Annotated in this window: 51 protein-coding genes and 3 tRNA genes (2 of these 54 only partly in view); 14 read left to right on the top strand and 40 right to left on the bottom strand. The window is 70.8% G+C overall.

Going from position 1 to position 57084, the window contains the following annotated elements; translation table 11 throughout:
• The 14 genes from N542_RS23765 to N542_RS0107060 all read right to left on the bottom strand — a co-directional run.
• Window positions 1-182: the beginning of a hypothetical protein gene (locus N542_RS23765; protein ID WP_197025885.1), read on the bottom strand. The gene continues 847 nt to the left of window position 1, outside the view; the window shows 182 of its 1029 coding nt (coding positions 1-182); the start codon lies at window positions 180-182; its stop codon lies beyond the left edge, outside the window.
• A gap of 69 nt (window positions 183-251) precedes the next feature.
• Complete coding sequence (locus N542_RS0107000) at window positions 252-4139, bottom strand: DNA-directed RNA polymerase subunit beta' (protein ID WP_028643318.1); 3888 nt, start codon at window positions 4137-4139, stop codon at window positions 252-254.
• 89 nt (window positions 4140-4228) lie between these two features.
• Entirely contained in the window at window positions 4229-7717 is a 3489-nt protein-coding gene (gene rpoB, locus N542_RS0107005; protein WP_028643319.1) for a DNA-directed RNA polymerase subunit beta, read from the bottom strand.
• 210 nt (window positions 7718-7927) lie between these two features.
• The gene (locus tag N542_RS27075; protein WP_028643320.1) at window positions 7928-8725 is read right to left on the bottom strand and encodes a J domain-containing protein; all 798 of its coding nucleotides are present in this window, start codon (window positions 8723-8725) and stop codon (window positions 7928-7930) included.
• Window positions 8722-9318: a hypothetical protein gene (locus N542_RS27435; RefSeq protein WP_028643321.1), complete on the bottom strand. Its 597-nt coding sequence runs from the start codon at window positions 9316-9318 to the stop codon at window positions 8722-8724. The genes N542_RS27075 and N542_RS27435 overlap by 4 nt, the downstream gene beginning before the upstream one ends.
• Entirely contained in the window at window positions 9315-10601 is a 1287-nt protein-coding gene (locus tag N542_RS0107020) for an MCE family protein (RefSeq protein ID WP_028643322.1), read from the bottom strand. The genes N542_RS27435 and N542_RS0107020 overlap by 4 nt, the downstream gene beginning before the upstream one ends.
• Window positions 10598-12052, bottom strand: a complete 1455-nt coding sequence (locus N542_RS23770; protein WP_051551466.1) for an MCE family protein — start codon at window positions 12050-12052, stop codon at window positions 10598-10600. The genes N542_RS0107020 and N542_RS23770 overlap by 4 nt, the downstream gene beginning before the upstream one ends.
• The gene (locus N542_RS0107030; protein WP_028643323.1) at window positions 12049-13173 is read right to left on the bottom strand and encodes an MCE family protein; all 1125 of its coding nucleotides are present in this window, start codon (window positions 13171-13173) and stop codon (window positions 12049-12051) included. The genes N542_RS23770 and N542_RS0107030 overlap by 4 nt, the downstream gene beginning before the upstream one ends.
• 1 nt (window position 13174) lies before the next feature.
• Window positions 13175-14140 carry an MCE family protein gene (locus tag N542_RS0107035; protein ID WP_028643324.1) on the bottom strand — a complete coding sequence of 322 codons (966 nt, stop codon included), beginning with the start codon at window positions 14138-14140 and terminating at the stop codon, window positions 13175-13177.
• The gene (locus N542_RS0107040) at window positions 14137-15183 is read right to left on the bottom strand and encodes an MCE family protein (protein ID WP_028643325.1); all 1047 of its coding nucleotides are present in this window, start codon (window positions 15181-15183) and stop codon (window positions 14137-14139) included. Before N542_RS0107040 ends, N542_RS0107035 begins: the two co-directional genes overlap by 4 nt.
• On the bottom strand, window positions 15180-16463 hold the full coding sequence (locus tag N542_RS0107045; protein WP_036506978.1) for an MCE family protein: 1284 nt from the start codon (window positions 16461-16463) through the stop codon (window positions 15180-15182). The genes N542_RS0107040 and N542_RS0107045 overlap by 4 nt, the downstream gene beginning before the upstream one ends.
• A 4-nt stretch (window positions 16464-16467) precedes the next feature.
• Window positions 16468-17295, bottom strand: a complete 828-nt coding sequence (locus N542_RS0107050) for an MlaE family ABC transporter permease (RefSeq protein WP_028643327.1) — start codon at window positions 17293-17295, stop codon at window positions 16468-16470.
• A 5-nt stretch (window positions 17296-17300) separates the two neighbouring features.
• Window positions 17301-18086 carry an MlaE family ABC transporter permease gene (locus tag N542_RS0107055; RefSeq protein WP_028643328.1) on the bottom strand — a complete coding sequence of 262 codons (786 nt, stop codon included), beginning with the start codon at window positions 18084-18086 and terminating at the stop codon, window positions 17301-17303.
• A gap of 13 nt (window positions 18087-18099) precedes the next feature.
• Window positions 18100-19053 (bottom strand): ABC transporter ATP-binding protein, encoded by a 954-nt coding sequence (locus N542_RS0107060; protein ID WP_028643329.1) that lies wholly within the window; start codon window positions 19051-19053, stop codon window positions 18100-18102.
• Window positions 19054-19315: 262 nt separating this feature from the next.
• On the opposite strand from N542_RS0107060, the gene N542_RS27800 reads away from it, so the two are divergent.
• Entirely contained in the window at window positions 19316-19804 is a 489-nt protein-coding gene (locus tag N542_RS27800; RefSeq protein ID WP_028643330.1) for an SRPBCC family protein, read from the top strand.
• A 90-nt stretch (window positions 19805-19894) separates the two neighbouring features.
• Here the strand turns inward: N542_RS27800 and N542_RS0107075 are convergent, their stop codons facing one another.
• The 9 genes from N542_RS0107075 to N542_RS0107115 all read right to left on the bottom strand — a co-directional run bounded on the left by N542_RS0107075 (window position 19895) and on the right by N542_RS0107115 (window position 28510).
• A complete protein-coding gene (locus N542_RS0107075; RefSeq protein WP_028643331.1) occupies window positions 19895-23248 on the bottom strand; it encodes a BTAD domain-containing putative transcriptional regulator in 3354 nt (1117 codons plus the stop codon).
• Between the two features lie 81 nt (window positions 23249-23329).
• Window positions 23330-23719: a 50S ribosomal protein L7/L12 gene (rplL, locus tag N542_RS0107080; RefSeq protein ID WP_028643332.1), complete on the bottom strand. Its 390-nt coding sequence runs from the start codon at window positions 23717-23719 to the stop codon at window positions 23330-23332.
• A gap of 89 nt (window positions 23720-23808) precedes the next feature.
• Window positions 23809-24501 (bottom strand): 50S ribosomal protein L10, encoded by a 693-nt coding sequence (gene rplJ, locus N542_RS0107085; RefSeq protein ID WP_028643333.1) that lies wholly within the window; start codon window positions 24499-24501, stop codon window positions 23809-23811.
• Between the two features lie 339 nt (window positions 24502-24840).
• Window positions 24841-25791 carry a D-2-hydroxyacid dehydrogenase family protein gene (locus N542_RS0107090; RefSeq protein ID WP_197025886.1) on the bottom strand — a complete coding sequence of 317 codons (951 nt, stop codon included), beginning with the start codon at window positions 25789-25791 and terminating at the stop codon, window positions 24841-24843.
• Between the two features lie 70 nt (window positions 25792-25861).
• Entirely contained in the window at window positions 25862-26581 is a 720-nt protein-coding gene (gene rplA, locus N542_RS0107095) for a 50S ribosomal protein L1 (protein WP_028643335.1), read from the bottom strand.
• A gap of 61 nt (window positions 26582-26642) precedes the next feature.
• Window positions 26643-27071, bottom strand: coding sequence for a 50S ribosomal protein L11 (gene rplK / locus N542_RS0107100; protein ID WP_028643336.1), 429 nt, complete (start codon window positions 27069-27071; stop codon window positions 26643-26645).
• Window positions 27072-27202: 131 nt separating this feature from the next.
• Window positions 27203-28096, bottom strand: a complete 894-nt coding sequence (gene nusG, locus N542_RS0107105) for a transcription termination/antitermination protein NusG (protein ID WP_081795052.1) — start codon at window positions 28094-28096, stop codon at window positions 27203-27205.
• Between the two features lie 42 nt (window positions 28097-28138).
• The gene (secE, locus tag N542_RS0107110; protein WP_028643338.1) at window positions 28139-28381 is read right to left on the bottom strand and encodes a preprotein translocase subunit SecE; all 243 of its coding nucleotides are present in this window, start codon (window positions 28379-28381) and stop codon (window positions 28139-28141) included.
• A gap of 56 nt (window positions 28382-28437) precedes the next feature.
• A tRNA-Trp gene (locus N542_RS0107115) sits at window positions 28438-28510 on the bottom strand.
• Between the two features lie 157 nt (window positions 28511-28667).
• Here N542_RS0107115 and N542_RS0107120 point away from each other — a divergent pair.
• Genes N542_RS0107120 through N542_RS28050 form a run of 4 tightly spaced genes read left to right on the top strand, consistent with a single transcriptional unit; the run spans window position 28668 to window position 31916 of the window.
• Window positions 28668-29873 (top strand): pyridoxal phosphate-dependent aminotransferase, encoded by a 1206-nt coding sequence (locus tag N542_RS0107120; protein WP_231482502.1) that lies wholly within the window; start codon window positions 28668-28670, stop codon window positions 29871-29873.
• Window position 29874: 1 nt separating this feature from the next.
• Complete coding sequence (locus N542_RS0107125) at window positions 29875-30888, top strand: adenosine deaminase (RefSeq protein WP_028643340.1); 1014 nt, start codon at window positions 29875-29877, stop codon at window positions 30886-30888.
• A gap of 13 nt (window positions 30889-30901) precedes the next feature.
• Entirely contained in the window at window positions 30902-31462 is a 561-nt protein-coding gene (locus N542_RS23775) for a DUF4190 domain-containing protein (protein WP_051551467.1), read from the top strand.
• A 4-nt stretch (window positions 31463-31466) separates the two neighbouring features.
• On the top strand, window positions 31467-31916 hold the full coding sequence (locus tag N542_RS28050) for a hypothetical protein (protein ID WP_051551468.1): 450 nt from the start codon (window positions 31467-31469) through the stop codon (window positions 31914-31916).
• Here N542_RS28050 and N542_RS0107140 read toward each other — a convergent pair.
• The 9 genes from N542_RS0107140 to N542_RS0107180 form a co-directional block, all read right to left on the bottom strand.
• Window positions 31913-32938: a UDP-N-acetylmuramate dehydrogenase gene (locus tag N542_RS0107140; RefSeq protein ID WP_028643341.1), complete on the bottom strand. Its 1026-nt coding sequence runs from the start codon at window positions 32936-32938 to the stop codon at window positions 31913-31915. The genes N542_RS28050 and N542_RS0107140 overlap by 4 nt on opposite strands.
• Window positions 32931-33320 (bottom strand): MaoC/PaaZ C-terminal domain-containing protein, encoded by a 390-nt coding sequence (locus N542_RS0107145; RefSeq protein ID WP_028643342.1) that lies wholly within the window; start codon window positions 33318-33320, stop codon window positions 32931-32933. The genes N542_RS0107140 and N542_RS0107145 overlap by 8 nt, the downstream gene beginning before the upstream one ends.
• Window positions 33317-33718, bottom strand: coding sequence for an FAS1-like dehydratase domain-containing protein (locus tag N542_RS0107150; protein ID WP_028643343.1), 402 nt, complete (start codon window positions 33716-33718; stop codon window positions 33317-33319). The genes N542_RS0107145 and N542_RS0107150 overlap by 4 nt, the downstream gene beginning before the upstream one ends.
• A gap of 75 nt (window positions 33719-33793) precedes the next feature.
• On the bottom strand, window positions 33794-33964 hold the full coding sequence (rpmG, locus tag N542_RS0107155) for a 50S ribosomal protein L33 (protein ID WP_028643344.1): 171 nt from the start codon (window positions 33962-33964) through the stop codon (window positions 33794-33796).
• A 45-nt stretch (window positions 33965-34009) separates the two neighbouring features.
• Window positions 34010-34083 (bottom strand) — tRNA-Met (locus tag N542_RS0107160).
• A gap of 55 nt (window positions 34084-34138) precedes the next feature.
• Window positions 34139-34211, bottom strand: a tRNA-Thr gene (locus N542_RS0107165).
• A 74-nt stretch (window positions 34212-34285) separates the two neighbouring features.
• Window positions 34286-35686 carry an amidase gene (locus tag N542_RS0107170; protein ID WP_028643345.1) on the bottom strand — a complete coding sequence of 467 codons (1401 nt, stop codon included), beginning with the start codon at window positions 35684-35686 and terminating at the stop codon, window positions 34286-34288.
• A 35-nt stretch (window positions 35687-35721) separates the two neighbouring features.
• Entirely contained in the window at window positions 35722-36102 is a 381-nt protein-coding gene (locus N542_RS0107175; RefSeq protein ID WP_028643346.1) for a DoxX family protein, read from the bottom strand.
• 22 nt (window positions 36103-36124) lie between these two features.
• Entirely contained in the window at window positions 36125-37339 is a 1215-nt protein-coding gene (locus N542_RS0107180; protein WP_231482528.1) for an ROK family protein, read from the bottom strand.
• 87 nt (window positions 37340-37426) lie between these two features.
• On the opposite strand from N542_RS0107180, the gene zwf reads away from it, so the two are divergent.
• The 4 genes from zwf to N542_RS0107200 are packed head-to-tail and all read left to right on the top strand — an operon-like array spanning window position 37427 to window position 42317.
• Window positions 37427-38923: a glucose-6-phosphate dehydrogenase gene (zwf, locus tag N542_RS0107185; protein WP_051551469.1), complete on the top strand. Its 1497-nt coding sequence runs from the start codon at window positions 37427-37429 to the stop codon at window positions 38921-38923.
• Window positions 38920-40803 carry a phosphogluconate dehydratase gene (edd, locus tag N542_RS0107190; protein WP_036506631.1) on the top strand — a complete coding sequence of 628 codons (1884 nt, stop codon included), beginning with the start codon at window positions 38920-38922 and terminating at the stop codon, window positions 40801-40803. Before zwf ends, edd begins: the two co-directional genes overlap by 4 nt.
• Window positions 40787-41425, top strand: a complete 639-nt coding sequence (gene eda / locus N542_RS0107195) for a bifunctional 4-hydroxy-2-oxoglutarate aldolase/2-dehydro-3-deoxy-phosphogluconate aldolase (protein ID WP_028643350.1) — start codon at window positions 40787-40789, stop codon at window positions 41423-41425. The genes edd and eda overlap by 17 nt, the downstream gene beginning before the upstream one ends.
• 19 nt (window positions 41426-41444) lie before the next feature.
• Complete coding sequence (locus tag N542_RS0107200) at window positions 41445-42317, top strand: alpha/beta fold hydrolase (protein WP_036506634.1); 873 nt, start codon at window positions 41445-41447, stop codon at window positions 42315-42317.
• On the opposite strand, the gene N542_RS0107205 is transcribed toward N542_RS0107200, so the two are convergent.
• The 7 genes from N542_RS0107205 to N542_RS0107240 all read right to left on the bottom strand — a co-directional run bounded on the left by N542_RS0107205 (window position 42310) and on the right by N542_RS0107240 (window position 51510).
• Window positions 42310-42885, bottom strand: a complete 576-nt coding sequence (locus N542_RS0107205) for a DNA-3-methyladenine glycosylase I (protein WP_028643352.1) — start codon at window positions 42883-42885, stop codon at window positions 42310-42312. The genes N542_RS0107200 and N542_RS0107205 overlap by 8 nt on opposite strands.
• 51 nt (window positions 42886-42936) lie before the next feature.
• Window positions 42937-43413 (bottom strand): hypothetical protein, encoded by a 477-nt coding sequence (locus tag N542_RS0107210; protein WP_051551470.1) that lies wholly within the window; start codon window positions 43411-43413, stop codon window positions 42937-42939.
• Window positions 43414-43606: 193 nt separating this feature from the next.
• A complete protein-coding gene (locus N542_RS23785; protein ID WP_051551471.1) occupies window positions 43607-45190 on the bottom strand; it encodes a methyl-accepting chemotaxis protein in 1584 nt (527 codons plus the stop codon).
• Between the two features lie 196 nt (window positions 45191-45386).
• Window positions 45387-45884, bottom strand: coding sequence for a hypothetical protein (locus tag N542_RS0107220; protein ID WP_155992883.1), 498 nt, complete (start codon window positions 45882-45884; stop codon window positions 45387-45389).
• Between the two features lie 233 nt (window positions 45885-46117).
• Window positions 46118-47356, bottom strand: coding sequence for an HNH endonuclease signature motif containing protein (locus N542_RS26490; RefSeq protein ID WP_231482530.1), 1239 nt, complete (start codon window positions 47354-47356; stop codon window positions 46118-46120).
• A 778-nt stretch (window positions 47357-48134) separates the two neighbouring features.
• Window positions 48135-49106: a pirin family protein gene (locus tag N542_RS0107235; protein ID WP_028643355.1), complete on the bottom strand. Its 972-nt coding sequence runs from the start codon at window positions 49104-49106 to the stop codon at window positions 48135-48137.
• Window positions 49107-49125: 19 nt separating this feature from the next.
• Entirely contained in the window at window positions 49126-51510 is a 2385-nt protein-coding gene (locus tag N542_RS0107240; protein ID WP_028643356.1) for an FdhF/YdeP family oxidoreductase, read from the bottom strand.
• A 159-nt stretch (window positions 51511-51669) separates the two neighbouring features.
• Between N542_RS0107240 and N542_RS0107245 the strand changes: the two genes are divergently transcribed.
• Window positions 51670-52539, top strand: a complete 870-nt coding sequence (locus N542_RS0107245) for a hypothetical protein (protein ID WP_028643357.1) — start codon at window positions 51670-51672, stop codon at window positions 52537-52539.
• Between the two features lie 74 nt (window positions 52540-52613).
• Here the strand turns inward: N542_RS0107245 and N542_RS0107250 are convergent, their stop codons facing one another.
• Window positions 52614-53786, bottom strand: coding sequence for a homogentisate 1,2-dioxygenase (locus N542_RS0107250; RefSeq protein ID WP_028643358.1), 1173 nt, complete (start codon window positions 53784-53786; stop codon window positions 52614-52616).
• Between the two features lie 22 nt (window positions 53787-53808).
• Here N542_RS0107250 and N542_RS27085 point away from each other — a divergent pair, with 22 nt between their 5' ends.
• The 4 genes in view from N542_RS27085 to N542_RS23795 are tightly spaced (at most 40 nt apart) and all read left to right on the top strand, a layout consistent with a single transcriptional unit that may run on beyond the window.
• Window positions 53809-54660 (top strand): hypothetical protein, encoded by an 852-nt coding sequence (locus N542_RS27085; protein ID WP_231482531.1) that lies wholly within the window; start codon window positions 53809-53811, stop codon window positions 54658-54660.
• Complete coding sequence (fahA, locus tag N542_RS0107260) at window positions 54653-55765, top strand: fumarylacetoacetase (protein ID WP_231482532.1); 1113 nt, start codon at window positions 54653-54655, stop codon at window positions 55763-55765. The genes N542_RS27085 and fahA overlap by 8 nt, the downstream gene beginning before the upstream one ends.
• Window positions 55766-55784: 19 nt before the next feature.
• The gene (locus tag N542_RS0107265) at window positions 55785-56096 is read left to right on the top strand and encodes a hypothetical protein (protein WP_028643360.1); all 312 of its coding nucleotides are present in this window, start codon (window positions 55785-55787) and stop codon (window positions 56094-56096) included.
• Window positions 56097-56136: 40 nt separating this feature from the next.
• Window positions 56137-57084, top strand: the 5' portion of a protein-coding gene (locus tag N542_RS23795; RefSeq protein WP_051551475.1) for a GNAT family N-acetyltransferase. 318 nt of this gene lie beyond the right edge of the window; 948 of the gene's 1266 nt are visible here — the first part of the coding sequence; it begins with the start codon at window positions 56137-56139; its stop codon lies beyond the right edge, outside the window.

Consider the following 57084-nt stretch of genomic DNA (forward strand, 5'->3'; position numbering starts at 1 on the left):
GCGGCCGACGTGCAGCTCGCCCGCGTCCCGTGCCCGACCACCCGGTCCGGGTGCGCCGTGCTGACCGCTCGCGCCTCCCGCGGGACGGGCACCGGTCGCACGCCACGCTCGCCGGCGTAGGACGGCGGCGCGGTCGCGAGGGTGGTGAGCACGAGCGCGAGGACGAGGAGGAGCCGGGTCACCGCTCGACCGTAACCCGAAATGCGAGAGGCCCCACCACCCGGAGGTGATGGGGCCTCTCGACGACCGGATCAGTTCTGGTAGGAACCGAAGTCGAAGTCGTCCAGGGCGACGGCCTGGCCGCCACTGCCGAACTCGTAGTCGTAGGAGTCGTAGCCGGTGACGGAGTACGCCGCGGCGCGGGCCTCCTCGGTGGGCTCCACCCGGATGTTGCGGTACCGCTCGAGGCCGGTGCCCGCCGGGATCAGCTTGCCGATGATCACGTTCTCCTTCAGACCGCGCAGCGAGTCCGAGCGGCCGTGGATCGCTGCGTCGGTGAGGACGCGGGTGGTCTCCTGGAAGGAGGCCGCCGAGAGCCACGACTCGGTCGCCAGCGAGGCCTTGGTGATGCCCATGAGCACCGGGCGACCCGAGGCCGGCTTGCCGCCCTCGGAGACGACCCGACGGTTCTCCTCCTCGAACCGACCCCGGTCGACGAGGTCGGACGGGAGCAGCACGGTCTCGCCCGACTCGATCACCGTGACCCGGCGCAGCATCTGCCGGACGATGATCTCGATGTGCTTGTCGTGGATCGCCACGCCCTGGCTGCGGTAGACAGCCTGGACCTCGTCCACCAGGTGCTCCTGCGCCCGACGCACACCCAGGATCCGCAGGACGTCCTGCGGGTCCGGCGTACCGACGGTGAGCATCTGGCCGACCTCGACGTGGTCACCGTCGGCGACGAGCAGACGCGACCGCTTCGAGACGGGGTACTCCTGGACCTCGGAGCCGTCGTCCGGGGTGATCAGGATCTTGCGGGTCTTGTCGGTCTCGTCGATCTCGACGCGGCCGGCGGCCTCGCCGATCGGCGAACGACCCTTGGGCGAACGCGCCTCGAAGAGCTCGACCACGCGGGGCAGACCCTGCGTGATGTCGTCCGCCGAGGCCACACCACCGGTGTGGAACGTACGCATGGTCAGCTGCGTGCCGGGCTCACCGATCGACTGGGCCGCGATGATGCCGACGGCCTCGCCGATGTCGACGAGCTTGCCGGTGGCCAGCGAGCGGCCGTAGCACTTCGCGCAGGTGCCGGTCTTGGCGTCACAGGTCAGCACGGAGCGGACCTTGACCTCCTCGATGCCGGCCGCGACCAGCTCACCGATCTTGACGTCGCCGAGGTCCTCACCGGCACCGGCGAGGACCTCGCCGGTGGTCGGGTGGGTGACCTCGGTGGCCGCCGAGCGGGCGTACGCCGCGGTCTCGGCGTTCTCCGCCTTGACCACGGTGCCGTCCTCGAGCCGCTCACCGATCCGCTTGGGCAGACCGCGCTCGGTGCCGCAGTCGTCCTCGCGGATGATGACGTCCTGCGAGACGTCCACCAGACGACGGGTCAGGTAGCCCGAGTCGGCGGTCCGCAGTGCGGTGTCCGCCAGACCCTTGCGGGCACCGTGCGTCGCGATGAAGTACTCGAGGACGGTCAGGCCCTCCCGGAAGTTGGACTTGATCGGGCGCGGGATGATCTCGCCCTTCGGGTTGGCCACGAGACCACGCATGGCCGCGACCTGCCGGATCTGGTTCATGTTTCCGGAGGCACCGGACTCGACCATCATGTAGATCGGGTTGGCCCGGTCGAAGGTCAGCTCCATCGCCTTGCCGACGTCGGCAGCTGCCTGGGTCCAGATCTCGATGAGCTCCTGACGGCGCTCCTCGTCGGTGACCAGGCCGCGCTCGAACTGCGTCTGGACCTTCGCTGCCTGAGCCTCGAAGGCCGACAGGATCTGGATCTTGTCCGGCGGCGTCGTGACGTCGTCGATCGAGACCGTGACACCCGAGAAGGTGGCCCAGCGGAAGCCGGTGTCCTTCAGGGCGTCGAGCGAGGCGGCGACCTCGACCTTGGTGTAGCGCTCGGCCAGGTCGTTGACGATCGCGCCGAGGGCCTTCTTGCCGACCTCGTAGTTCACGTACGGGTAGTTGGCCGGCAGCGCCTCGTTGAAGATCGCCCGTCCCAGGGTGGTCTCCAGCGTGATCTGCTGGCCGAGGGCACCCTCGTCGCCGCCCAGCTCGAGCGGCGGGACGATGTCGTCGAAGCGGATCTTGACGTTGCTCTGCAGCGCGATCTCGCCACGGTCGAAGGCCATGATGGCCTCGGCCTGGGACGAGAACGCACGACCGTCGCCCGGGGTGTTGTCCCGGTCCGTGGTGAGGAAGAACAGGCCGATGATCATGTCCTGGGTAGGCATGGTCACCGGTCGGCCGTCCGACGGCTTCAGGATGTTGTTGGTCGAGAGCATCAGGATCCGCGCCTCGGCCTGGGCCTCGGCCGACAGCGGCAGGTGCACCGCCATCTGGTCGCCGTCGAAGTCGGCGTTGAACGCCGAGCAGACGAGCGGGTGGATCTGGATGGCCTTGCCCTCGATCAGCTGGGGCTCGAAGGCCTGGATGCCGAGGCGGTGCAGGGTGGGTGCGCGGTTGAGCAGCACCGGGTGCTCGGTGATGACCTCTTCGAGGACGTCCCACACCACGGCGTACCGAGCACCGGACGTCGCCCGCTCGACCATCCGCTTGGCGGACTTGATGTTCTGCGCGTGCGACAGGTCGACGAGGCGCTTCATCACGAACGGCTTGAAGAGCTCGAGCGCCATCTGCTTGGGCAGACCGCACTGGTGCAGCTTCAGCTGCGGGCCCGACACGATCACCGAACGGCCCGAGTAGTCCACGCGCTTGCCGAGCAGGTTCTGCCGGAAGCGACCCTGCTTGCCCTTGAGCATGTCGGAGAGCGACTTCAGCGGGCGGTTGCCCGGCCCGGTGACCGGGCGGCCACGACGGCCGTTGTCGAACAGCGAGTCGACGGCCTCCTGCAGCATCCGCTTCTCGTTGTTGACGATGATCTCGGGCGCGCCGAGGTCGAGCAGACGCTTGAGCCGGTTGTTGCGGTTGATCACGCGGCGGTACAGGTCGTTGAGGTCGGAGGTCGCGAAGCGGCCACCGTCCAGCTGCACCATCGGACGCAGGTCCGGCGGGATGACCGGCACGGCGTCGAGGACCATGCCCTGGGGCTTGTTGCCGGTCTTGCGGAAGGCGTCGACGACCTTGAGGCGCTTGAGGGCGCGGACCTTGCGCTGGCCCTTGCCGGTGGCGATGGTCTCGCGCAGCGACTCGACCTCGGCCTCGGTGTCGAAGTCCTGGAGGCGCTTCTGGATCGCCGCGGCGCCCATGTAGCCCTCGAAGTACTTGCCGAACCAGTTCTTCATCTCGCGGTAGAGCATCTCGTCGCCCATGAGGTCCTGGACCTTGAGCGCCTTGAAGGTGTTCCACACCTCGTCGAGGCGGTCGATCTCGCGCTGGGCGCGGTCACGGAGCTGCTTCATCTCGCGCTCGGCGCCGTCCTTGACCTTGCGGCGCTGGTCGGCCTTGGCACCCTCCGCCTCCAGGGCGGCCAGGTCCTCCTCGAGCTTCTTCGCCCGGTCCTCGACGGCCGAGTCGCGGCGCTTCTCGAGGCGCTCGCGCTCGAGACCGACCTTGCCCTCGAGCGAGGACAGGTCCCGGTGACGGGCGTCCTCGTCGACGGAGGTGATCATGTAGGCGGCGAAGTAGATGACCTTCTCGAGGTCCTTCGGCGCCAGGTCGAGCAGGTAGCCCAGACGGCTCGGGACACCCTTGAAGTACCAGATGTGGGTGACCGGGGCGGCGAGCTCGATGTGGCCCATCCGCTCACGGCGCACCTTGGAGCGCGTGACCTCGACGCCACACCGCTCGCAGATGATGCCCTTGAAGCGCACCCGCTTGTACTTGCCGCAGTAGCACTCCCAGTCCCGGGTGGGACCGAAGATCTTCTCGCAGAAGAGGCCGTCACGCTCAGGCTTGAGCGTGCGGTAGTTGATCGTCTCCGGCTTCTTGACCTCGCCGTGGCTCCACGTGCGGATGTCATCCGCGGTGGCCAGGCCGATCCGAAGCTGGTCGAAGAAGTTCACATCAAGCACGATGGCTGTTGTCCTTCGTTAGTACTGGTGGATCAAGCTGTGGACTGAGGTGGGGCGGCCCGCCGTCGCCGGCGGGCCGCCGTCACTGCTCAGACTTCTTCGACGGAGCTGGGCTCGCGGCGGGAGAGGTCGATGCCGAGCTCCTCGGCGGCGCGGAAGACGTCCTCCTCCGCGTCGCGCATCTCGATGGCCGTGCCGTCCTGCGACAGCACCTCCACGTTGAGGCAGAGCGACTGCATCTCCTTCACGAGAACCTTGAACGACTCGGGGATGCCGGAGTCGGGGATGTTCTCGCCCTTCACGATCGCCTCGTAGACCTTGACGCGACCGGGCACGTCGTCGGACTTGATCGTCAGCAGCTCCTGCAGGGCGTAGGCGGCGCCGTACGCCTCCATCGCCCAGACCTCCATCTCGCCGAACCGCTGGCCGCCGAACTGGGCCTTACCGCCCAGGGGCTGCTGCGTGATCATCGAGTAGGGGCCGGTGCTGCGCGCGTGGATCTTGTCGTCCACGAGGTGGTGGAGCTTGAGGATGTACATGTAACCGACGGAGACCGGCTCGGGGAACGGCTCGCCGGAGCGACCGTCGAAGAGGCTGGCCTTGCCGGTCGCGTTGATCATCCGCACGCCGTCCCGGTTGGGGTTCGTGGCGTCGAGCAGACCGGTGATCTCGTCCTCGCGGGCACCGTCGAACACCGGCGTCGCGAGCCGGGAGTTCGGCTCGGCCTTGTCCGCGTGGATCTTGATCAGGCGCTTCTTCCAGTCCTCGTCCTTCGGACCGTCGTGCAGGTCGAGGTCCCATCCCTGCTTCGCCAGCCAGCCGAGGTGGAGCTCGAGGATCTGACCGATGTTCATCCGTCGCGGGACGCCCAGCGGGTTGAGGACCACGTCGACCGGGGTGCCGTCCTCCATGAACGGCATGTCCTCGATCGGCAGGATCTTCGCGATGACGCCCTTGTTGCCGTGACGGCCTGCGAGCTTGTCACCCACGGAGATCTTGCGCTTCTGCGCGACGTACACGCGCACCAGCTGGTTGACGCCCGGGGGCAGCTCGTCGCCCTCCTCGCGGTCGAAGACGCGGACGCCGATGACCGTGCCGGACTCACCGTGCGGGACCTTCATCGAGGTGTCGCGGACCTCGCGCGCCTTCTCACCGAAGATCGCGCGGAGCAGCCGCTCCTCCGGGGTCAGCTCGGTCTCGCCCTTGGGCGTGACCTTGCCGACCAGGACGTCACCGGTCGTGACCTCGGCGCCGATGCGGATGATGCCGCGCTCGTCGAGGTCGGCCAGCATCTCCTCGGAGACGTTCGGGATGTCCCGGGTGATCTCCTCCGGCCCGAGCTTGGTGTCGCGGGCGTCGACCTCGTGCTCCTCGATGTGGATCGAGGTGAGGACGTCCTCCTGCACCAGGCGCTGGCTGAGGATGATCGCGTCCTCGTAGTTGTGACCCTGCCAGGGCATGAAGGCGACGAGCAGGTTGGTGCCCAGCGCCATCTCCGCCTGGTCGGTGCACGGACCGTCGGCGATCGGCGTACCGACCTCGAGCCGGTCGCCCTCGGAGACGAGCGGGCGCTGGTTGATGCAGGTGCCCTGGTTGGAGCGCTTGAACTTGGCCAGCTTGTACGTCGTGTAGGTGCCGTCGTCGTTCATCGTCTCGACGAGCTCCGCGGACACCTCCTTGACGACACCGGCGTCCGTCGCCACGACCACGTCGCCGGCGTCGACCGCGGCGCGGTACTCGATGCCGGTGCCGACCAGGGGCGAGTCGCTCGTGATGAGCGGCACGGCCTGGCGCTGCATGTTGGCACCCATGAGCGCGCGGTTGGCGTCGTCGTGCTCGAGGAACGGGATCAGCGCGGTCGCGACCGACACCATCTGGCGCGGCGAGACGTCCATGTAGTCGACCTCGGCCGCGAGGACCTCGGAGACCTCACCGTCGCGCTGGCGGACCAGCACCCGCTCCTCGGTGAAGCGACCCTTGTCGTCGATGACGGCGTTGGCCTGGGCGATGACGAAGCGGTCCTCGTCGTCGGCGGTCAGGTAGTCGATCTTGTCGCTGACGCGACCCTTCTCGACCTTGCGGTACGGCGTCTCGACGAAGCCGAACGGGTTGATCCGTCCGTACGACGCGAGCGAGCCGATCAGACCGATGTTCGGGCCTTCCGGCGTCTCGATCGGGCACATGCGGCCGTAGTGCGACGGGTGGACGTCGCGGACCTCCATGCCGGCGCGGTCGCGGGACAGACCACCGGGCCCGAGGGCCGACAGGCGACGCTTGTGCGTCAGGCCGGCGATCGGGTTGGTCTGGTCCATGAACTGCGAGAGCTGCGAGGTGCCGAAGAACTCCTTCAGCGCCGCCACGACGGGACGGATGTTGATCAGGGACTGGGGCGTGATGGCCTCGACGTCCTGGGTCGTCATCCGCTCGCGGACCACGCGCTCCATGCGGGCCAGGCCCGTGCGGAGCTGGTTCTGGATCAGCTCGCCGACCGTGCGCATGCGCCGGTTGCCGAAGTGGTCGATGTCGTCCGCGGCAATCTCGAGCGCGCCCTGGGGCGACTCGACCTCGGTCTGGCCGTCGTGGAGCGCGACGATGTAGCGGATGGCCGCCACGATGTCGCTGACGGTCAGCGTCTGCTGGTCGAACGCCTCGACGAGGCCCAGCTTCTTGTTGACCTTGTAGCGGCCGACCTTCGCGAGGTCGTAGCGCTTCGGGTTGAAGTAGTAGTTGTTCAGCAGCGTCTGCGCAGCCTCACGCGTCGGCGGCTCGCCGGGACGCAGCTTGCGGTAGATGTCGAGCAGCGCGTCGTCCTCGCCCTGGGTGTTGTCCTTCTCCAGGGTCAGCTCGATCGACTCGTACGCACGGCCGTCGGTGCTGTTGGGGTCCGCGAACTCACGACGGATGTCCTCGATGGTCAGGCCGAGGGCCTTGAGGAGCACCGTGACGTTCTGCTTGCGCTTGCGGTCGAGACGGACGCCGACCAGGTCGCGCTTGTCGATCTCGAACTCGAGCCAGGCGCCCCGGGACGGGATCAGCTTGGCGGTGTAGATGTCCTTGTCGGACGTCTTGTCGGCGGTGCGCTCGAAGTACACGCCCGGGGACCGGACGAGCTGCGAGACGACGACCCGCTCGGTGCCGTTGATGACGAAGGTGCCCTTGGGCGTCATGAGCGGGAAGTCGCCCATGAAGACCGTCTGGCCCTTGATCTCACCGGTGTCGTTGTTGGTGAACTCCGCAGACACGTAGAGCGGTGCGGAGTAGGTGAAGTCCTTCTCCTTGCACTCGTCGACCGTGTACTTCGGGTCGTAGAAGACCGGGTTCTCGAACGAGAGCGACATCGTCTCGGAGAAGTCCTCGATCGGAGAGATCTCCTCGAAGATCTCAGTCAGCCCAGACTTCCGCGACACGTCCTCGCCAGCCTCGAGACGACGCTCCACGACAGCCTGCCAGGCGTCGTTCCCGACCAGCCAGTCGAAACTGTCGGTCTGGAGAGAGAGAAGCTGAGGGACTTCGAGTGGTTCGGAGATCTTTGCGAAAGAGATGCGGCGGGAGTTACCAGAGGTAGTACGCGCGGCCAAGAGGTGTCCTTCGACGGAAACGCTATGAGATCAGCGTCGACCCACCACAAAACCAGCCACCGGGCAGGCTGGAGAGCATTTGAGAGCGGACGCAAAGGAACAGACTAGCGCACGCAGGCAGCCGCCACAAACCCCGGTTTCAGATCACCGTGCGGCGTTGGCGTCGATCATGAACGCCCGAGGCGGTCAGGTCAAGCGCATCCGGCCGGGTCACGTGTCGAGCTTGGCGACGAGCCAGTCGCCGTCCACCTTCTCCATCGTCACCGTCACCCAGTTCTGGTAGACCACCGGCTGCTTCTCGGCCTTGTTGGTGCGCGTCATGTCGATCAGCAGGAAGACCTGGACGCGCTCGTCGTCGGCACGCACCAGGCCGGAGTCCACCAGCTTGGTCGCCACGACGGTGCCGGTCGACGGGGCGTTCTCCTTGATCACCCCGTCGAAGAGCTCGTCGTAGTCCTTGCGGTAGTCACTGGTGAGGTAGGGCAGGGCGGCCGCCCGCGACTTGTCCAGCGACGTGGCGTCGTACGACAGGATCGGCACGATCGCCCGCTCCGCCGCCGCCCGGGCCGCCCCGGAGGCGTCCTCGACCGAGCGGTCGGAGGGCACGGTCGCGGCGACGACCGCGGCCGCTCCCGCGACCAGCAGGGTCACCACGGCGACGCCCACGAGCAGCCACCCGGGCACGACCCGGCGCTCGCGGGCGGGCGCTGCGGCCGGCTCGGCGGCCTCGGATGACTCAGGTGACCCGGCGGACGCGGTGGTCGGCTCCGGCTCCGGCTCCGGCTCGGGCTCGGGCGGCGGGGCCAGCTCGGCGTCGTACGCCGCGCGGCGGTCCGGGTCGAGCAGCACCTCGGCGGCCCGGTTGAGCGAGGCGAAGCGTCGGTCGGTCGGGTCGAGGTCGGCGATGGCGGCGCGCCACGCGGCGCGCACGTCGTCGGCGGAGGCGTCGGGGGCGACCCCGAGGAGGTCGTACCAGCTCGGGCTCGGCGTGCTCGCGCTCGTGGTCACCGGCCCGCCTCCGTCGTCACCGCGGCGTAGTCGTCGACCAGCCACTTCCCGTCCGAGAGGACCAGGTCGACCTTCCACCGGAGCACGTCCGGGTCGGACTCGATCCGCTTCGCGGCGTCCTGGGGGTGCTTCGGGTCGGGGTAGCTGCCGGTGAAGCCGGCGGCGACCAGGACGGTCGCGGAGTCCGAGTCGATCGACTGGACCCCGGAGCCGAAGATCTTCGCGGTGCGGGCGTAGCCGGCCTGGGCGACGGTCTGCTCCGCGATCGGCAGACCGGTCTTCTCGAAGTCCGTGTCGAACTTCGGGGTGATCACCGCGGCCACCTGCTTCTGGTACGTCGCCAGGTGGCCCTTGCTGTCGAGCTGGTCGGGGCCGTAGGTGTTGAGGCGCAGCACGAACTGCTCGGTCTGCCGCAGCGCCGCGTCCCGGTCGGACTGGACGTCGTCGGCCGCGCCGCGTCGCTCGGCGAGCAGCCATACCAGGCAGCCGGCCGCGGCGAGCAGGGCGATCACCAGGACGCCGAGCAGCGCCAGCCGGAAGCGGCCGTTCTGCGGGGCGGCGAGCTCCTCGGGGGTCGGGCTCGGTCCGGTCACGGCCGGCTCTCGGTCAAGGGCTGGAGATACAGCCATTTCCACGTGTCCTCTCCAAAGCTCGCCGGCGCGGGGGTGCCGGGCCGGGCGCTGTCGCGGGGGACGTCGCCGCCCCAGCGGAGCCTGCCCGTGTCGGGGTCGTACGACGCCACCACCGGCGCACGGTAGTCGGCCGGGGCGCGCTTGAGGTTCTGCGGGCCGCGGGGGTTGCTCTTCGAGGGCGGCTCGGTGCAGCCCGCCTTGGTGTTCAGCGGTCGGTTGCTGCCGTCCTGCGGAGGACGGGTGTCGGTGCTCTCGTAGCCCTGGTGGCAGACCGGGTTGGTCGTCAGGATCAGGCCGAAGTGCGCGTCGTAACGCTGGGTGTCGGGAGACTTGGACACGACGCTGAAGCCGCCCTCGACGACGTACGGGTAGATCACCAGGATCTGCTCGATGCCCGGGAGGTGCTTCACGACGACCTCGCCGGTCGTGACGAGGTTGTTGATCAGCTCGGCGAGGTCGACCCGGTTCTGCTCCAGGAAGGTCCGCAGCTGGGTGGCGGTCGCCGAGCCCTCGTCGATGACCTGCCGCAGCGCCCTGTCGGAGCCGGCGAGGGAGTCGGTGAAGAGGCTGAGCTGCTGGGCGAAGGTGCGCACGGCGCTCGCCTTGTCGGCCTGGGTCCGCAGGACCGTGTTGCTGTCGCGGATCAGCGCGGTGGTGACGTCGAAGTTGGCGTCCGCCTCGTTGATGAACGAGTTGCCCGTGTCGATGATCCGCTGGAGGTCCTGGCCGGTGCCGGCGAAGGCCTGGCCGAGCTCGTCGATCGTCGTGGCCAGCGCCTGCTTGTTGACGGACTCCACGGTGGTCGAGATGTCGGCCAGGAACTTCTCGGTGGGGATCGGCGTCCGGGTGTCGGCCATCGCGATCTCCGAGTCGTTCGAGAGGTACGGCGCGTCGTCGCTGCGTGGCTGGAGCTCGACGTACTGCTCCCCCACCGCCGAGCGGTTGCCGACGACGGCGAGCGTGTCGGCCGGGATGTCGTCGTACGCGTTGTCGACGTCGAGGTAGGCGTCCACGCCGTCGTCGGTGAGCACGAGCTTCGCGACCCGGCCGACCTGGACGCCGCGGTAGGACACCTCGCCGCCCTCGTAGATGCCGCCGGAGCGCTCGAGGTGGGCGACGACGGTGTAGCTGTCGTCGACGAAGACCCGGTCGAGACGGGCGTAGCGGGCCCCGACATAGCTCACCCCGACGAGGGTGATCACCACGAAGACGAGCAGCTGGAGCCGGGTGCGTCGGGTGATCATCGGGTGCTCACCATCGTCGGGACGAGCAGCTGCACCAGCGCCGGGTCGAAGACCGCGCTCAGCTCGCCCATCGTCGGTCCCCGGGAGGAGCCCCCTGGGTCACTGGTCGTGCTGCCGGCCGGGTGGCTGGTCGGCCCCGCGGGCGCCCGGCCGAGCCCGAGCAGGTCGCCGAGCACCGGCACCGAGGGCAGGTCCGACGCCCCCGGCAGCTGCGGGAGCCCGGGCAGCTGCGCCAGCGCCCGGCAGACGACGCTGTCGCGGTTGGCCGGCTTGAGGCAGGCCTGGCGGAGCTTCGTCAGGCCCTCGAGCGTGCTCGTCAGCTTGCGGCACGGGGCGCTCGTGAGGCTCCCGCTGGCCAGGCAGCGGGTCAGCAGGTCGAGCACCACGGTCGGGTCGAGCTCGGTGGGCAGCAGCGTCGGCAGCTTGGTCGGGAGGCCGCTGATGCCGCCGGACAGGTCGAGGTCGAGCTCGATCGACAGGTTCGTGTAGTCGCCCATGTGGAGGTTGCGTGCGACCTGCGGGTCGCGCCCGACGACCTCGTCGACGAAGGGGTAGGTCAGGAAGACGTTGAACGACTTCACCAGGGCGTCGCCGGAGTCGGCGAGCTCGGTGAGCACCGGGTCGAGCTGCTGGAGCGTCTCGACCGTGCCCGCCTTGGACGCGTCGATCACCCGCACCCCGACCGCGCTGAGGTGGTCCAGGGAGCGCAGCATCTTGATCAGGTCCCCGCGCTGCTGGTCCAGCGACGTGAGCGCGCTGGGCAGCTCCTCGAGGGCGGCGTCGATCGAGCCCTGCTGCTTGCGCACCGACTTCGCGAGCCGGTTGACCGACTCGATCGCGTCGACGATGTCGGCCTTGTTGGCGTCGAGCTGGGTCATGAACTGGCGGATCTGGTCGAGCACCGACCGGGTCGCGCCCTCGCGACCGTCGAGGGCCTTGTTGACCTCGGTGGCGATGGTCTTGAGCTGCGCGACGCCGCCGCCGTTGAGGATCAGGCTGAGCGCGCCGAGCACCTCCTCGACCTCCGGGTTGCGGCCGGTCTGCTCGAGCGTGAGCTCGGCACCGTCGGCGAGCCTCCCGGTGGGCGACTCGGTGGTGGGCGGTCCGAGCGAGACGAACTTCTCGCCGAGCAGGCTGGTCTGGCGGATCGAGGCGAAGGCGTTGGCCGGCAGGTCGACGTCCTTGCGCAGCTCCATGCTGACCACGGCGTGACCGTCGACCAGGTCGATGTCGGTGACCTGCCCGACGCTGACGTCGTTGACCTTCACGGTCGACTTGGGGACCAGGTCGAGCACGTCGCGGAAGTCGGCCTTCACCGAGATCGCGCCGTCGCCGACGTCCGTGCCGCCCGGAAGCGGCAGCTTGTAGACGTCGAAGTCGCACCCGGTCAGCAGCAGTACGCCGACCAGCCCGGCGACCAGCGCCCGCAGGGCCGCGCCCGGCCGGCTCATCGCTCCGCCTTGACGAGTCCGCCGAGGGTCGGGTCGAAGTGGTCGGCGGAGGTCTTCCCGTTGGGGGCCGAGCGGCCGAGACCCTGCTTGACCAGGTTGCACAGGGCACCCGAGCTGTCGGCCTGGCCGACGATGCCGCACAGCAGCGTCGACGGGTCGCCCGTGACCTGGTTGACGAGCTCGCCCAGGTTGGCGTTGGTGTCGAGCGTCCCGGCCTCGGGGTTGTAGGTCAGCGCCAGGTTGTTGAGCGCGAGCGGTGCCGAGTCGAGGATCTGGTTGAGCTCGGAGCGGCGCTTGACCAGGACCTTCGAGACCCGGTTGAGGCCCTTGATGTTGCGGCCGAGCACGTCGCGGTTGTCCTTGACGAACGTGGAGACCTGGCCGAGCGCCGTCGCGAGGTTCCTCAGCGCGGCCGACAGCTCCTCGCGCTCCCCGGAGAGCATCGTCGACACGTCGGCGAGCGAGTCGTTGAAGCGGCGTACCGTCGTGTCGTTCGTCGCCAGGGTGTTGATGAACCCCTCGAGCTTGCGGGCGGAGCCGAAGAGCTCGTCCTTGTTGTTGTCGAGCGTGGCGCTGAGCCTGCTGAAGTTCTTGATGGTCTGGTTGAGCTTCGCGCCCTGCCCGCCGAAGTTGGCTGCGGTCGTCTCGAGCAGGTCGGTCAGGGCGCCCTCCTTGTTGGCGCCCGTCGGCCCCAGGGCCACCGTGAGGTCGTCGATGCTGCTGTAGATCTGGTCGAGCTCGAGCGGGACGGCGGTGCGGTCGGTCTGGAGGGTGGCACCGTCGGCGAGCACCGCGCCGCCCGTGAAGACCGGGGTGAGCTGGACGAACCGGTCGCCGACCACCGACGGCGCGACGATCACGGCCTTCACGTCGTCGGGCACCCGGACGTCCGCGTCGTAGTGCATCGTGACGACGACGTCGGTGCCCGAGGGCGTGACCTTGTCGACGGTCCCCACCGGCACGCCCAGGACGCGCACGTCGCTGCCCTCGTAGATCGAGATCGTGCGGGGGAAGTGGGCCGTCAGCGTCTTGGTGTCGTCGCTGCGGAACATCGTGAGGGCGGCCGCGACCAGCAGCAGCACCAGCACCGCCGGCACGGCGACCCGCTTGAGCGTCGGCATGTCAGCCACCCACCTTCGGGACCGGAGGGAGGTTCTGGATGTAGGTGTCGAACCACGGGCCGTTGCCCAGCGTGCTGGCGAACACCCGGTAGAAGGGGGCCATCAGGCGCAGGCTGTTGTCGAGGTTGTCCTCGTTCTTGTTCAGCACCGCCACGACGTTCTCGAGGTGGTTGAGCGCCGGCTTGAGGTCCTGGCGGCTCTGCCGGATCAGCGTCGTCAGCTCCTTCGAGAGCCCGCTCGTCGACACCAGCAGGTTGTGGACCGCCTCCCGCCGGGCGACCAGGGCCCGGAAGAGCACGTCGGAGTCCTTCATCAGCCCGACGATGTCCTCGTCGCGGTCGTCGAGGACGGTCGAGACCCGGTTGAGGTTCTTGAGCAGCGTGTTGATCTGACCGTCGCGGGCCGCGATGTTGGCCGACAGCTGGGAGACGCCGTCGAGAGCGTTGCGGAACTCCTCGGGCGTGTTGCGGGTCAGGTCGGCGAGCGTGCCGAGGGACGTGGCCAGCTGGTCGGTGTCGATCTTGTCCGACGTCTCCGCCAGGCCGGAGAACGCGTCGATGACGTCGTACGGCGAGCTCGTCCGCTCGACCGGGATCTCCGCACCCTCCGCGAGCTGGCCGGAGCCGGCCGGGTCGAGCGACAGGTACATCGCGCCCAGCAGGGTCTTCACCTTGATGGCGGCACTGGTCTTCTTGCCGAAGCCCGTGTCGTCGTTGATCCGGAACGCCACCTTCACGTGGTCGCCGTCGAGCTCGACCGCGTCGACCTTGCCGACCCGGACGCCGGCGATGCGGACCTCGTCGTCGGCCTTGAGACCGCCCGACTCGGCGAAGGCGGCGTAGTAGGTGTCACCGCCGCCGATGACCGGCAGGTCCTGGGCACGGAAGGCGGCCAGCATCAGCAGGCCGACGGCGGCCAGGCTCACCGCCCCGACGATCACGGGGTTGCGCTCACGAAAGGGAATCATCCGAGGTCACACCTGTCGGCCAGCTTGACGCCCTTCGGCGGGTAGTCCACGGGCACCGACGTGCCGCCCGGCAGCCGCACCCGGCCCTGGAAGTGGCAGAGGTAGAAGTTGAACCAGGAGCCGTACGTCGCCGTCCGGCCGACCTTGTTGAGCTTGATCGGGAGCACCTGGAGCGAGCGGTCGATCTCGCCCTTGCCCCGGTCGAGGTTGCCGGCCAGCCGGCGCAGCTGCTTGACGTCGCCGACGAACGGCTCGCGGATCCCCGAGACCAGGTCGGCGGTCTGCACGGACAGCGCGGAGATGTCGTCGAGCGAGCCGAGGATCGCCTTCCGGTCGTCCTTGAGCCCGCCGACGAAGGTGCGGAACGTGGTGATCAGCCGGCTCAGCTGGTCGTCCCGGTCCCCGAGGTGGTCGAGCACCTCGTTGAGGTTGTCGATCAGCTCGCCGATCACCTGGTCGCGAGCGGCCAGCGTGGAGGTGACGGAGGCCGTGTGGGACAGCAGCCCCTCGAGCGTGCCGCCCTCGCCCTGGAAGACCTGGATGATCTCGTACGACAGCTGGTTGATGTCGGTCGGCGAGAGCGCCTGGAAGAGCGGCTTGAAGCCGTTGAAGAGCACGGTCAGGTCGAGTGCCGGCGTCGTCTGGCTGACCGGGATCGTGCCGCCCGGCTCGAGCTCGCCGGTGTCCCCGATCTCGTCGGACAGCGAGAGGTAGCGCTGGCCGACGAGGTTGCGGTAGCGGATGGTGGCGTGGGTCGCCCTGCTGAGCGTCTCGGACTCCTCCACGCTGAAGGTGACCCGGGCGCGGGTGCGGTCGACGACCTCGATCTTCTTCACCGTGCCGACCTTCACGCCGGCGATGCGGACGTCGTCGCCCTTGACCACCCCGGTGGCGTCGACGAAGACCGCCCGGTAGTCGTGCTTGGGCGCGAACGAGATGTTGCCGATCAGCACGACGAGGACCGACGTGGCCATCGTCGTGACGACGATGAACACGACCAGCTTGACCAGGTCGGACGTCGTACGGCGGTCGAGGAGCTTCATCGCAGCGACACCTCCGCTCCCCGGGCCATCGGGCCGACCAGCAGCACGCCGAGATCGGGGACGTCGGCCGCACTGACCCCCAGCGCGGGCCCGAGCAGCGAGCGCAGCAGAGCGGTCTCCTGGGTGCTCCCCGGAGCGCTGGTGCGGAAGCTGGCGTTGGGCGCCACCCGCTTGGTGCCCTTGCCGGTCGGCTCGTCGACGCCGTCGTCGAAGTTCGGCTGGTGCCGCAGCGGGTTGCTGGCGTTCCACGGCGGGTTCGGCAGGTGCAGGCAGCTCGGTCCGCGGGTCTCGCCGAAGCGCGGGGTGTCGCCGGCGTCGTACGCACGGGGCTGGTGGGGCAGCGTCTCCAGCACGATGTGGAGGGTGAAGTTGCGGAACGCCTCGGCCTGGAGCTTGCCGGCGTTGACGATGCCGCGGGTCAGGCAGGAGTACTCCGGGGCGTACTTCGCGAAGACGCGCAGCTGCTCGGGGCCCACCTCGCTGAGCCGGATCAGGTTGTCGCCGTTCTCGTCGAGGAAGTCGGTGGCGGTGTCGGAGAGCGCCGACACGTCGCCGAAGAGGGCGTGCAGCTTGGCCTCGCGACCCTCGAGGGTGCCCGTCGTCAGGACGGTGTCGTCGAGGATCTGGGCGATCTGCGGCAGCACCTCGGCGTAGTTGTCGGAGACCTTCGCTGTCAGCCGGAGGTCGTCGACGAGCTGGGGGATCTGCGGGTTGATGCGCTTGAGGTAGCTGTCGAGCGTCTCGATGTTGTCGCCGAGCTGGTCACCACGCCCGTCGAGCGCGGTCGACAGCGCGTTGAGGGTCTGGTTGAGCTCCGCCGGCTGGACGGTCCGCAGCAGCGGGTAGAGGTCCGACAGCACCTGCTCGACCTCGGTGGCGACGACCGTGCGCCCGATCGTCGCGCCCGCGTCGATGTGGTCGCTGGCGGGCTTGTCGGGGATCACCAGCGAGACGTACTTCTCGCCGAAGAGCGTCTTGGGCACGATCGAGCCGGTGACGTTGGCCGGGATCGAGTCGATCTCGCTGGGGTAGATCCCGAGGGTCACCTCGGCGCCGTCACCCTGCGAGCTGAAGTCGAGCACCTCGCCCACGATGACGCCGCGGATCTTCACGTCGGCGCGCTCGGGCAGCTGCAGGCCGATGGTCGAGGTCTGCAGCGTGACCTCGTCGTACGCCGTGAACTTCTTGGAGAAGATCGCGTAGGTCAGGTAGACCCCGGCCAGGAGCAGGCACAGGAAGACCACGCCGGCGACCTTGGGGAGTGCAGCGGTGCGCAGCATCGGCTCACCCACCGATCCGCACGGTCGTGGACGCGCCCCAGATCGCCATCGAGAGGAAGAGGTCGATGACGTTGATCGCGACGATGCTGGTGCGCACGGCCCGGCCGACGGCGACCCCGACCCCGGCGGGCCCGCCCTTGGCGTTGTAGCCGTGGTAGCAGTGGATCAGGATCACGGTGACGGCGAAGACGAGCACCTTGCCGAACGACCACAGCACGTCGCCGGGCGGCAGGAACTGGTTGAAGTAGTGGTCGTACGTGCCGGTGCTCTGGCCGAAGAACTGGGTCACGGTCAGCCGGGTCGCGAAGTACGACGACAGCAGCCCCACCACGTAGAGCGGGACGATCGCGATCAGGCCACCGATGATGCGGGTGGTCACCAGGAACGGCAGCGACGGGATCGCCATCACCTCGAGGGCGTCGATCTCCTCCGAGATCCGCATCGCCCCGAGCTGCGCGGTGAACCCGCAGCCGACCGTGGCGGCCAGGGCGATGCCGGCCACCAGCGGGGCGATCTCGCGGGTGTTGAAGTACGCCGACACGAAGCCGGAGAAGGCCGAGGTGCCGAGCTGGTTGAGCGCGGCGTACCCCTGCAGCCCGACCTCGGTGCCGGTGAAGAAGCACATCGCCGTGATGACGCCGACGGTGCCACCGATGACGGCCAGCGCCCCCGACCCGAGGGTGACCTCGGCGAGGATCCGCAGGATCTCCTTCTTGTACCGGCGGATCGTGCGCGGCGTCCACGCGAGGGCGCGCAGGAAGAAGAGCAGCTCGGCGCCGAGGTCGTCGAGGGCCCGGGCCGGTCGCTCGTAGACCGCCTTGATGCTCGCCACCGCCGTCACCCGGTCTTCGGTGGGACGAGCTGGATGTAGATCGCGCTCATCACGAAGTTGACGATGAAGAGCAGCATGAAGGTGACCACGACCGACTCGTTGACGGCGTCGCCGACGCCCTTCGGGCCGCCGGCGGCGTTCATGCCCTTGTAGCAGGCGACGACCGCGGCGATCAGGCCGAACACGAGGGCCTTGGCCATGCCCTGCCAGAGGTCCGGCAGCTGCGCGAGCGCGGTGAAGCTGGCGATGTAGGAGCCGGGCGTGCCGTCCTGCAGCACGACGTTGAAGACGTAGCCGCCCGCCACGCCGACGACGCTGACCAGGCCGTTGAGGAAGACCGCGACGAGCATGCAGGCCAGCACGCGGGGCACGACCAGGCGCTGGATCGGGTCGATGCCCAGCACCATCATCGCGTCGAGCTCCTCGCGGATCTTGCGCGCGCCGAGGTCGGCAGCGATGGCGGATCCGGCGGCGCCGGCGATCAGCAGCGACGTGGCGATCGGTCCGGCTTCGCGGACCACCGCCAGCACCGCGGCCGACCCGGTGAAGGACTGCGCTCCGAACTGCTTGATCAGCCCGCCGACCTGCAGCGCGATCACGGCGCCGAAGGGGATGGCGACCAGCGCCGTCGGGATGATGGTGACCGACGCGATGAACCAGGCCTGCTGGATGAACTCGCGGGTCTGGAACGGGCGCCGGAAGAGGCTCCGGGCCACGTCGAGACCGAAGGCGAACAGCTTGCCGGCCGTGCCGATCGGCGCGAGCGCACGCTGTGAGGTGAGCGATGACATCAGGCCACGTCCGTCAGCCGCCGGTGACCATCGACATGTTGGCCTGGAACGAGCCAGGGGGCGCGGTGACGCCGTTGTCGCGGCACCAGGCGCCGGGCTCACGCTGGCTGCGACGGGGTACGCCGTTGGACGGCTCGAGCTGCAGCGGGATCGGCGGGAGCGGCGGCATCGCGAAGCCCTTCTCCGCCGCGAGCTCGTCGGCGTCCTTCTCCTCGGACATGCCGATGGGGCCCACCGTCTGCGCGTTCAGGAACTGGCGGACGACCGGCTCCTCGGACGACAGGAGCATCTCGCGCGGGCCGAACATCGCGAGGTGCTTGTGGTAGAGCAGCCCGATGTTGTCCGGGACCGTGCGGGCCGTGTTGATGTCGTGGGTGACGATCAGGAACGTCGCGTCGATCTGGGCGTTCAGGTCGATGAAGAGCTGGTTGATGAACGACGTGCGCACCGGGTCGAGGCCCGAGTCGGGCTCGTCGATGAGCAGGATCTCCGGGTCGAGGACCAGCGCCCGGGCCAGGCCCGCGCGCTTGCGCATGCCGCCGGAGATCTCGCCGGGCAGCTTGTCCTCGGCACCGATGAGACCGACCAGGTCCATCTTCTCCATGACGACGTCGCGGACCTCGGACTCCGACTTCTTGGTGTGCTCCCGGAGGGGGAAGGCGACGTTGTCGAAGAGGTTCATCGAGCCGAACATGGCGCCGTCCTGGAAGAGCACGCCGAAGAGCTTGCGGATCTCGTAGAGGTCCTTCTCCGAGCAGCTCGCGATGTCGGTGCCCTCGATCAGGATCGAGCCCTGGTCGGGCTTGAGCAGGCCGATCAGGGCCTTGAGGAAGACCGACTTGCCGGTGCCGGAGGGGCCGAGCATGACGGAGACCTCGCCCGCGGGGATGGTCAGCGAGACATTGCCCCAGATCAGCTGCCTGCCGAACGACTTGCTGAGGTTGTCGACCTTGATCTCCACGCCCATGAGCGCCTGCCCTCCTCCATCGCTGCACGCGCCACGGCGCGTCCGGACCGATCCCCCAAGCTCCCTGACAGATACCAACGGGCTGCGGCCCGCGAAGTTACGCGCGGGTTTCCTTCCCCGCCGCCTCGCCGCTACACCTGGGTCCGGGATCGGTCCGGGCGACCGCCGTACGACGTCGCGACGCGGGCGTGGGGCCGGCGCTGGGAGCGCGCTGGGAGACCGGCCCCAGCCACGGCCCAGCGGGTCCGGCGAGCCTGCGTCCATGAACCCCGACACCCGACCCGAGACGACCCTGGAGTCGTCGGTCCTCGTCCACCGCCCGGCCGGCGTGGTGGCGGCCTTCGTCCTCGACTGGGGGCACGACCACCGCTGGCGCTCGCACGTCCAGCGGTTCACCTGCACCCCGCCGGGCCAGGCGGCCGTCGGCCAGCGACTCGTGGAGGAGCTCCGCTTCGCCGGTCTCGTCTTCGTCACCCCGACGGTCGTGGAGACGGCCGACGAGCTGAGCGCGTCGTACGCCGGCGGCAGCTCCGCCATCCAGGTGAGCGGGCGCCGCGTCGTCGTGCGCCTCGGCGCTGAGCGGTGCGAGGTCCGCGTCACGACCCGGCTGCGGGTCGGTGGACTGCTGCGCCCCTTCACCCCCCTGCTGGCGCCCTCCTACCGGCGGGCCGACGCCGCCGACCTGCGCGGTCTGCCGGGCGTGCTGGACACCATCCTCGGCACCGCGCCGGCGGGCAGGTCGGAGCGATGAGGGCGCCGCCGCCGGCGCCCCGGTGCTGTCGCTCGTCGGCGCGCGACCCAAGCGGGTCGTCCGCGACCTGCTGCTCGGCCTGGTCGATCCTCAGCGCGCGTAGCGCGCGGCGACCACCGCCAGGTCCTCGACCATCCGTGGCAGGCCCCACCGGCGGGCGAGGGCGACAGCCGCGGCGGCGTGCGCCGTCGCGGCCTCGTCGTCACCCATGGCCGCCGCTCCGCGGGCCAGGAAGCCGTCGACCGGCCCCAGCGGCACCGCCGTCCCCGCCGAGCACATCCGGCCGGCGTACGGCAGGACGAGCGGGTACGCCGCGCGGGCGAGGTCGGGGTCGTCCAGGCCGAGCGCGATCTCGAGCGCCATGCACGGGTAGAGCAGTGCCATGAACGAGTGCCCGGCCAGGTCGACCCCGAGCCGCTCGTGCAGCCGCGCGGCCAGGTCGGCGTCGCCGGCCCGCAGCGCGATCACGGTGGCCACGGGGCCGGCCGGGATGTCGCTGGACTCGACGAAGGAGCCGAGGAAGCCCGCGAGCTCGTCGTACTCCCCCGACAGCATGGCGCGCACGACGGTGGTCGCCGTGACCGCGTCGAGGATGTTCGGCATCCGCAGGTCGCGCGCCAGCTCACCCAGGCGCTCCATCGGGACGTCGGCCTCGTCGCCCCGCCCGGACATCGCCAGCCACGGCACCTCCACGACGCGGAGCAGGGCCTCCGCGGACCCGAGGCCGTGCGCCCGGGTCAGCTCGACCAGCCTCGGCAGGTCCCGACGCACGGTGGCCGCGTCACCCACCTCCGACGCCACGCTCACCGCCAGCGTCTCGGCGACCAGCCGGGTGCGGGTGTCGTCCAGCTGCCGGGCCGCCTCGACGGCCTCGCGGGCGTAGCGGACCCGCTCGTCCATCGTGTCCGGCCGGGACCGCGCGGAGAACGCTCCCAGGTAGGCGAGCGCCCGGAGGCGCAGGTCGTCCGACGCCTCCGCGACCGCCAGCGCCTCGGCCACCAGAGCGTCGATGCGGACGACGTCGTCGCTGTAGTAGAGCTCCATGGCGAGGGCCAGCTGGGCCCGCGCCCGGAGCGCGGAGTCGCCCGCACCCAGCCGGCGCAGCGCCCGCTCCAGCGCCTCGACGATCGGGGCGTGCACGTAGCCGAAGGGCCGCACCTGCCACAGCGCGCCCTCCATCGTGGAGATGGCGGCCCGGGTGGCGAGCTCGACGTCGTCGAGCCGCTCGGCCGTCAGCACCGCCTCGTCGACGGCGTCGGACACGCCCTGCCAGTCGCCGGCCCAGCGGCAGGCGTCGGCGAGCATCATCAGCAGCTCGAACCGCTCCCGGTCGCCGGCGGCGAGGTCGTCCTCCTGCCAGACGGCGGCCCGCCGCAGGTGGCGTGCCTCCTCGCCGTACGCCGTCTGCTGCCGCGCGGTGGCCGCCACCCGCAGGGCGGAGCGCCAGGCGTCCGGGCGGGACCCGCGTCCGGCGCGGGCCCAGTGGTGCATGAGGGAGGCGCGCTGCTCGGGGCGGGCCAGGCGCGAGCGCCGCTCGAGCACGCGCGCGAGCACCCGGTGCCACGTGGCCCGCTGGGCCTGCGACTGGGCGTCGTGGACCACCTCCCGGACCACGCCGTGGGAGAAGCGGTACGTCGCGGTCTCCTGCCCCGCGTCCACCACCAGCCCGGCGTCGAGCGCCGGCTGCAGGAGCTCGGCGGTCTCCTCCGGCTCGCGCTCGAGCGCGAACGCCAGCAGGTCGAGGTCGAAGTGGACGTCGACGACGGCCGCGGCCTCGAGCGCGGTCACGGTCTCGGCCGGCAGGGCGTGCACGCGGTGCAGCACGACACCGGACAACGAGCTGCTCAGCGCTCCCCCGCTCTGCGCCAGCTCGGAGAGGTAGAAGGGGTTGCCGGCGGTCAGCTCCCACCACCGGTCGCGCTCCGCCGGCGAGTCCGGGTCGGTGCGCCCGGACACGATCGCCACCAGGTCTGCGGCCGCGGCCGGCGAGAGCCCGCGCAGGTCGAGTCGCACCCCTCCCTGACGGGCGAAGGTCGCCGCGAACTCGTCGAGCTCGGCCGACGACTCGCCGGCGCGGACGGTGGCCACGAGCAGGAGCGGCTCGTGCCGGGCGAGCTGCTGGATGCGCAGCAGCAGCCGCAACGTGGCCGCGTCGGCCCACTGGAGATCCTCGACGATGCCGAGCAGCGGTCCCTGGGACGCCGCCTCGCAGGCGTGCCGGGCCAGCGCGTCGATGGTCTCGACGTCGTCGGACGGCTCGGTGGGACGCTGGCCGACCCGGTCCTCGAACATGCCCCGCTGACGGAACAGCGAGGAGACGACCGCCCGGAACGGCCACAGCAGCGGGGCGCCCTCGGCCGAGCACTGACCGGTCGCCACGGTGAAGTCCCGCTCGAACGCGTCCGCGGCCAGCTCCTGGACCAGGCGCGACTTGCCGACTCCGGGCTCGCCGGACACCAGCACCATCGCCGGGCGTCCGGTCGTCACCGCCGCGAGCACCTCGCGCAGCCGGGCCAGCTCCTCCTCGCGACCCGCCAGCGGCCAGCGCGCCAGCGGCGGCGACTCGCGGAACCTGACCCGCCGCAGCCCGGGCCGGTGGTCGAGCTCGGCCGTCGGGAGGGCGGCGGGCCGCTCGTCCCACCCCACCGACGGGTCCTGGCGCAGCAGCGCGGTCTGGAGGTCGCGCACCGGCGGGCTGGGATCGACGCCCAGCTCGTCGGCGAGCACCGAGCGCAACGACTGGAGGGCGGCCAGCGAGTCCGCCTGACGACCGTTGCGGGCCAGAGCGACGGCGTACAGCGCCCACCACCGCTCGTGCAGCGGGTGCTCGGCCGTGAGGGTGGCGAGCGCGGGCAGCACCTCGCCGTGCCGGCCGACCGCCAGCAACGCGATCGTCCGCAGCTCCTGGGCGGCGGTGCGCAGACCGACCAGCCGCACCCGCTCCGCCGACGCGCCGGGGTCGTCGCCCAGATCGGCGTACGGCTCGCCCCGCCACCGCGCGAGCGCCTGGTCGAGCGATCCGACCACGGCCGCCACCTCGGCGCGGTCGGCCGGCTCGGCGCGCGGGCGCAGGTGGTCGGGTACGACGCTCAGCACCGAGCGGGCCGCCGCGACGGCCGACTCGAGCTCGACCACGTCGGCGGCGACGACGCAGCCGCGCAGCGCGTAGCCCTCGTTGTCGGTGACCAGCATCCGGGGCTCGGCCCGAGGGGCCCGGTCCGGCTCCAGCACCCGCCGGAGGGCGGCGACGTACCCGTGCAGGGTGGCCAGCGCCCCGGCCGGCGGTCGGTCGGCCCAGACGCGCGCGATCACCGTGTCGACGGGGACGGCGCGCCCCCCGGAGAGTGCGAGAGCGGCGACGATCGCCCGTTGCCGCGGCGTGCCGAGATCCACCTGCTCCCCGTCTCGTCGCGCCTCGACAGGACCGAGCACGGCGATCTCCACACCACCACCCTACGGAAATGACACGAGGGGCGGCCACCGAATCGGTGACCGCCCCTCGTGGGTGCAGCTAGGCGGAGATCGTCACTTGACGGTGACGGTGGCTCCGGCGCCCTCGAGCGCCTCCTTGGCCTTGTCGGCAGCAGCCTTGTCGACCTTCTCGAGGATCGCCTTGGGGGCGGACTCGACCAGGTCCTTGGCCTCCTTGAGACCGAGGGACGTGAGCGCGCGCACCTCCTTGATGACGTTGATCTTCTTCTCGCCCGCGGACTCGAGGACGACGTCGAACTCGTCCTGCTCGGCAGCGGCCTCGGCGCCAGCGGCACCGCCGGCGGCGGGAGCAGCGGCAACGGCGACGGGAGCAGCAGCGGTGACGCCGAAGGTCTCCTCGAACTGCTTCACGAACTCGCTGAGCTCGATGAGGGTCATTTCCTTGAACGCGTCGAGCAGCTCGTCGGTGGTGAGCTTCGCCATGGTGGCGTTTCCTTCCATTCGGTGGTCCGTGCGGCGCGGTGGCCGTCCGGACCGGGATTCAGGTGGTGTGTACCGGGCTGATCCGAAGATCAGGCCTCGGTGGCTTCGCCCTCGTCGGAGGCCTCGGCGGCGGGGGCGTCAGCCTCCACCGCAGCGGTCTCGTCGGCGGGGGTCTCGGTCTCGGCGGCCGCCTCGGGGGCGGTCTCCTCGGCCGGGGCCTCCTCGGCGGCGACCGGCGTACCGGCACCACCTGCGAGGATCGAGGGGTCCTGCTCGGCCTTCGCCTGCAGCGCACCCGCGAGACGGGCGGCCTGGGCGAGAGGAGCGTTGAGCAGGTAGACGGCCTGGCTGAGCGACGCGAGCATCGCGCCGGCCAGCTTGCCCATCAGCACCTCACGCGACTCGAGGTCCGCCAGCTTGGCGATCTCGGAGGCGTCGAGGGGCTTGCCGTCCAGGACGCCACCCTTGATGACAAGGGTGGGGTTGGCCTTGGCAAAGTCACGCAGACCCTTTGCTGCCTCGACCACGTCGCCGTTGATGAAGGCGATGGCGGTCGGGCCGTGCAACAGGTCGTCCACGCCTTCGATCCCAGCCTCAGCGGCGGCGATCTTGGCGAGCGTGTTCTTGACCACGGCGTAGCTGGCGTTCTCGCCGAGGGAGCGCCGCAGGTCCTGCAGCTGCTTCACGGTGAGACCGCGGTACTCGGTCAGCACAGCACCGGCGGAGTCGTTGAACGAGTCAACGATCTCCGCGACGGCTGCCTGCTTGTCTGCCCGCGCCATGGGTCTCCTTCCGGTGGTCGACCACCAGCGTCTCGGCCCCGGAAAGACGAACGCCCCGAGCGCAAGGCTCAGGGCGTGGAATTCGCGGATCTCTCCGCGGTTCTGCTCTGTCCCCTGCGCAGGTCGTCCGCTTCGCGAACCCTTCGGTCGAGCTGCAGTGCACAGCCCGACAACCGGCGGTCTTTGGTTTCGTGGAGAACCTTACGGGCGTGGTCGGCTGAGCGCCAATTCGGGGCGGTGTCGGCTGCGGTGGGTTTCACCGCCTACCCGGTGAAACTGCGGGTTCCGGTGCAGAACTTCGTCCGAGAACCCCGAGTTTCGTACCGGAAGCCGCCCCGGTCAGGTCAGCTCACGCACCGGCTCCCCGGCCTGCCAGGCCGCGATGTCCTCGACCGCCTCGGTGAAGAACGTCCGGTAGTTGCCCTCGGTGACGTAGCCCAGGTGCGGGACCGCGAGCAGGTTCGTCAGCTCCAGGAGCGGGTGCCCCGCCGGCAGCGGCTCCTCGTCGTACACGTCGAGTCCGGCGCCGGCGATCCGGCCCGCCCGCAGCGCCGCGACCAGCGCGTCGGTGTCGACGAGGCCGGCGCGGGAGGTGTTGACCAGGTACGACGTCGGGCGCATCGCGGCGAGCTCGGTCGCCCCGACGGTGCCGCGGGTGCTCTCCGAGAGCACCAGGTGCAGCGAGACGAAGTCGGAGCCGGCGAGCAGCTCCGACTTCTCGACCCGTCGGGCGCCCTCGGCGGCGGCCCGCTCCTCGGTCAGGTGCGGGCTCCACGCCAGCACGTCCATCTCGAAGGCTCGCGCGACCCGGGCGACCCGCGCGCCGATCCGGCCCAGGCCGACCAGTCCGAGGGTGGCTCCGGCCAGGTCGGTCCCGACCGTCGACTGCCACGGGCTGTCGGGCGAGGCCAGCAGCTCCGACTCGGCGACGAGGTGCCGCGCCAGGCCGAGGATCAGCGCCCAGGTGAGCTCGGCGGGCGCGGTCGGCGATGACCCGGTGCCGCACACGGTCACCCCGTGCTCCCGGCAGGCCTCGAGGTCGATCGAGGCGTTGCGCCGGCCCGTCGTGACGACCAGCCGGAGGTCGGGCAGCCGGCCGACCAGCGTCCGCGTCAGCGGGGTCCGCTCGCGCATCACCACGAGGATCTGCGCGCCGGCCAGGATCTCGGCGAGCGTGTCCTCGTCGCCCACGTGGTCACGCACGGACGCGACGCTGACCCCGTCGAGGACCGACCAGTCGGCGTACGACGTCGCGACGCCCTGGTAGTCGTCGAGGATCACGCAGTGCACGCCGACCACCCTCTCAAATGCACGTCGACCCGCCCACAGGGTGGACGGGTCGACGGGTGGAGCATGCGGATCAGGCGGTGGCCTCGTCCTCAGCCGCGACGTTCTTGGTGCGGTTGGGGTCGACCTGGACGCCGGGGCCCATGGTCGTGGAGACGGTCACCTTGCGGATGTAGCGGCCCTTGGAGCTGGCCGGCTTCAGACGCAGCACCTCTTCGAGGGCCGAGGCGTAGTTCTCCGCGAGCTGGAGCTCCGAGAACGAGGCCTTGCCGATGATGAAGTGCAGGTTGGCGTGGCGGTCGACGCGGAACTCGATCTTGCCGCCCTTGATGTCGGACACGGCCTTGGCCACGTCCGGCGTCACGGTGCCGGTCTTCGGGTTCGGCATCAGGCCGCGCGGGCCGAGCACGCGGCCGAGGCGGCCGACCTTGCCCATCATGTCGGGGGTCGCGACGACGGCGTCGAAGTCGAGCCACCCGCCGGCCACCTTGTCGATGAGCTCGTCGCCACCGACGACGTCGGCGCCGGCCTCACGGGCGGCGTCGGCCTTGTCACCGTTCGCGAACACGAGGACCTTGGCGGTCTTGCCCGTGCCGTGCGGCAGGTTGACGGTGCCGCGCACCATCTGGTCGGCCTTGCGGGGGTCGACGCCGAGACGCATCACGACGTCCACGGTCTCGTCGAACTTCTTCTTGCTGGTGGTCTTCGCGATCTTGATCGCGGCCAACGGGGCGTGGAGCTCGTCCTTGTCGAACGTCTCGGACGCCGCGCGGTAGGTCTTGCTGCGCTGCATAGCTGGTTCTCTCTTCTTCCAGGTCGTGGTCTAGGTGGGCCAGCGCGGCCCTGCCACTGTGTCAGTCGGTGGTGACGCCCATGGAGCGGGCGGTTCCTTCGACGATCTTCATTGCTGCGTCGATGTCGTTCGCGTTGAGGTCGGGCAGCTTGGTCTGCGCGATCTCACGCACCTGGTCCTTGGTCAGCTTGCCGACCTTGACCGAGTGCGGCGTGCCGGAGCCCGACTTGAGGCCGGCGGCCTTCTTGATGAGCTCGGCGGCCGGCGGGGTCTTGGTGATGAACGAGAACGAGCGGTCCTCGTAGATCGTGATCTCGACCGGCACCACGTTGCCGCGCATGGACTCGGTCTGCGCGTTGTAGGCCTTGCAGAACTCCATGATGTTCACGCCGTGCGGACCGAGAGCGGTACCGACGGGCGGAGCCGGAGTAGCGGCACCGGCCTGCAGCTGCACCTTGACGAGTGCGGCGATCTTCTTCTTGGGAGGCATCGTGCTTCTCTTTCTGATCTCGTGGTCATGACGAGACGTACGCCGTACGTCTCTGCCACCTTCTGGTGCCCGGTGCTTGCGGAACGGGCAACCGGACTAGTGTGCTCCGCCCGCGAGCGGGCGTGAAATCCTCAGACCCGCTGGATCTGGCTGAAGCTGAGCTCGACCGGGGTCTCCCGGCCGAAGATCTCGACGAGGGCCTTGACCCGCTGGGACTCCGCATTGATCTCGGTGATCGTCGCGTGCAGCGTGGCGAACGGGCCGTCGACCACCATGACCGAGTCGGACACGTCGAAGTCGGCGACCTCGACGGGCTTCTTGGCGGCGGCACCGGACGACGAGCTCGGCGTGCCGGCGGCGGCGGCCTCGGCCTCGGCGCGCGCGACGACGGCCGGGGCCAGCATGCTCTCGACCTCGGACATCGACAGCGGCACCGGCTGGTGGCTGTGACCGACGAAGCCGGTCACGGACGGCGTGTGGCGGACCGCGGCCCACGACTCGTCGGTCAGGTCCATGCGGACCAGGACGTAGCCGGGGAGAACGGTGCGCTTGACCATCTTGCGCTGGCCGTTCTTGATCTCCGCGACCTCCTCGGTGGGGACCACGATCTCGTGGATGTAGTCCTCCATGTTCAGGGAGATGATGCGGTTCTCGAGGTTCGACTTCACCCTGTTCTCCATGCCGGAGTAGGTGTGCACCACGAACCAGTCACCGGGCTTGGCCCACAGATCGCGCCGGAAGACCTCGAGCGGGTCGTCGTCATCGGCGTCGCCGGCGTCGTCGCCCTCGGCGTCCGGGCCCTCGTCACCCTCGGCCGCGGAGAGCTCGGCGCTGGAGCCGGCCGCCTCGTGGTCGTCGAGGCCGAGCGCGGCGTCGCTGTCCTCGCCGGTGACCTCAGCGTCCAGGCGCTGGTCCTCGAGGACGTCCGGGCCGTCGTTGGGCTCGCCGTACTGGTCCTCGAGCGTCGGCGTCGTCTCCTCAGCCTCGACCGAGTCGTACTCCTGCTCAGACACGTCCTGCTCCATCACGTTGGGTGCTGCTGTTGTCGAACCGCCGGTCGGTCAGGTTCACGAGCCGCCGGAGAAGATCTCGAAGGCGAGCTTGCCGAAGCCGAGGTCGAGCAACGAGACCAGCGTCATCATGAAGACCACGAACACCATCACCACGATGAAGTAGGTGATCAGCTGTTCCTGCGTCGGGTAGACGACCTTGCGAAGCTCCGCCACGACCTGGCGGTAGAACGTCGGGATGCTGGTGCGCTTGGGGGCGCTGCCGCCCCGCTCACCGTGGACTGCCTTGCTGTCCGGCACTCCGTCACCCTCTCATTGTCCGACCGTGGTCGGTCGGTATCACCTGATTGACCTTGCAGGGCACGAGGGACTTGAACCCCCAACCTTCGGTTTTGGAGACCGATGCTCTGCCAGTTGAGCTAGTGCCCTTCGCAAACTTCTGCGGAGGTGGGACCCGCGGACCGAGCCTGCCGAGGGCAGGACGAAGCCTGTGGGAATCCACCAGTCGTGGAGTCTACGTGCTGAGGTGATCCGGAGTCCAAACCGGCTGGCGGACCGCCCCGGCCCCCACCCTACGATGGTGACCATGACCTCTCCTCGCTCCCGCCGCGTCTCCCAACGGGTCGGCGCCATCGCTGAGTCCGCCACGCTGAAGGTCGATGCGAAGGCGAAGGCGCTCAAGGCCGAGGGCCGTCCGGTGATCGGCTTCGGCGCCGGCGAGCCGGACTTCCCCACCCCGGACTACATCGTCGAGGCCGCCGTCGAGGCGTGCCGGGACCCCCGCAACCACCGCTACACCCCGGCCGGCGGACTGCCCGAGCTGAAGAGGGCGATCGTCGCCAAGACCGCGCGCGACAGCGGCCTGGTCGTCGAGCCGGCCCAGGTGCTGGTGACCAACGGCGGCAAGCAGGCCATCTACGAGGCTTTCGCCGCGATGCTCGACCCCGGCGACGAGGTCATCGTGCCCGCGCCGTACTGGACCACCTACCCCGAGGCGATCCAGCTGGCCGGGGGCGTCCCCGTCGAGGTGCTGGCCGACGAGACCCAGGACTACAAGGTCTCGGTCGAGCAGCTCGAGGCGGCTCGCACCGAGCGCACCAAGGTGCTGCTCTTCGTCTCCCCCTCGAACCCGACCGGCTCCGTCTACTCCGCCGACGAGATCCGCGCGATCGGCGCCTGGGTCGAGGCCAACGACCTCTGGGTGCTGACCGACGAGATCTACGAGCACCTCGTGTACGACGACCTGGAGACCGGTTCGCTCCCGGTCCTCTGCCCCGAGCTCGCCGACCACACGGTCGTTGTCAACGGGGTGGCGAAGACCTACGCGATGACCGGCTGGCGGGTCGGTTGGGTGATCGGGCCCAAGGACATCGTCAAGGCCGCGACCAACCTGCAGTCGCACGCGACCTCCAACGTCGCCAACGTCTCGCAGCGCGCCGCCCTGGCGGCGCTCGAGGGCGATCTGACGGCCGTCGACGCGATGAAGGTCGCCTTCGACCGCCGCCGCCGGACGATCGTGTCGATGCTGAACGAGATCGACGGCGTCTACTGCCCCACGCCGGGAGGCGCCTTCTACGTCTACCCGTCGGTCAAGGGCCTCCTCGGCAAGGAGTACGACGGGCAGGTGCTCGCCACCTCCGCCGAGTTGTCCGAGTACATCCTCGACAAGGCCGAGGTCGCGATCGTGCCCGGCGAGGCCTTCGGCTCCCCCGGCTACCTCCGGCTGTCCTACGCGCTCGGCGACGACGACATCGTCGAGGGGATCACCCGGCTCCAGAAGCTGTTCGCCTGAGTTGCGAGATCTGCTGGCACTGCCGAAGGCGCACCTCCACCTCCACTTCACCGGGTCGATGCGGCACTCGACGCTGCTCGAGCTCGCGGCCAGGGACGGGATCTCGCTGCCCGACCAGCTCGTCGAGGAGTGGCCACCCACGCTGTCGGCGGCCGACGAGAAGGGCTGGTTCCGCTTCCAGCGGCTCTACGACGTCGCCCGCTCGGTGCTGCGGACCGAGGACGACGTACGCCGTCTGGTGCGCGAGGCCGCCGAGGACGACGTGCGAGACGGTGGCCGCTGGCTGGAGATCCAGGTCGACCCCAGCGGGTACGGCGCGCTCTTCGGCGGCATCACCGCCTTCACCGACCTGGTGCTGGACGCGGTCCGCGATGCCTCGGCGGCCACCGGCCTGGGAATGGCGGTGGTGATCGCCGCCAACCGCACCCGACACCCGCTCGACGCCCGCATCCTGGCACGGCTCGCCAGCCAGTACGCCGGCCGCGGCGTGGTCGGCTTCGGGCTGTCGAACGACGAGCGTCGCGGCACGACGGCCGACTTCGCCTCAGCCTTCCGGATCGCCGACCGGGCCGGCCTGCTGCTCGCGCCGCACGGCGGGGAGCTGCGCGGCCCGGAGCACATCCGCCTCTGCCTCGACGAGCTCGGGGCCGACCGGCTCGGGCACGGCGTCCGCGCCGCCGAGGACCCGGCGCTGCTCGACCGGATCGTCGAGGCGGGCGTGGCGCTCGAGGTCTGCCCGGTCTCCAACGTCGCGCTCGGGGTCTACTCCGACCTGACGTCGGTGCCGCTGCCGACGCTGCTGGAGGCGGGCGCGACGGTCGCGCTCGGCGCGGACGACCCGTTGCTCTTCGGGTCGCAGCTGGCGGGTCAGTACGCCACGATGCGCGCCGCCCACGAGCTCAGCGACGAGCAGCTGGCCGAGCTGGCGCGGATGTCGGTCCGCGCGTCGCGCGCGCCGGAGGACGTCCGGACCGCGACTCTCGCGGACATCGACGGGTGGCTGGCCGGCGCCTGACAGGATGGCGCCCATGACGACCGGCCCCGAGAACCCGTACGGCGCACCCGACCCCGGCGTGCCGCCGACGCACCAGCCGTACGGCGAGACCCCGCCGACGCCCCCGCCGTACGGCGCGCCGCAGCATCAGCCCTACCAGGAGCAGCCGTACCCACAGCCGTACCAGCAGCAGCCCTACCAGCAGCCCTACCAGCAGCAGGGCTACCCGCAGCCGGCGTACGGACAGCCGCCCTACCCGTACGCGGCGGCACCGCCGAACGACGGGCTCGCCCTCGGCGCGATGATCACCGGCATCGCGTCGATCGTGCTCTCGTGCGCGTACGGCGTCGGGCTGCTGGCGGCGCCGGTCGCCCTGGTCCTGGGCAGGGTCTCGATGAACCGCATCAAGCGGTCCGACGGCCAGCTCGGCGGTCGGGGGTTCGCCCTCACCGGCTTCATCCTCGGCATCATCGGCACGATCCTGCTGGTGCTGGCGATCATCGCGGTCGTGGTCATCGTCGTGGTGGCGATCAACAACCCCGGCGCGTTCGACGACACCGGCACCGGCACCGGCTCGGGAAGCCTGTCAGGCTGAGTCCATGACGACCGGCCCCGAGAACCCGTACGGCGAGCCCCAGCAGCCGCCGCACCAGCCGCCGTACCCGCAGCCGGCCCAGCCCTACCAGCAGCAGCCGCAGCCGCCGTACGGGTACGGCTACCCGCAGCCCTACCGGCAGCCGGCGCCCAAGCACCCGTCGTCGACGACGGCGATGGTCCTCGGTCTGATCGCCGTCGTCGGCGTGCTCAGCTGCGGTGGCGTGACGCTGGTGCTGGCGCCCTTCGCGTGGGCGATCGGGGGCCGGGCGGTGAAGGAGATCGACGCCGCGCCGCCGGGCACCTACTCGGGTCGCGACGAGGCCACCATCGGGCGGGTCACGGGCATCATCGGCACCGTGCTGCTGATCCTGGGCATCATCGCGGTGATCGCGATCATCGGCCTCGTCGTCGCGAGCGACTCCAGCTCCTCGACGACGTACGGCGACTACTAGAGCTCGACGCCCACCAGCACGGGCTCGTTGACGAGCACGATCCCGAACCGCTCGGCGACCCCGTCGCGCACCTCGCGCGCCAGCGCGAGCAGCTCGTCGGTCGTCCCGGCCCCGCGGTTGGTCAGCGCCAGGGTGTGCTTGCCCGAGATCGCGACGGCACCGGCGCCGTAGCCCTTGGCGAAGCCGGCGTGCTCGATCAGCCACGCGGCGCTGGTCTTGAACCGCCCGTCGGCCTGCGCCCAGGCGGGCGCTCCGTCGGGGACGGCGTCGGCGTCGACCACCGGGTTGGTGAAGAACGACCCGGCGCTCCACGTGTCGTGGTCGGCCGCGTCGAGCACCATGCCCTTCCCGGCGCGCAGCGCCAGCACGGCGGCGCGCACGTCGACCAGGGGCGCCCGCTCGCCGGGCTCGATGCCGAGGGCACGGGCCAGCTCGGCGTACGCCACGGGCGCGCCGAGGTCGCCCTGCCGGAGCTGGAAGGTCACCGAGAGCACGACGTGACGACCGGGGTCGGCCTTGAACCGGGAGGTCCGGTAGCCGAACTGGCAGTCGGCACTCGCGAAGGTGCGCACGCCGCGCAGGGTGCGGTCCCAGACCCGCACTCGGGCGATGGTCTGGGAGACCTCCTGGCCGTAGGCGCCGACGTTCTGGATCGGGGTCGCTCCCACCGAGCCGGGGATCCCCGAGAGCGCCTCGATGCCGATCCACTCACGCTCGACGGCCAGCGCGACGACGTCGTCCCAGCTCTCGCCGGCGGCGACGGTGACCATCGCTCCCCCGCAGGACGGTCCGTCCTCGGCGTCGATCTCGACCCCGCTGGTGGCGACCTCGATCACCGTGCCGTCGAAGCCGGGGTCGGCCACGACCAGGTTGCTGCCGCCGCCCAGGACGAGCACCGGCTCGCCGGCGGTGTCGGCGTCGACCAGCGCGGCGGTCAGCTCCGCCTCGGTCGTCGCCCGCACCCACCGCTCGGCGGGGCCGCCGAGGCGGAGGGTGGTGTGGTCGGCGAGCCGCTCAGTCATCGGCCGGGACGCGCAGGACGGCCTTCGGCATGCCGAGCACCTTCTGCCCGCCGCAGGTGACGGTGAGGGCGACCGTGGTCAGCCCGTCCTCGACCGACCTGGTCTCGCCGGCGACCTCGATCTCGACGCCACCCTCGGCGGGTACGACGACCGGGTGGGTGAACTTGCAGCCGAAGGAGACCACCTCCGCGCCGGGGAACCACGCCGCCACCGCGCTCGCGGCGAGCGCCATCGTGTACATGCCGTGGGCGATCACCCCGGGCAGCCCGACGCTGGTGGCCACGGCGTCGTCCTGGTGGATCGGGTTGTGGTCGCCGCTGGCCTCGGCGTAGCGGACCAGGTCGGCGCGCGTGATCGTGAAGGTCTGCGTCTCGAGGGTCACGATCCGGCTCCTCGGTGGACGAGGGTGGCGCTGGTCGTGCAGACCAGGGCACCGCTGTCGTCGGTGATCTCGCTGGTGGTGCCGATGATGTCGTTGCCGGCGATCTGGCGCAGGGACGTCACGGTGAGGGTCGCGGTCAGCACGTCGCCGGGCACGACGGGGCGCTCGTAGCTGAACCTCTGCTCGCCGTGCACGATCCGGAAGAGGTCGACGGACTCGGCCTCGAGGAAGGCGTTCATGGCGTCGAAGGCCAGCACGATCGGGTACGTCGCCGGCGCTGCGCCGCCGTCGTACGCACCGGCCGTGGCGGCGACGAACTCGCGGACCGCGGCCTCGGTGACCTCGTGGGGCTGCGTCGGCGGGAACGCCCGCCCGACGAGGGACTGGTCGACTGGCATGGGTCTAAACATAGACGTCGACCCGCCCGAGAGACTCGGACGGGTCGACGTGGAGGACGCTGGTGGAGACCGTGGTCAGCGGGTCTCGCGGTGCATCGTGTGCTTGCGGTCCCGCGGGCAGAACTTCATGAGCTCCATGCGGTCGGGATCGTTGCGACGGTTCTTCTTGGTGATGTAGTTGCGGTCCTTGCAGTCCACGCACGCGAGCGTGATCTTGGGACGAACATCGCTGCTCTTGCTGGCCACGGGAAATCCTTTGTCGATTCGGGTGATGCTGATCGCTGGTGCGAGTAGCGGGAGCGGGACTCGAACCCGCGACACCACGATTATGAGTCGTGTGCTCTAACCACCTGAGCTACCCCGCCAGGGGGACAGGGAGCCCACCGGCCATGCTACTGGCCGGCGGGCTCCCGCACCCAGAGCCCCTTTACGGAATCGAACCGTAGACCTTCTCCTTACCATGGAGACGCTCTACCGACTGAGCTAAAGGGGCAACGACGGAGAACGATACACAGACCCGAGCGGGAACGAGAAATCGGCTCGGACCGCCGGTCGGGCGGCGAGGCCTCACCCCCTGATCGAGGCCCACGGAGCGGCCTCCTCGAGCTCGAAGGCGAGCTCCAGGAGGGTGCCCTCGGCACCCGCTCCGGCCGAGAACATCATCCCCTGGGGCAGCCCCGCGGCGGTCGTCGCGAGCGGCAGCGAGACGGCCGGGTCGCCGGTCGCGTTGTGCCACGGGGTGAAGGCCACCCAGTCGAGGATCCGGTCCATCACGACCTCGTACGACGCGCTCGGGTCGAGGTGGCCGACGAGCGGCGTCTCGTGCGCGAGGGTGGGCGTGAGCGCGACGTCGTACGTGCGGTGGAAGTCGGCGGTGAGCGCGGGCAGCCGGCGCAGCCGGCGGATCGCGCCGGGCAGGCGGTGCAGGTTGCGCCGGCAGTGCCGGTCGAGCCCGAGGGTCAGGTTGTCGAGCCGGTCGCGGTCCCACGTCGGGCCGGTCGAGCGGCGACCGGTGCGCACGATGACCATCGCGAGCATCGACCAGTACAGGAGGAAGTCGTCGGGCAAGGTCGTCGGCGCCGGCGCCGGGAGGTGTTCGACCTGGTGGCCCAGCTCCTCCAGGAGGCGCGCGGTCTTCAGGGTCAGCTCGGCGACCTCGGGCGAGGCCGAGCGGCCGACGCCGTCGGTGTGCACGGCGATCCGGAGCCGCTTGCGGCCCGCCCGGGTGACGTCGCCGATGGGCGGCAGGCTCAGCTCGCGGTAGACCCGCTCGGCCTCCCGCATGAACGCGGCCGTGTCGCGCACCGAGCGGGTCAGGACGCCGTCGGCGACGATCCGCACCGGCATCTGCCGGCTCAGCCGGTCCTGGGCGACCCGGTCCCGGGTCGGCTTGAGCCCGACGAGCCCGGTGACCGCCGCCGGGATCCGGATGGAGCCACCGCCGTCGTTGCCGTGCGCCAGGGGTACGGCGCCCGCGGCGACCAGGGCCGCCGTACCGGCCGACGAAGCGCCGGCGGTGCGGTCGGTGTCCCACGGGTTGCGCACCGGACCGAGCCGGGGGTGCTCGGCGGACGGGCTGAACCCGAACTCCGAGAGCTGGGTCTTGCCCAGGGGCACCAGGCCGGTGGCGAGGTACATCCGGGCGAAGTCGCCGTCGGCGGGCAGCGGCCGACCGCGGTAGGCGTCGCAGCCCTGCTGGGTGGGCATGGTGGCGACGTCGACGTTGTCCTTGACGAAGGTCGGCACGCCGGCGAAGAAGCCACCGCGCGGGTCGCGCGCCTCGGCACGCGCGCGGTCGTAGGCGACGTAGGCGACCGCGTTGAGCTCCGGCTGCAGCCGCTCGGTGCGGCTGATGGCGGCCTCCACCACCTCGGGGATCGAGACGTCCCCGTCCTGGATCGCGGCGACCAGCCCGACCGCGTCGAGGTCACCGAGGGCATCGTCTCCGAAGGCATGGATCCGGCTCACGAGCCGAGGCTAGCCCTCGGCGGGCGCGGGGACGGTCAGAACGCCTCGGGTCCGAAGCGCCAGTAGGCGAGCACCACGCACATCACGATCAGGGCGATGGTGCGCAGCGCGTCGGGGAGGAACTCCCGGCGTCGCACGTGGACGACGAAGGCACCGACGCTCAGCAGGGCGAGGCACACCGCGGCGATCGGCGCGATGATCCCGACCCCGAGAAGCGGGGGCACCACCAGGGCGACCGCTCCGAGCACCTCGGCCCAGCCGAGGGCCAGCAGCTGGCGCGGGGAGTAGTCCTCCGCCCAGGTCAGGCCCTCGGCGATGATCTCGTCCTTGGACCGGGTCAGCTTGAGCACCCCGGTGCCGAGGAAGAGCGCGGCGAGGAAGCCGGCGAGGATCCAGAGCCAGGTGTTGGGTTCCACGCCTCGAACCCTAGGGCGTGGCTCAGAGCGAGGCCGCCGCCAGCCGCGCGTCGACGGCGACCGGGGCGAGCACGTGGTCGAGCGCGAGAGCGGCACAGCCGACCAGGCCGGCCCGGTCGCCGTGCGTGGCCGGCAAGAACTGCAGGTCGCGGGTGGCCAGCGGCGCGGCCAGGGCGTAGACGCTCTCGCGGATGCCGGCGACGTGGAAGTCGAAGGCCGACGCCATGTCTCCGCCGATCACCACGGCGGCCGGGTTGAGCAGGTTGATGGCGATCGCCAGCACCTCACCGAGCTCGCGTCCGCTGTCACGCAGCAGCCCGCGGGCGGTGGGGTCACCCTGCAGGGCCAGCGCGACCAGGTCGCGCAGGTGGCCGACCTCGTGGCCGGACTCGCGGGCGCGGGCCACCAGGGCCCAGCCGCCGGCCAGCGTCTCGAGGCAGCCGGTGGCGCCGCAGCGGCAGGCCAGCCCGGCGGCCGCGTCGACCTTGGTGTGGCCGATCTCGCCGGCGGCGCCGAGATGACCGCTGAGCACCCGGCCGTCGGCGATGATGCCGAGGCCCAGGCCGGTCGAGGCCTTGACGACCAGGACGTCGTCGAGGGTGGCCGAGCGGCCGAGGAGCTCGGAGCGGGCGAGCACGTCGGCGTCGTTGCCGACGAAGAGCGGAGCGTTCGTGACGATGCCGAGGTACGGCGCCAGCTCGACGCCGTCCCAGCCCGACATCACCGGCGAGCCGATGCTGATGCCGCGCTGGGCGTCGAGGGTGCCGGGCAGGCTCAGGCCGACGCCCAGCACGGGCGGCTCGACGCCGTCGAGCAGCGTGGCGAGCCGGTCGGCGATCTGCGGCATCAGGGTGTCGGGTCCGACCCCGACCTCGTGGTCCTCGGAGTCCGAGCCGATCTCCTCGCCGTCGAGGTCCATCACAGCGAGCTGGCTGCGGGAGCGGCCGATCGCGATGGCCACCACGACGCCGGCGTCCTGGTTGAAGACCAGCGCGCCCGGCGGTCGGCCGCCGGTCGACGCGAGCTCCTCGCCCAGCAGCAACAGCCCGGCCGAGGTCAGCGAGCTGACGCGGGTGGTGATGGCCGTGCGGGAGAGCCCGGTGAGGGCCCGGAGCTGGGAGCGGGTGCTCGCCCGTCCGCTGCGGACCAGGTCGAGCAGCTCACCGGCGGTCGCCGGAGCGGCGCTCTCGCGCGGTTCGGTCCGCTGCACGGCGGCACGGGTCTGGGTCTGCGTCACGGCGAGAGCATAACGCCCCCGACTTTGATCCTAAAAAAACCTTAGATGTGTTTGCATAAGTTCGAACTAGTTCCTACCGTAGAGCGCATGGACCAGAACCCCAGCCCGCACGTGCTGCCCGCAGCGTGTGACTTCACCGTCTTCGGCGGGACGGGCGACCTGGCACTGCGCAAGCTGCTGCCGGCCCTGTACCACCGCGACCTCGAGGGTCAGCTGCCCGCCGACTACCGGATCCTGGGCGTCTCCCGCTCCGACCTCGACGACGCCGGCTGGCGCGCCGAGGTCCGCGACGCGCTCGGCCTCCACGTCGACGCCGCCGACCTGTACGACGGCGCGGTCGACCGTTTCCTGGCCCGGCTCTTCCACCTGAACCTCGACGCCGAGGTGCCCGAGGACTGGGACCGCTTCCACGCGCTCCTCAAGGACCGGCCGCACCCCGAGGAGGCGGTCCGGGTCTTCTACCTCGCCGTCGCCCCCAAGCTCTTCGGCTCGATCTGCCAGCGCCTCGACGAGATCGGCGTCGTCGACGAGCACGCCCGCGTCGTGCTCGAGAAGCCGATCGGGCACGACCTGGAGTCGGCCCGCGAGGTCAACGACGCCGTCGGCCGGGTCTTCCAGGAGTCGCAGATCTTCCGGATCGACCACTACCTCGGCAAGGAGAGCGTCCAGAACCTCCTGGTCACCCGCTTCGCCAACACCTTCCTCGAGCCGCTGTGGAACTCGCGCTGGGTCGACCACGTCGAGATCACCGTCTCCGAGACCGTCGGGGTCGGTGGCCGTGGCGAGTACTACGACAACGCCGGCGCGCTGCGCGACATGGTGCAGAACCACCTGCTGCAGCTGCTCTGCCTGGTGGCGATGGAGCCCCCGACGTACGTCGGGCGCGAGACCGTGCGTGACGAGAAGGTCAAGGTCCTCCAGGCGCTGCGGCCGATGGGGCCGAGCGAGGTCGACCACGACACCGTCCGCGGCCGGTACGACGCCGGCCTCGTCGACGGCGTCGCCGTGCCGTCGTACGCCGACGACCTCGGCCACGGAGGGTCTCGGACCGAGACCTTCGTGGCCCTCAAGACCGAGGTGCAGAACTGGCGATGGGCCGGGGTGCCGTTCTACCTGCGCACCGGCAAGAGGATGGACCGACGGGCGTCCGAGATCGTGGTGGTCTTCAAGGAGCCGCCGCACTCGATGTTCCCCGGGGCCGAGGGCACCACCGCGCCCAACCGGCTGCACATCCTGGTCCAGCCCGACGAGGGCATGCGCCTGCACCTCACCGCCAAGGAGCCCGGCCCAGGGGGCTACCGCCTCCGGCCGGTCTCCTTGGACCTCAGCTACGCCACGGCGTTCGACGCCCGGCTCCCCGACGCCTACGAGCGCCTGCTCATGGACGTGATCAAGGGCAACCCGACGCTCTTCATGCGCCGCGACGAGGTCGAGGCGGCCTGGACCTGGACCGAGCCGATCCTGCGCCGGTGGACGGCCACGCGCGAGCGCCCCAAGCGGTACCCGGCCGGGACGACCGGACCGATCGCCGCCGCCATGCTCCTCGAGCGTGACGGCCGGACCTGGCAGGAGCCCGACCAGTGACCCCACCCGCGCACCAGAGCCTGCATCCCACGCTCGCGGCCGTCACGGCCCGCATCGTCGAGCGCAGCACCGCGAGCCGCGCCGAGTACGTCCGCCGGCTCGAGGCCGCCCAGCACGCCGGTCCCGCCCGCGAGGCCCTGGCCTGCGCCAACCTTGCGCACGGCTTCGCCGCGGCCGAGCCCACCGACAAGCTGGCTCTGCGCGGGCGGGTCAAGCCCAACATCGCGATCGTGTCGTCGTACAACGACATGCTGTCGGCCCACCAGCCCTACCGCGACTACCCCGAGACGCTCAAGCACGCGATCATCCGGGCCGGGGGCATCGCCCAGTTCGCCGGCGGCGTGCCCGCCATGTGCGACGGCATCACCCAGGGCCGTGACGGCATGCAGCTCTCGCTGTACAGCCGCGACGTGATCGCGATGTCGGCCGCGATCGCCCTGTCCCACGACATGTTCGACGGCGTGCTGATGCTCGGCGTCTGCGACAAGATCACCCCTGGCCTCCTGATCGGCGCGCTGGCGTTCGGCCACCTGCCGACGGTCTTCGTGCCGGCCGGGCCGATGACCTCCGGGCTGCCGAACTCGGAGAAGGCGCGGGTGCGCCAGCTGTACGCCGAGGGGAAGATCGGCCGCGACGAGCTGCTCGAGGCCGAGGCGGCGTCGTACCACTCCGCCGGCACCTGCACCTTCTACGGCACCGCCAACTCCAACCAGCTGCTGATGGAGGTGCTCGGCCTGCACCTGCCGGGCTCCTCCTTCGTCAACCCCGGCACGCCGCTGCGCGAGGCGCTGACCCGCGCGGCCGGCCGCAGGGTCACCGAGATGACGCCGCAGGGCGGTGAGCCCACCCCGATCGGCGAGATCGTCGACGAGAAGGCGATCGTCAACGCCTGCGTGGCGCTGCTCGCCAGCGGCGGCTCGACGAACCACACGATGCACCTGGTCGCGATCGCCCGCGCGGCCGGCATCAGCCTCACCTGGGACGACCTGTCCGACCTGTCGGCCGTCGTGCCGCTGCTCAGCCGGATGTACCCCAACGGCGAGGCGGACGTGAACCACTTCCACGCCGCGGGCGGGATCGGCTTCCTGGTGCGGACCCTCCTCGAGGCAGGTCTGCTGCACGACGACGTCCAGACGATCGTGGGTCGCGGCCTGTGGCGCTACACGCAGGAGCCGGTGCTGCGCGGCGACGAGCTCACGTGGGAGGACGGCCCGACCGAGTCGCTCGACCACGGGGTGCTGCGTCCGGCCTCCGACCCGTTCTCGGTCGACGGCGGGCTGCGGATGCTGACGGGTCCGCTGGGCCGTGCGGTGATCAAGACCTCCGCGGTCAAGCCGGAGCACCGGCTGGTGAGCGCGCCGGCCGTCGTCTTCGACGACCAGCACGACTTCCTGACGGCCTTCGGCCACGGCGAGCTCGACGGCCGCGACTTCGTCGCCGTCATCCGCTACCAGGGCCCCGCCGCCAACGGCATGCCGGAGCTGCACAAGCTCACCCCCGCGCTCGGCGTGCTGCAGGACCGTGGCCAGAAGGTCGCGATCGTGACCGACGGCCGGATGTCCGGTGCGTCGGGCAAGGTCCCGGCCGCCATCCACGTCACGCCCGAGGCCGCCCTCGGCGGCCCGCTGTCCCGGATCCAGGACGGCGACGTCATCACCGTCGACGCGGACGGCGGTCTGCTCGGCCTGGACGTCGACCACGAGTCCTTCTCGCGCCGCCCGGCCACGGGGCGCGCACCGCAGGGCTCGGAGTGGGCCGGCACCGGCCGCGAGCTCTTCGCCGCCTTCCGCGCCACCGTCGGGACCGCCGACACCGGCGCCAGCGTCTTCCCGGGCATCACCGCCCCCGGCCAGGAGGTCCGCCTTGTCCAGCCAGTCTGAGATCGCTCCGTCCGTGCTCGACGTCGTGCCGGTGATGCCGGTGGTGGTGCTCGACTCGCTCGCGCACGCCGTCCCGGTCGCTCGCGCCCTGGTCGCCGGCGGCCTGCCGGCCATCGAGCTGACGCTGCGTACGCCGGTCGCGCTCGACGCCATCCGCGCGATCGCGTCGGAGGTGCCGGAGATCCTGATCGGCGCCGGGACCATCACGACGCCCGGACAGGCCAAGGAGGCGCTCGACGCCGGCGCACAGTTCCTGGTGTCGCCCGGCACGACCCGCCAGCTGCTGCACGCGATGCAGGACACCGGCCTGCCCTTCCTCCCGGGCACGGCCACCGTGTCGGAGGTGCTGGCCGCGCTCGAGGCGGGCATCACCGACATGAAGTTCTTCCCTGCGGCGGCCTCCGGCGGGACGGCGTACCTCAAGGCGATCGCCTCCCCCGTGCCCGCCGCCCGCTTCTGCCCGACCGGCGGCATCACGCCGGCCTCGGCGGCGTCGTACCTCGCGCTGCCGAACGTCGGCTGCATCGGCGGCTCCTGGATCACTCCCGCCGACGCGCTCGCGGCCGGCGACTGGGACACGGTCACCCGGCTGGCTGCGGAGGCTGCTGCGCTGGGCGCGTGAATCTGGTTCGCTGAGCGTCGTGACCCTCCACCCGGACCCGACGGAGTACGACGTCCAGCTGCCCGGTCACTCCGCGCACGTCCTGGAGTGGGGTCCGGCCGACGGGCGGCTGGTGGTCGCGCTGCACGGCTTCCCCGACACCGCCTGGACCTGGCGACGGGTCGCGCCGCTGCTGGCCGACACCGGTTTGCGCGTCGCGGCGCCGTTCCTGCGCGGCTACGCCCCGTCGGGCATCCCCGACGACGGTGACTACTCGGTGCGGGCGCTGGTCGCCGACGCGGTGGCACTGCATGACGTGCTCGGCGGGGGCGCCGACAGCGTGCTGCTCGGCCACGACTGGGGTGCCATCACGACCAACGCGGTCGTCGGCGACCCGGCGTCGCCGTACGCCCGGCACGTGTCGCTGGCGGTGCCGCCCTTCGCCGCGATGAACCCGACCCGCGCCACCATCGGCGCGTGGGCGTCCGGGATGGTGCGGCAGCCCTTCCACTCCTGGTACATCGCGGCCAACCAGGTGCCGGGCCTGTCGGAGCGGCACCTCCACCGGCTGGCAGCACGGCTGTGGCGGTCGTGGTCCCCGGGGTACGACGCGTCGGAGGACCTCGAGCTGCTGCGGAGCGCCGTACCCGACCTCGCGCACGCGCGTGCGGCGGTGTCGTACTACCGGGCGATGCTCGGCCGCGGGATCGGGCCGGCGCTCGCGGAGCCGGTCGCACCGCTGCTCTACCTGCACGGCGACCAGGACGGCGCGATGGACCCGCGCTTCTTCCCGGTCGTGGCGCAGTGGATGCCGGCGACCTCGCGCGCCGTGCTCGTGGGCGGCGCCGGGCACTTCCTGCAGCTCGAGCGGCCGGCCGAGGTGGCCGCGGAGATCCTGGCCTTCGTCAGCTGAGCCCGCGCCGGTGGCAGCCCACCAGGTGCGGGTCGAAGATGCCGATCGCCTCCATCAGGGCGTACATCGTCGTCGGACCGACGAACGCGAAGCCCCGCTTCTTCAGCTCCTTCGACAGCGCCCTCGACCCCTCCGACGTGGTCGCCATCTCGGAGGTGTCCTGCCACGCGGGCGGCTCGTCGGGTGCGAACGACAGCACGAACCCCTCCAGGCCCTCCTGCTCCCGGAGAGCCACCGTCGCGCGTGCGTTGGTGATGGTGGCCTCGATCTTCATGCGGTTGCGGACGATGCGCGCGTCCGCCATCAGCCGCGCGAGGTCCGCGTCGTCGAACGCCGCGATCGCCTCCGCGTCGAACTCGTGGAAGACCTCGCGGAAGGCCGGCCGCTTGTTGAGGATCGTCGACCACGACAGCCCGGACTGGAACGCCTCGAGTGTGAGTCTTTCGAGGTACGACGCCTCCCCGTGGACACGCCGGCCCCACTCCTCGTCGTGGTAGTCGCGCATGACGCCCGCGCCGCCCGCCCACGGGCAGCGCGCCACCCCGTCCTCACCGATCAGCGGTCCCATGGGGACATCCTGACGGAGAGCGCCGACACCGGTGCGGGCAGCCGGCGACGCCTACGGGCGGGCGTCCCGCTTGGCCTGGCGCCGGGCACCGGCCGACTGCGACGAGGCGTCCTTCTTGAGCCCACCGGTGGTCTTACGCGTCTGCCGTCCCCGACCGGTGGGAGCGGCACCGGCGGGCGTGCTCGCCGTGGAGTCGGGTCCGGTCGAGCCCTGGCGGGCTGCCGCCAGGCGCTCGTCCTTGAGTTCGCGAGCCGCCTCGTTGGCGCGGACGGCGACCTGTCGGCTCACCCGGGCCAGCGCCAGCTCGAACACCTCGGCCTTGTCGCGATCACGCGAGTTCTGGGCGAAGCCCTTGCCGCGACCGCCCGCTTGCTTGACGTTGGAGCTGGCGGCGCGGCGGTAGTTCTTCGCGTACTTGCTCCGGGTCCGCCGGATCCGGGTGTGGAGCTCGAGCAGCTCGTCCTCGGTGAGGTCGGCGATGGCGTCACGCTCGGTGTCGGCGACGAGGCCGCGCTCTGCGTCGGACATGGAGTGGAGGACTGCTTTGTTCATGGTGCCTCGCTTCTGCCGAGCGCGGACCGGGTGCTGCCGCGGTCCTGTGATCATGCACCCGTCGACGCCCACTCGGCCAGGTCCGCCGGCGGTGGGCAGCACGGTGAGCGCCCCGACGTCGTACCGAACGGGGCGGAGCGGCAGACGACGTGGTCGACCTGGTGGGCGATCAGTACTTGAAGCCCGCGACCAGCGTGGTGAGGCGGTCCGTCAGCGCGACGAGCTCGCCGGTCACCTGCTGGGCCTGGACCACCTGAGCAGTGGTGGCCTCGGCGGCCTCGGCGACGGCGCCGATGTTGCTGGCGATCTCGGTGGCGCCGGTGGCCGCGTCGCTCACGTTGCGGGTGGTCTCGTTGTTGGTCGCGAGCTGCTCCTCGACCGCGGCGGCGATGGTGGCCTGGTGCTCGTTGATCCGGCCCACCACCTCGGTGATCTCGGTGATCGAGTGCGCGGCGTTGATGGTGTTGGTCTGGATCTGGTCGATGCGGTTGCCGATGTCCTCGGTGGCGCGCGCCGTCTCCTGGGCGAGCTCCTTGACCTCGGTGGCCACGACCGCGAAGCCCTTGCCCGCCGCACCGGCCCGGGCCGCCTCGATGGTCGCGTTGAGGGCCAGCAGGTTCGTCTGCCCGGCGATCTTGGTGATCAGCTGGAGCACGTCGCCGATCTCGCGTGAGGACTCGCTGAGGCGTCCCATGTCGGTCGACGTCGCCGCGGCGGTGGCGACGGCCTCGGCAGCGACCATCGACGCCTGTGCAGCCGACTGCGCGATCTCCTCGATCGCCGAGCTCATCTCCTCCGAGCCGGCGGCGACCGTGCTGACGCTCGCCGAGACCTGAGCCGCGGCGGCGGCGACGACACCGGCCTGCGCGGCCGCCTCGGCGGCCGCGTCGGAGATCCCTTCGGAGCTGCGGGCCAGTCCGTTCGAGGAGGTCGAGATGGTCGCGACCGACGAGGCGAGGGTGGCCACGGCGTCCTGGACCCGGCCGACGAAGACGTTGAAGGAGCCGGCGATCGAGCCGAGCTCGTCCGTGCCGTCGACGTCGAGCCGACGGGTGAGGTCGGCGCGCTCGTCGTCGGCGAGCGCGCGCATGCGCTGGCGCAGCTGCCCCAGTGGGCGACGGATGGTGGCGGAGACGGCCAGGGCGAGCAGCACGCTGATCACCAGCCCTGCTGCTCCCGCCAGCAGCATCGTGCGTCGGCCGCCGGCCGCGTCGGCGCGGGCCTGTCGGGCGGCCGCGGACCCGGCCGTCTGGGCCTCCTGGTCGACCGTGGCGACGGCGGCTCCGAGCTTCTGGAAGTTCTCGATCTCCTCACCGATCACCAGGTCGTTGGCTCGTCGCACGGCTGCCGGCGTGCCGGCCTGGTAGTCGGCTGCGACCTCCACGTCGAGGTCCATGAAGGCGGTGAAGGCCTGACGGGCCAGCTCGACCTGCTGGCGACCGTCCCGGCTCAGGGCGGGGTTGTCCGCGAGGCGGTCGAGATGGGACTCCAGACGGTCGGCCGCGTCGAGGAACGCCCGGCGACTCTCCCCGCTGTCGGTAGCGGCGTCCGGGACACCTCGGACAGCATCGAAGGCGTAGGCGGTCTGCCACCCGTTCCAGTCCGCGGTGTCGAAGCGGACGTCCGCCAGGTCACCGGAGAGCGCCAGGTAGCGCTCCACCGTGGTCGACGCGTCCTGCTGCCGGGAGAAGCCGTGCACGCCGATTGCCACCACGATCGCCAGGACGATCGGGCCGACCAAGGCGAGGAACATCAGGCGAGAGGTGATGGACGTCCGTCGTGCCCACGAGGTGTGACCCGGGGAGGGCGCGCGACGCGGAGTCGCCGGCAGGAGGTCGTTCACGGCACATTCATCGGCACCTGCGCCTCAGATCTGAGGCGCGACGCAGGCACGCGGCGTGGTGGCGCTGTGATCGCTTTGGGTCGCGCCAACCCGGACGGGCCCTCGGTCAGGACGTGACGATCCGGAACTCGTGCGCCTGCGCCAGGAGGTGCTCGTCGTACGGACGCACGTCAACGCTCGTCACGCGTGCATCGAGGCCGGCACCCACCGGCGCGAAGGAGAGCGCTCGCTCGACAGCCTCTGCCACACCGGCACGCCCGACCATCAGGTCCTCCGACGACACCTCTTCAGCCATCAGACGCAGCACCGTGACGCAGACGGCGTGCATCGCTCGCTCATCTGCGGGGTCGTACCCGAGCGGGACATCCCTCTCGTCCGTGGGGTGCCGCACGGTCAGGCGCACGGTGACGTCGACCAGCACAACGCGGTCGTCGTGAGCGACCAGTGGGCATCCGGTGAGCACGTAGTCGCGGTCGCGGAGATCGCGGGACACCGATGCGTGACGAGAGAACAGACCCATGTCGAGCAGCGTTCCCGCGCAGCGGGGACTCCAGCCGTCGAATCCGAGTGAGTCTTCGGGCGTCGGCGTCACCGCGCAGGTCATGCCCTCCCTGCTGGTGTGGAAGGACGGCGTACATCAGAACCGGCGGGCGCCCGAGCGGACAGCCAATCGGTGTTCAGCGGACTTCACCCCGGCGAGCACAGCGCAGCTCGCCGAGAAGACGCCGGCGATCGTCCCGATGAGCAGCCGGATCAGCGACGCGGCTGCCGCCGAATCCACCCATCGGCGGACCCGGGCGGTCCCCGATGCGCAACGACCCTGCTTGAGTGGGCGGCCTATTGGCGTCGGGTGAAGGTGACCTCGCCGCTGTGGTGCTGCTCCATTGCGTACGCCGGGTCGTGGGCGCGGGCGTGGTGTCTTGGGCAGAGGAGTCCGGCGTTGCCGAGGTCGGAAGGGCCACCGTCGGCCCATCTGGTCCAATGGTGGGCGTGGCACATCCAGGGCGGCCAGTCGCAGCCCTCGGTCACGCAGCCGCCGTCGCGCAGGGTCATGGCGGTGAGCTGGGCCTTGGTGAAGAACCGTCGTGCTCTCCCGACGTCGAGGACCTCGGAGTCCGCGCCGAGGACGACGGGGATGATCCTCGCGGTGCACGCCAATCGGCGGGCGGCGGCTGCGCTGATGCGCTCTCCGGTGTCGATGACCCCGGCCTTGTCCAGCCGGCCGAGGAAGGTGTCGTGGTCGATGGTGACCACGATGGTCGCGTCCCGTCCTCCGAGCTGGGGGAGGTCTTTCGCGCTGATGCGGTCGATGAGCTCGCAGAAGGCTCGGCCCATCCGCTCGGGTCCGGGCCGTCTCTCCATCCCGGGGCCGTGGGTGGCGGCGAGGTGCTTGGGGGCGGCGAGCGCGAGGAGCATCTTCTTCAGCTCGGCTGCCTGCAACGCGGGCAACGTGAAGCGTCCGTGGACCTTGCCGTGGCCGTCGTCGCTCATCGTGAGCCGGCACGCTTGTGCTGCTTTGGCTTCTTCACGTTCGAGGAGGTCGGACTCGTGCTGGTCGGCGAGGTCGGGTGCGATGACCTCCAGGAGCCGGCGCCCGAGGATGGTGAGGCGCTTCGCGTCGTGCTCCTCCGCGGCTGTGACGAGGTGCTCCTCGGCCTTGATCAGCAGGTCCGGGTCGAGACCGTCCGGGAGTGCCTTGATCGACCGGATGATCACGTCGGCCTGCTCCAGGCGCAGGTCGCCGCGGGCGAGCCCTGATCGGACCCGGTCGTAGATGCCGAGGTCGTACCCGCGGCGCACGGTCCGGTATGCCGCCGACCTGGTCTCGCGGGTCTGGTGGGCGTACCAGTTCGACGTGCTCGTGGCGCCGACATCGGTGCCGACCTGGACCTCGTCGGCGTGCGCGGCGACGCGGGTCTTGAGCTCGACCACCTGAGCCTTCAGGCGGCCCAGTTCCAGAAGCGTTGTGGCGGCTTCCGGAGCGCTCATCGACCACACCGACGCCCCCACCAGAGCGTCGGCAGCAGTACGCATCTGCGCGGTCACCAATGCCACCTGGTGGTGGGGTGTGGTCATCGTGGTCATGGTTCTAGCCAAGCACTGACCACCGACAGTCAGAGGCTCAGAACCCCTGTTTTCACAGGGTTCTGGGTCACGAAGGAGTCACGATCCGAGGAGTTCATCCACACCTGCATTGACGGCCTGTGGAGGGGCATCCATCAGCGTTCGAACTGCAGGAACCGGGTGTCGTCCAGGGTGGTTTCGAGGCTCGGGCCTGGCGGCCCTCGCACCTCAACCAGCGGGGACCCGGCAGGCGGCCGCAACCACTGCGCGCCGTACCCGCGTAGTCGCCCTGTCGGCGAACGACCCCAATGCACCCGAAGGCCGAGCCCATCGCCCTGCCTTCGCTGCAGGGGTTTCGAGGCTCGGCGCTAGCGCGCCTCGCACCTCAACCACCGAGAAGCCGGCCGCCGTACCCGGCGTAGCCAGCCTGTCGGCGAACGAGCCGAGCCCACCCGAAGGTCACGCTCATTGCCCTGCCTTCGCTGCGGGGTTTCGAGGCTCGGGCCTGGCGGCCCTCGCACCTCAACCACCGGATGGCCGCAACCCACTGCGCGCCGTACCCGCGTACCCGGCCTGTCGGCGGCCGACCCGAGCGGAGCTGGATGCTCCGCACATTGCCTTGGTTTTCCTGCGGGGGTTTCGAGGCTCGGCGCTAGCGCGCCTCGCACCTCAACCACCGGGGCGACGTACCGCGTCTTCCCAGCCACCGGGACGGCGTACCGCTCCTCCTCAACCACCGCGGACGGCGTGCCAGGACACCTTGATCACCGATGGCCGACGCGTCCTCTTGCTAGCGGCGTTCCTTCAGGCGGACGTTGGGGAGCGGGGGCGCTGGGATGGGGGGGCGGTGGTCGCCGACCGGGATGCCGAAGGGGCCGTCGGCGAGTCGGCCGTCGACGATCTGGGCCTGCCACTCGTCGCGCCAGGCGACGACCTCCTCGTGGGTGCGGGCGACGATGTTCCACCACATCACGATGGCCTCGCCGAAGGGCGGCCCACCGAGGAGCAGCAGCCGGACCGGTTCGTCGGTCGACGTGAGCTCGATCGTCGAGGACCCGGGCGGCACGTAGGCGAGGTCGTGCTGCGCGGCCTCGACCCCGGCGACCGACAGCGCGCCGGAGTCGACGAGGACACCGTGCTCGAAGGTCGGGTCGACGTCGAGGACGACCGACGTGCGGGGAGAGAGCACCACCTCGGCGCCGAGCAGCGGGGTGTACGTCGACACCGGCGAGGTGTCGCCGAGCAGCGAGCCCAGGAACACCCGCGCCTCGAAGCCCTCGCCGCGCACCGGCTCCGGCGCGTGGTGGGCGAAGGTCGGGTCGACGAACCTGTCGGCGTCGGGCAGCGCGACCCACAGCTGGGCGCCGTGCAGGGTCGTCGTCGACGACGGCGAGACCTCGGAGTGGCTGATGCCGCGACCGGCGGTCATCAGGTTGACCTCGCCGGGTCGCACCATCGCGTGGTGCCCGGCGCTGTCGCGGTGCTCGACCTCGCCGGTGAAGAGCCAGCTCACCGTCTGCAGCCCGGTGTGCGGGTGCGGCGGGACGACCATGCCGCCGCTCTCGGCGACCTCGTCCGGCCCGTAGTGGTCGACGAAGCACCAGGCGCCGATCAGCGAGCGCTCGCGCTGCGGGAGCGTACGGCGTACGCGCATCGCGCGCGGCCCGCCGAGCGGGACGTCGCGCGGGGTCATGATCTCGACGCCCGACCCGGTGGCGGTGTGGCAGTCGAGCTCGGCCGGCCTGTCCTCGAGGTTGCTCACACCGCCATTGTGACGCGCCTCAGGACAGGTGGTGCGGCTGGACCGCTCGCTTGGTCTCGTCACCGCGACTGGAGGAGCTCGGCACCACCTTGTTGGCGTCGCTCGCCTGGGTCACGCCGGTCCGTCCACCCGTGGACCGCTCCAGCCGCACGATCACCGACTTGTACGCCGGCTGGTTGCTGCCCTCCGCGGTGTGGCCGAGCGGCACCAGCGGGTTGGTCTCCGGGTAGTACGCCGCCGCGCACCCGCGGGGCTGGTCGTACGCCACGATCCGGAAGGTCGGCACCTGACGCTCCGAGCCGTCCTTCCACTCGCTGATGATGTCGACGTAGTCACCCTCCGCGAAGCCCAGGGCCGCGATGTCGTCCTGGTGCAGGAAGATCACCCGCCGACCGCCCTCGATCCCGCGGTAGCGGTCGCTGAGCCCGTAGATCGTGGTGTTGAACTGGTCGTGGGACCGGATCGTCTGCAGCACCAGGCGGCCCTCCGGGATCTGCAGCACCTCCATCGGGCTGACGGTGAAGATGGCGCGGTCCTTCTCGGTCTCGAAGGTCCGGGTGTCCCGCGGCGGGTGCGGCAGCGTGAAGCCGCCCGGCTGGTCGACCTTCTCCTCGTACGCCGCGCACCCGGGCACGATCCGCGAGATCCGTCGCCGGATGTTGGAGTAGTCCGCCCGGAACTCCGACCACGGGATGCCCCGGCCGTCGTCGAGCGTCGCCTCGGCCAGCGTGCAGATGATGTCGACCTCGGAGCGCAGGTGCTTCGAGGCCGGTGCCAGCGGGCCCTTGGAGGAGTGCACCGCCGACATCGAGTCCTCGACCGTCACGCGCTGGCGGATCCCGCCGGTCAGGTCCTTCTCGCTGCGGCCGAGCACCGGCAGCATCAGCGCCTCGCGACCGTGGACGACGTGCGACCGGTTCAGCTTGGTGGAGACGTGCACGGTCAGGTCGGCCGAGCGGAGCGCGTCCTCGGTCACGGACGTGTCCGGGGCGGCGGAGACGAAGTTGCCGCCGAGGCCCACGAAGACCTTCGCCTTGCCGTCGCGCAGCGCCTTGATGGATGCCACGGTGTCGTACCCGTGCTCGCGCGGGGGGTCGAAGCCGAACTCGGCCTGCAGGGAGTCGAGGAAGTGGTCCGGCACACGCTCCCAGATGCCCATGGTGCGGTCGCCCTGCACGTTGGAGTGGCCGCGCACCGGGCACAGCCCGGCGCCGGGCTTGCCGATGTTGCCCTGCAGGAAGGCGACGTTGGCGATCTCCTTAACCGTGGCCACCGCGTTGTGGTGCTGGGTGATCCCCATCGCCCAGCAGAAGACCGTCTTGGAGGAGGCCTGCAGCATCCGTGCGGCCTCCTCGATCTCGGCGCGGCTCAGGCCGCTCGAGGCGAGGACGTCGTCCCAGTCCAGGTGGCGCGAGGCCTCGGCGTACTCCTCGAAGCCGACGGTGTGCTCCTCGATGAAGTCGCGGTCGATCGCGCCCCACTGCAGCAGCAGGTGCCCGAGCGCCTGGAGCAGCGCGAGGTCGCCGTTGGTGCGCACCTGGAGGTAGAGGTCGGCGAGCCCGGTGCCCGGTCCGACGATGCCCCGGGGGGTCTGCGGGTTCTTGAACCGCAGGAGTCCCGCCTCCTTGAGCGGGTTGACCGCGATGATCTTCGCGCCGTGCTGCTTGGCGATCTCGAGGGCGCTGAGCATCCGGGGGTGGTTGGTGCCGGGGTTCTGCCCCATGATCACGATGAGGTCGGCGTCGTGGACGTCGTCGAGCGTGACCGATCCCTTGCCGATGCCGATCACCTCGGCCAGACCCACCGACGTCGACTCGTGGCACATGTTCGAGCAGTCGGGCAGGTTGTTGGTGCCGTAGGCGCGGGCGAAGAGCTGGTAGAGGAACGCCGCCTCGTTCGAGACCTTGCCGGAGGTGTAGAACACGGCCTGGTCCGGCTCGATCGCCCGCAGGTGTCGCCCCATCATCGCGAAGGCGTCGTCCCAGCTGATCGGCTCGTAGTGGGTCGCGCCGTCGCGCACCACCATCGGCTCGGTGATCCGGCCCTGCTGGTTGAGCCAGTAGTCGGTGTGCTCCGCCAGGTCGGCCAACGAGTGCCGGGCGAAGAACTCCCGGTCGAGGTGGTTGCGGGTCGCCTCGTCCACGACGGCCTTGGCGCCGTTCTCGCAGAACTCCGCGGTGTGACGGTGCTCGGCGTCCGGATCCGGCCAACCGCATCCCTGGCAGTCGAAGCCGTCGACCTGGTTGAGACGGAGCAGGGTGCGCGCCGTGCGGACGACGCCCATCTGCTCGAGCGAGCGCCTCATCGCGACCGTGACCGCGGGCACGCCCGCGGCGTAGTGCTTGGGCTTGCCGACCGTGACGTCGGCCTCGTCGATCTCGTGCTCACGCGCTCGTCGTCCCATGGCTCCATCCTGTCCCTCGAGGCAAGTACCGGGAGCGGTACCCGCACTCGCATCCGGGGACTCCCGTGGAAATAGCCCATTGGTGCCTGTCTGGATGACCACGCTCACCGCTACCTTCAGGCGACCGCCTCACCGACGGACCAACGCAGGAGCATCTCGATGTCAACGAACGTACCCCCGCCCGAGGACCCGCAGCCTGAGGGCGAGGCAGTTCCCCCCCAGCCGCCGGTCGGCGAGGAAGCCGCACCGCCGCCGCCGCCACCGCCGCCGTCGTACGGCGCGCCCGCGGGCGGGTACGGCGAGGCGCCTCCGCCCCCTCCGGGACTCGCCACGAAGAAGTGGGACCTGGGCGCTGCCCTCTCCTACGGCTGGGCGAAGTTCCAGGACAACCTCGGGCAGATCCTGCTCGCGGCCCTGGTCCTCTTCGTCGTGTACGCCGCGGCGGTCGCGATCGCCTTCGGCTTCATCGCGCTGCTGACGAGCAGCCCGAGCTGCGAGCTCAACGACTCCGCGACCAACCTGGTGTGCGACGACGGCTCGGGCTTCCTCTGGCGGATGATCGTCAGCGGACTGGCGTTCGGATTCGTCTTCGTCGTCGCGCAGATCGTCGGCGCCGGCATCATCCGCGGCGCACTCGGCATCACCGAGGGACGGCGATTCCAGGTGTCGGAGCTGTTCAAGACCGAGGGCATCGGCGCGGTCGTGCTCGCGAGCCTGCTGGTCGGCGTCCTCACCGGCGTCGGCTACATCCTCTGCTACCTGCCCGGCATCGTGGTGGCGTTCCTGACGTCGTACACGCTGTTCTTCGTCATCGACAAGGGCCTCTCGCCGGTCGAGGCGGTGAAGGCCAGCTTCGAGCTGATCAAGGACAACCTCGGCGACACGCTCATCTGGTACATCGTCGGCGGCCTGGTCGCCGCCGCCGGTGCCATCGCGTGCGGCGTCGGCCTCCTGGTGACCGTGCCGCTGGTCATCATCGGCACGGCGTACACCTTCAAGAAGCTGACGGACCAGCCGGTCGCTCCCTGACCCTGGTCCCTCCACCGTCGACCCGCCCGAGAACCTTCGGGCGGGTCGACGTCGTTCTCGGAGCGGTGGCTGGGTCAGGGCTGACGTGCCCACGTCCACGCGTACGCCGGGTCCTCGGCCGCGAGCCCGCCCTCGCCGAGGTCGAGCGGCGCGAAGGTGTCGACCATGACGGCAGACTCGTCGAAGTAGTCGACGCCCAGCGAGGCCTCGATCGCGGACGGCTGCGGGCCGTGGGCGTAGCCACCGGGGTGCAACGAGATCGAGCCGAGCCCGATGCCCGACCCCTTCCGCGCCTCGTAGTCGCCGGCGACGTAGAACATCACCTCGTCGCTGTCGACGTTGGAGTGGTAGTACGGCACCGGGATCGACAGCGGGTGGTAGTCGACCTTGCGCGGCAGGAAGTTGCAGATCACGAAGTTGTGTCCCTCGAAGACCTGGTGCACCGGTGGCGGCTGGTGCACCTTGCCGGTGATCGGCATGTAGTCCTCGATGTTGAAGGTGTAGGGGTAGAGACAGCCGTCCCACCCGACCACGTCGAAGGGATGCGTCGCGTACGTCAGCCGGGTGCCGACGACCCCGGCGCTGGTGCGGTGCTTCACCAGCACGTCGACGTCCGTGCCGTCGACCAGGAACGGCTCGGTGGGGCCGTAGAGGTCGCGCTCGCAGTACGGCGCGTGCTCGAGCAGCTGGCCGTAGCGCGAGAGGTAGCGCTTCGGCGGGGCGATGTGGCTGTTGGCCTCGATCGCGTAGAGCCGGCTCGGCTCGGCCGGCACCCAGCAGTGCGTGGTCGCCCGCGGCACGATCACGTAGTCGCCGGCGCGGTAGTCGACGACGCCGAAGACCGTCACGACCACGCCGCTCCCGGACTCGACGTACACGCACTCGTCCCCGATCGCGTTGCGGTAGTACGGCGACGGGTCGGTCCCGGTCACGACGTACGAGATCCGGACGTCGTTGTTGCCAAGCACCAGCCGGCGCCCCTCGACGGCATCCAGGCCGGTCTCGAGCTCGTGGAGCTTGAGGTGCCGCGGCTTGAGGGGGTGGTTGGGCGTGCGGCCCTGGTCGGGCAGCTCCCAGACCTCGGAGGCGACGATCGCCGACGGCACGCCCCGGTGGTAGAGCAGGGAGGAGTCGGAGGAGAAGCCCTCCTCCCCCATCAGCTCCTCGTAGTAGAGCCGACCCTCGGGGTCGCGGTGCTGGGTGTGTCGGGTCGGCGGGATCTCGCCCACCGCGCGGTAGTACGCCATGTCTGGTTACGTTAGTCCCGTGGTGACCGACGGCACATGGACCTCCTTCGTCGACGACGCCGCGATCTTCCCGCCCGGGGACGCGCCGATCCACGAGGCCGCGGCCGCGCACCAGGCCCGCCGGCACGCGGCGTACGCCGACCTGGTCGGCACGTTCGTGGTCCGCGACACCGACATCCCGCTCCTGCGCGGCACCCCGCTCGCGCTGTCGGTGGTCGTCACCGGCGGCGCCGGTCAGGTCGCGGGAGCCGCCGGCCTCGGCCGCAAGCTGCACGTCGCCGTCGAGGGCCTCGAGATCGCGCTGCGGGACCCCGCGGACCCGGTCGGCGCCGCCCGCCGGGTGGTCGCCGCCGTCGACGCCGCCCGCGCGGAGGGCGTCCTGGACGACCACGTGCCGATCTACATCGAGATCCCCGGCTCCTGTCCCGAGACGACCTGGCTCCGAGCGGCCGACGAGGTCGCCGCGGCCGAGCACCGCCTCAAGCTCCGGACCGGCGGCCTGGAGGCGCACGCCTTCCCCACGGCCACCACCCTCGCCGGCTGGATCGACGCGGCACTGGATCGCGAGACGCCGTACAAGTGCACGGCCGGGCTGCATCGCGCGGTGCGCCACACGGGCGCGGAGGGGTTCGAGCACCACGGCTTCCTCAACCTGCTCGTCGCGACCCGGCTCGCGTTCGACGGCAGCCCACCGACGGACGTGGTGGAACTGCTCGAGCAGCGGGAGCCCGCCGCGCTCGTGGCGACCGCGCGCGGCCTCGACCTGGCCGGCGCGCGGCGGTGGTTCACGTCCTTCGGCTCCTGCGCGGTCGACGAGGCGCTCGAGGACCTGCTGGAGCTGGGCCTCTTGGATGCGGGTCGCGCAGATGACTGACGGCTTCGGGCTCGACCACCTGCCGTACGGCGTCTTCTCGCCGGTCGGGGGCACGCGACGGGTCGGGGTCAGGATCGGCGACGACGTCCTGGACCTGGCCGCGGCGACCGGTCGACCGGAGCTGGCGACGCCGTCCCTCAACGCCTTCATGGCGCTCGGCCCCGACGTCTGGGCCGAGACCCGGGCCGAGGCGCGCCGCCTGCTCGAGGCCGGCGCCGCGACGGTCCCGCTGCGCGACGTCGAGCTGCACCTGCCGATCGAGGTCGCCGACTACGTCGACTTCTACGCCTCGATCCACCACGCCACCAACGTCGGGCGGATCTTCCGCCCCGACGGCGCCGCCCTGCTGCCCAACTGGCGCCACCTGCCCGTCGGCTACCACGGCCGCGCGGGCACGGTGGTCCCCTCGGGCACGCCGATCGTGCGACCACGCGGCCAGCGGCCCGCGGCCGACGGCCCGACGTACGGCGCCTCGCGACGCCTCGACATCGAGGCGGAGCTGGGCTTCGTGGTCGGCGTCGGCTCCCAGCTCGGGACGCCCGTCCCGTACGGCGCGTTCGCCGACCACGTCTTCGGCGTGGTCGGGCTCAACGACTGGTCGGCGCGCGACATCCAGGCGTGGGAGTACGTGCCGCTCGGGCCGTTCCTCGGCAAGTCGTTCGCGACGTCGGTGTCGCACTGGGTCACGCCGGTCGCCGCCCTCGCGGCAGCGTGGGTGGAGCTGCCCGGTCAGGACCCGGAGCCCTTGCCCTACCTGGGCCCTGATCTCACCCGCGGCCTCGACATCGACGTCGAGGTGGTGCTCAACGGCGAGGTCGTGAGCCGTCCGCCGTACCGCACGATGTACTGGTCGCCGGCCCAGATGCTGGCGCACCTGACCGTCAACGGCGCCTCGCTGCGCACGGGGGACCTCTACGGCTCCGGCACCATCAGCGGGCCGGAGCCGGAGCAGCGGGGCTCCCTGCTCGAGATCGGCTGGGGCGACGAGTCGGCGTACCTCGCCGACGGCGACGAGGTCGTGCTCCGCTACAGCGCCCCCGGCACCGGCGGCGGCCGGATCGCCCTCGGCGAGGTGCGCGGTCGGGTCCAGCCCCCCGGGTCCTGACCTGGTCTACGCTCCCCCCATGGCGAACGATCGGGCGGACGCAGGGAACACCGTGGCAGCACTCGCGCTCTTCGGCGCCGTGGCGGCCGTCGTCGGCACCGCCTGGGCCTTCGGCGCGTGGCCCGACGGCGACTACGACGAGAGTCCCGTGCCCGCGGCCCTCGCGCTGATCGTCGCGGTGCTCGGATGGATCAGCGTGCTGGCGGCGGTCACGGCGGGGGCCGTGCGGCTGGGCATCCGGTGGTCCGGTCTGCGCGACGAGATCGTCCACGAGCTGCGCCGGTCACCGACCGAGTCCGAGCCCGCCCACCTGGACCAGGACGGCCTGTAATCGGGTTGTGGTCGCACCACCGCACCGCTTGGGTGGTGGGATGAGCACCTCGCAGATCCGAGTAGGGCTGGCGACCGACGCCGACCGCTACCTCGCCACCGACCAGACCGTGTGGTTCGCCGAGGTGGCGTCCGCCGACACCGAGGTGCAGCTGACCGGGCTGCGTCCGGACCAGCGCTTCGCGGCCGAGCAGGACGGTGCCGACCCGGCGACGTACCCCGGCGTGTACGGCACGTTCCCGCTCACCCTGGCGATCCCCGGCCCCGACGGCGGCACCCGTCCGGTCGCGTGCTCCGGACTGACCTGGGTCGGCGTGCATCCCGACCACCGACGTCAGGGCGTGCTCACGGCGATGCTGCGCCACCACTTCGAGCAGGTGCACGCCGAGCCCGGCATGCACGTCTCCGCGCTGCACGCCAGCGAGCCGGCGATCTACGGCCGCCACGGCTACGGGCTGGCCTCCCTGGAGCTCGAGGTCCGCCTCTCGCGGGGTGCGACGCTGACCGCTCCGGGCCTGGACGAGGCCGCGGCGGGCATCACCACCCGGATGACCACGGTCTCCGAGCCCGACATGCCTGCACGGCTGCGGGCCTGCCACCTGGCGACCGCCGAGCTGGGCACCGTGGTCGGCGCGCTGGAGTACTACCAGCGGATCTGCCTGCAGCTGCCCGAGGACTTGCGGGGCAAGGAGCCGTGGCGGGTGCTCTTCGCCCGACGCGACGGCGTCGACGTCGGGTTCGCGATGTTCCGCCGCAACGAGAAGTGGGAGCACGCGCGTCCCGCCAGCGCGCTGCAGGTCTGGACGGTCGTGGGTGAGCCCGCGACCCGGCTGGCGCTGCTGAGACGACTCGTCGACTTCGACCTGGTCACCGAGGTCAAGCTGGGCGCCGTCGGCGCGGACGACCCGGTCCTGCTGTGGGCCGGCGGCCCGCGGGCGACCTCCGGGATCGAGACGTACGACAGCCTCTGGATCCGCCTCGTCGACCTC

Source organism: Nocardioides sp. URHA0020, from assembly GCF_000620705.1.
Taxonomy (GTDB): domain Bacteria; phylum Actinomycetota; class Actinomycetes; order Propionibacteriales; family Nocardioidaceae; genus Nocardioides.

Excerpts from the sequence above, each read along its gene's own strand:
- N542_RS0107020 (WP_028643322.1), bottom strand. The coding sequence starts at position 10,601 with ATGATCACCCGACGCACCCGGCTCCAGCTGCTCGTCTTCGTGGTGATC.
- N542_RS23770 (WP_051551466.1), bottom strand. The coding sequence starts at position 12,052 with ATGAGCCGGCCGGGCGCGGCCCTGCGGGCGCTGGTCGCCGGGCTGGTC.
- N542_RS0107030 (WP_028643323.1), bottom strand. The coding sequence starts at position 13,173 with ATGCCGACGCTCAAGCGGGTCGCCGTGCCGGCGGTGCTGGTGCTGCTG.
- N542_RS0107035 (WP_028643324.1), bottom strand. The coding sequence starts at position 14,140 with ATGATTCCCTTTCGTGAGCGCAACCCCGTGATCGTCGGGGCGGTGAGC.
- N542_RS0107040 (WP_028643325.1), bottom strand. The coding sequence starts at position 15,183 with ATGAAGCTCCTCGACCGCCGTACGACGTCCGACCTGGTCAAGCTGGTC.
- N542_RS0107045 (WP_036506978.1), bottom strand. The coding sequence starts at position 16,463 with ATGCTGCGCACCGCTGCACTCCCCAAGGTCGCCGGCGTGGTCTTCCTG.
- N542_RS0107055 (WP_028643328.1), bottom strand. The coding sequence starts at position 18,086 with ATGTCATCGCTCACCTCACAGCGTGCGCTCGCGCCGATCGGCACGGCC.
- N542_RS0107060 (WP_028643329.1), bottom strand. The coding sequence starts at position 19,053 with ATGGGCGTGGAGATCAAGGTCGACAACCTCAGCAAGTCGTTCGGCAGG.
- N542_RS27800 (WP_028643330.1), top strand. The coding sequence starts at position 19,316 with ATGAACCCCGACACCCGACCCGAGACGACCCTGGAGTCGTCGGTCCTC.
- rplL (WP_028643332.1), bottom strand. The coding sequence starts at position 23,719 with ATGGCGAAGCTCACCACCGACGAGCTGCTCGACGCGTTCAAGGAAATG.
- rplJ (WP_028643333.1), bottom strand. The coding sequence starts at position 24,501 with ATGGCGCGGGCAGACAAGCAGGCAGCCGTCGCGGAGATCGTTGACTCG.
- rplA (WP_028643335.1), bottom strand. The coding sequence starts at position 26,581 with ATGCAGCGCAGCAAGACCTACCGCGCGGCGTCCGAGACGTTCGACAAG.
- rplK (WP_028643336.1), bottom strand. The coding sequence starts at position 27,071 with ATGCCTCCCAAGAAGAAGATCGCCGCACTCGTCAAGGTGCAGCTGCAG.
- nusG (WP_081795052.1), bottom strand. The coding sequence starts at position 28,096 with ATGGAGCAGGACGTGTCTGAGCAGGAGTACGACTCGGTCGAGGCTGAG.
- N542_RS0107120 (WP_231482502.1), top strand. The coding sequence starts at position 28,668 with ATGACCTCTCCTCGCTCCCGCCGCGTCTCCCAACGGGTCGGCGCCATC.
- N542_RS23775 (WP_051551467.1), top strand. The coding sequence starts at position 30,902 with ATGACGACCGGCCCCGAGAACCCGTACGGCGCACCCGACCCCGGCGTG.
- N542_RS28050 (WP_051551468.1), top strand. The coding sequence starts at position 31,467 with ATGACGACCGGCCCCGAGAACCCGTACGGCGAGCCCCAGCAGCCGCCG.
- N542_RS0107140 (WP_028643341.1), bottom strand. The coding sequence starts at position 32,938 with ATGACTGAGCGGCTCGCCGACCACACCACCCTCCGCCTCGGCGGCCCC.
- N542_RS0107150 (WP_028643343.1), bottom strand. The coding sequence starts at position 33,718 with ATGCCAGTCGACCAGTCCCTCGTCGGGCGGGCGTTCCCGCCGACGCAG.
- zwf (WP_051551469.1), top strand. The coding sequence starts at position 37,427 with ATGGACCAGAACCCCAGCCCGCACGTGCTGCCCGCAGCGTGTGACTTC.
- N542_RS0107205 (WP_028643352.1), bottom strand. The coding sequence starts at position 42,885 with ATGGGACCGCTGATCGGTGAGGACGGGGTGGCGCGCTGCCCGTGGGCG.
- N542_RS0107210 (WP_051551470.1), bottom strand. The coding sequence starts at position 43,413 with ATGTCCGACGCAGAGCGCGGCCTCGTCGCCGACACCGAGCGTGACGCC.
- N542_RS23785 (WP_051551471.1), bottom strand. The coding sequence starts at position 45,190 with ATGTTCCTCGCCTTGGTCGGCCCGATCGTCCTGGCGATCGTGGTGGCA.
- N542_RS0107220 (WP_155992883.1), bottom strand. The coding sequence starts at position 45,884 with ATGACCTGCGCGGTGACGCCGACGCCCGAAGACTCACTCGGATTCGAC.
- N542_RS26490 (WP_231482530.1), bottom strand. The coding sequence starts at position 47,356 with ATGACCACACCCCACCACCAGGTGGCATTGGTGACCGCGCAGATGCGT.
- N542_RS0107240 (WP_028643356.1), bottom strand. The coding sequence starts at position 51,510 with ATGGGACGACGAGCGCGTGAGCACGAGATCGACGAGGCCGACGTCACG.
- N542_RS0107245 (WP_028643357.1), top strand. The coding sequence starts at position 51,670 with ATGTCAACGAACGTACCCCCGCCCGAGGACCCGCAGCCTGAGGGCGAG.
- N542_RS0107250 (WP_028643358.1), bottom strand. The coding sequence starts at position 53,786 with ATGGCGTACTACCGCGCGGTGGGCGAGATCCCGCCGACCCGACACACC.
- fahA (WP_231482532.1), top strand. The coding sequence starts at position 54,653 with ATGACTGACGGCTTCGGGCTCGACCACCTGCCGTACGGCGTCTTCTCG.
- N542_RS0107265 (WP_028643360.1), top strand. The coding sequence starts at position 55,785 with ATGGCGAACGATCGGGCGGACGCAGGGAACACCGTGGCAGCACTCGCG.